Genomic DNA, 56,009 nt, shown 5'->3' with positions numbered 1-56,009 from the left:
ACCGGAATCGGATCGATGAGTACGGTGCCCGAACCCGCGCGCCGCAACTGGATCAGATAGGCGCGATTGGAATAGCGGAATCCCGACGCGCGCTCGGCATCCACCGCCAATGGTCCGGTACCGGCGGCCAAACGCGCCGCGATCTGTTCGACGGCCCGCGCCGTATCCGTGACCGGGGGCACGCCCTCGGCGGGTTCGAGCAACGGGACGGCGGCAGCGTCCTGTTCCTCACCCTGGAATTTCGCGGACTCGTCGGCAACTGACATAGCCAAGAACTCTACGTCGCGCTCAGAACTGGTCGTCGGTATTCTGCGGACGCGGCGGCAAATGGGTGATGCCCGCGGGCGGTAGACCGGCCGCATAGGCCAGAACTTCGCAGAATGCCTCGACATGCGGTCCGAGTTCGGGGGAGCCCACCGTCCACGAGGCGCGCAACTCCAATTGATAGGCGCGCGGGGGCCCGGCGATATCGCCGTATCGGATCGAACTGGTCGAGGTGACGGTGCCGCCCAGCGCGGTGAATGCCTCCCCGCGCGATTCCAGCGCGTCCACCAGCCAGCTCCAGGCCACTTCCGGTAGCAGCGGATCGCCCGCCAGGGCCGCGTCGATATCGGCCTGGATGTAGGCGACGAGCCGGAACACCCCGTGCCATGCTTCCTGGCCGTTCGGGTCGTGCAGCAGGATCAGGCGGCCGAATGCGTCGTCCTCGGAATCGACCGGAATCACATTGGTGTCCGGGTGCTTGACTTCGGCACCCAGCGCGTAGGAGTAGGGGGCCAGGCGTTGCGGCGGCCGAATCGGTGCAAGCTCGATCCGGGGGTGCACGGATGCGGTACCCATCGCATCGACCGCGGCGCGAAACTGGGCGGGTTCGCCGGTTGGGCCCGGGGTCGGTGCGGCGCCGTCGCGGAAGTCGAGCGGTGTCACGGATGTGAACCTATCCCTGAACCCGCCGGTACGACCGGAGGCGCGCCGCTGTTCCCTCCTGTCCGGGGCCGAGGCGGGGCGCGGTGGTCGCCTACGATGACGGTGATGAGTACTCCAACACGCCGCCGGTTGTCCGACGCGCCGTTCCTCGCCGCCGCCACCGGAGCGAGTCCGAAGCGGCGTCCCGTCTGGTTCATGCGACAGGCCGGGCGGTCGCTTCCGGAGTATCGCGAGGTGCGGGCCGGGGTCGGCATGCTCGAATCCTGTTTCGATCCCGAGCTGGTCTGCGAGATCACCATGCAGCCGATCCGGCGGCACGGGGTCGATGCGGCGATCCTGTTCTCCGACATCGTCGTTCCGCTCAAGGCGGCCGGAATCGATCTGGACATCGTGCCGGGCGTGGGGCCGGTCGTGGCCGCGCCGGTGCGGTCGACCGCCGATGTGCGGGCGTTGCCGCGGCTGCGGCACGAACAGGTCGGCGCGGTCGCCGAGGGCGTGCGGCTGCTGGTGGCCGAACTCGGTGACACCCCGCTGATCGGATTCGCCGGTGCCCCTTTCACTCTCGCGTCCTATCTGGTCGAGGGTGGGCCCAGCAAGAATCACGAGCGCACCAAGGCCATGATGCTGGCCGATCCCGGCACCTGGCACGAATTGCTCGGTGTACTCACCGATATCACCATCGAATTCCTGCGCGCCCAGTTGGCCGCGGGCGTCGACGCGATGCAGTTGTTCGACTCGTGGGCCGGGGCGTTGTCGCTGGCGCAGTACCGGGAATTCGTACTGCCGCATTCGGAACGGGTCTTCGCGGAGGTCGCCGCGGCCGCCGGGCCGGAACTGCCGCGCATCCACTTCGGCGTCGGCACCGGTGAGCTGCTCGGCGCGATGGGCGAGGCCGGAGCCGATGTGGTCGGCGTGGACTGGCGCGTCCCGCTGACCGAGGCGGTCCGTCGTGTCGGTCCCGGAAAGGCGTTGCAGGGCAACCTCGATCCCGCCACCCTGTTCGCCGGGCCCGAGGTGCTCGAGCGCGAGGTGCGCCGCATCGCCCACGAGGCGGACGAGGCGATCACCCTGGGCGCCGCGGGCCACATCTTCAACCTCGGCCACGGCGTGCTGCCCGACACCGACCCGGGCGCCATCACCGCCACCGTCGAGCTGATCCACAGCCTGCCGGTCTGAGCCCGCTGCCCGAGGTGGGCGGCGGCGGTACCGAGTAGGTTCGGTGCGACGGGTTCGCCGGTGCGGTGAGGAGTGTGGTCGATGCGGGTCGCGGTGGTCGGTGCGGGGATCAGCGGGCTGGTCGCGGCCTATCGGTTGCGGCTCGCACTCGGATCCGAGTTGGAGTTGGCGCTCGTGGAGCGGCGCGAACGGATCGGGGGGACGCTGCACACCGGTGTGCTCGCGGGCGGGCCGGTGGATCTGGGCGCGGAGGCGTTCGTCGGGCGACGCCCCGAAATCCCGGCGCTGCTACGTGAATTGGGCCTCGCGGACCAACTCGTCCATCCCTCCGGGCGGCGGCCGCTGATCTGGTCCGGTGGCACCGCGCATCCGATGCCGGGTGGGACGCTGATGGGCATTCCCGCACAGGCGGATTCGATGACCGGACTGGTCGACGAGGCGACCTTGCGGCGGATCGCCACGGAACCGGATCGGCCCCTGCACTGGAAACCCGGCGATGACGTCTCGGTGGCGGATCTGGTGTCCGAGCGTTTCGGTGCGCAGGTGGTGAGTCGCAGCGTCGAGCCGCTGCTGGGCGGAGTGTATGCGGGACTGGCGAATTCGATCGGCGTGCGGTCCGCGCTGCCGGGGCTGGCCGCCGCGCTCGACGCCGGTGCCGCGAGTCTGTCCGAGGCCGTGTCGCGGGCGCTGCCGCCGCCTTCGACCGCACCGGTGTTCGGCGGCATCCGCGACGGTTACCGCGTCCTGCTCGACGCGCTGCTGGCCGCGGCGTCGCCCGAGCTCGACATCGATACCACCGCAAAGGATTTGACCCGCACCTCGCGCGGCTGGCGGCTCGAACCGGTGGGGGAGTGCGACGCGGTGATCCTGGCCACCCCCGCACCCGTCACCGCCGAGTTGCTCGGCTCGCCCCTGCCCGAGGCCGCCGCCGCGCTCGCGCGGATCGAACTGTCCTCCTCCGCGGTGGTGGCTCTGGCCCTGCCGGTGGACACCCCGCTGCCGGAGAACTCGGGCATCCTGGTCGCCACCGGAGAATCCTTGCGGGCCAAGGCATTCACCCTCTCCAGCCGCAAGTGGCCGCATCTGGCCGAGCGCGACGTCGCGATCGTGCGCGTCTCGTTCGGCCGGTTCGGCGACGACAGCCTGCTGGCACTGTCGGATGCCGAACTGATCGCCGCCGCGACCGAGGACCTGGCGACGGTGACCGGCATCGCGATCCGGCCGGTCACCGCGGCCGTCCAGCGGTGGCGCGGCGGGCTGCCGCAGTACGCGCCCGGACATGCCGAACTGGTGTCCACGATCGAATCTGCGGTCGGCGCGACACCCGGCTTGGCGGTCGCCGGTGCGTACCTGCACGGCGTCGGCGTCCCGGCCTGCGCGGCCTCGGGCACCACGGCGGCCGAGCGGATCCTCGCCGGGGGCGAAGGCTGAACCTCGTCGAACGATGCGTGCGGTCATGTGGAAGACGTTGGCACACAAGAGGTTACGAGTCCACAACTATGTGACAGCCGCACTCTTTGGATGGATCCGCACCGGCTTCGCGCGGCGTGTCGCCGGGCAAGGGGTGCGGCTGTGCGGGGGAACGCTGCGCAGTGGCACCATGGACCCATGGCACGACTCGATTACCAGGCGCTCAATTCCACCATCCGGTATCTGATGTTCTCGGTGTTCCAGGTGCAGCCCGGGGCACTGGGGGAGGATCGCGAGGCGGCGATCAAGGACGCGCGGGCGTTCTTCGACGGTCTCGCGGACAAGGGCGTGGTCGTGCGCGGCCTGTACGACGTCGCCGGCATGCGCGCGGACGCCGATTTCATGGTCTGGTGGCACGCCGACCGGATCGAGGCGCTGCAGGCCGCCTACTCGGATCTGCGTCGCACCACCGAACTGGGCCGGGCCAGCGCGCCGGTGTGGAGCAATGCCGCGGTGCATCGCCCGGCCGAATTCAACAAGAGCCACATCCCGGCCTTCCTCGCCGGTGAGGAGCCAGGCAACTATCTGTGCGTCTACCCGTTCGTGCGCTCGTACGACTGGTACCTGCTGCCCGACGCCGAGCGCCGCAAGATGCTCGCCGACCACGGCAAGGAGGCCCGCGACTACCCCGACGTGCGGGCCAACACCGTCCCGGCCTTCGCGCTCGGCGACTACGAGTGGATCCTCGCCTTCGAGGCCCCCGAACTGCACCGCATCGTGGATCTGATGCGCGACCTGCGCGCCACCGAGGCCCGGCGGCACGTCCGCGAGGAGATCCCGTTCTTCACCGGCCCCCGCGTCGAACTCGAGCAGCTGATCAACTCACTGCCCTGAACCGGCCGGCTCGCAGCGCCCTACCGTTCCGGATCATGCGCCGCGAGCCCCGGTAATTCGGGTCATGCGCAGCGCCCACCCCACCCCGTACCCTTCCCCCGTCGCCTCTGGTGTGTTGCGTCGTCCGAGGGGTGCTGGCGCAGCGAGTCGAGTTGATGCAGTACCCGCCCGGTCACACCAGCCGAGCGCTCTTCGATCTGTCGAAAACCGACACGTCGAAGAGCGCTCGGTCGAATGCACATGGACAGCCCGCCGCCTATGCGGAAACCGGTATTCCGATCTATCTGCTGATCGACCGGGAGGCTGCGGCCGTATCAGGCCATCGCGAGCACGTCGTGGACCAGACGGCTCGCGTAGTCCTGGTCGGCGGCCAGGCCGAAGACGACGTGGTGGTACATCGGTGCGATGACGTGATCCAGGACCTGTTGCTCGGTCGGGACCCGTTCCCCGCGCGCTCGTGCGCGGTTCAGCATCGTCTCGGCCTGTGAGCGGCGCTGTTCCCAGCACGGGCAGGTGGCCACCTCGTCGCGGGCGGACACCATGGCGCGCAGGTAGCGGGTCCGGCGCGGTTGGGTGATGTCCTCGACGACGATTCGAGCCCACGCCGAGAGGTCGCCGCGCAGGGATCCGGTGTCGGGCAGTTCGTCGCCGTCCTTGGTGAGTGCGGCGACGGCGACCTCCTCCAGCAGCGTGTCGATATCGCCCCAGCGGCGGTAGATGCTGGTCGGATTGACCCCCGCCCGGCTGGCCAGCAGCGGGATGGTGATGCGGTCCGCCTTGCCCTCGCCCATGAGCTGGCCGACGGCGGTGTAGACCGCGTCCCGGACTTTCGCGCTGCGCCCGCCCGGCCGCCGGGCTGGTGTGGTGGCCGACATCAGGCCATTATTGCAGAGGTCTTTGTTTTAAGCTGCGCCCCCTGTACCGTCTACTAAAGCAATAGTCTCTGCTTTAACCGACGTGAGGGTTCTCCATGCTGATCGCTCCGGCCACCCGGCGCATATCGTCCGGGCTGGCCACCGTCCTGCCCGCGGCGACCATGCTGACGTTCCTCGCCGCATCCAGCGCGCCGACCCCGCTCTATCGCGTCTACCAGGCGCACTGGGCGTTCTCCGCGGGCATGCTGACGGTGATCTTCGGCGTCTACGCGGTCTGCCTGCTGCTGGCGCTGCTGACCGTCGGATCGCTGTCCGACCACGTGGGACGCCGCCCGGTGATCCTCGTGGCCATCGCGCTGGACGTCGCGGCCATGCTGGTGTTCAGCACCGCGAACGGCGTCGGGTTGCTGATCGTGGCGCGGATGGTGCAGGGCATCGCGACCGGCGCGGCGACCGGTGCGCTGGCCGCGGCGATCCTGGACGCGGAACGGCCACACGGGCCGATCGTGAACAGCATCGCTCCGGTGGCGGGCCTGGCCGTCGGCGGGCTCGGTTCCGCGGCACTGGTCCAGTTCCTGCCGTGGCCGCGGCAGACCGTGTACCTGGTGTTGATCGTGTTCTTCGCGGTCGAGGCGATCGGCACGATCCTGGTGGCCGAGACCTCGCCGATGATTCCCGGCGCACGGGCGGCGCTGCGCCCGAGAGTCGGTATCCCGGCCGCGGCGCGAAAAGCGTTCGCGGCCACCGCACTTCTGGACATCGCGGCGTGGGCGTTGAGCGGTTTCTACCTCTCGCTCGGCCCGAGCCTGGTCCGGGTGGTCACCGGCTCGAACTCGATCCTGCTCGGCGGGCTGCTGGTGTTCACGCTGGCCGGGGTGGGCGCGGCGGCGATCTGGCTGCTGCGCACGGTCGAGGCGGGCCTGGTGATGCGTTCGGCCGCCGCCGCGCTGGCGATCGGGATCGCGGTGACCATCGCGGCGGTTCGGACCGGATCGCCGACGCTGCTGTTCGTGGGCACGGTGATCGCCGGGATCGGCTTCGGCGCAAGCTTTCAGGGCATCACCCGCACCGTCTTCCCGCTCGCCCCGGCCACCGAACGCGGCAAGCTCGTCGCCGCGTTCTACGTGCTCAGCTACCTCGCGTTCTGCATCCCGGCCGTCGCGGCGGGCGTCATCGCGACCACCGTCGGCCTGCTGACCACCGCGACCGGCTACGGCATCATGCTGATCGCGCTCGCGGTCACGGCGCTGATTCCCTGGCGGTCGCGGCGATGACGGCATGAACCGACACCGGTGGCAGCGGTTCGGGGCGGCGTTGGTCGGCGATCGCCCTGGCAGTTGCCGACCAACAGTCCGCGGCCCGGGTGTCGCTCAGATGTTGAATCGCCCGGCGAAGCTGCGCAGTGGCAGATCCGCGCTGGTGATGATCCCCGGACGGGCGGCGACGACGGATTTGATCGAGTTCAGTGCGGGCAGGCCGGTGACGGTCATGCCGATGGAGGCGAAGTTCTCCGGGTTGGACAGGTCGAATCCCTTGCGGGGGAAGATCATGTGCTTGCTGTAGATGTTGGGATCGCCGGTCACCTGGGTGATGTAGCAGCCCTTGATCTCCCAGGACGGATCGGTGTGGGGGGTCATCTGCCATTCGAGGTGGGTCTCCACCCGGGACACCCCGTCGACCATGCCCTGATATTTGATGTAGTTGGCGCCGAGTGAGCCCTTGGGCATGAAGTACCAGCCCAGGTCGACGTCCTTGGTACAGGCGCCGAGTTCGTAGCTGAATTTCACCTCGTCGAGTTCGAGGTCGAACGCGTCGGCCATCAGGTGGACCGCGTCGGCGAACACCGCGGTGTACTTGTAGAGCGAGTCCGGGATGGTCGGATCGTCGATCGGGCGGCCGTAGCCGACGGCCTTCCAGGTGTCGACCGAGTGGTGGCAGGAGACGTCGACCGATTCGATGGTGGTGACGTTCTCGATCTCGGAAACGTCCGCGCTGTGCACGATTCCGAGGATCTGGTTCAGGCCCGGGTTCATGCCGGTGCCGTAGAAGGTCGAGTTCCCGCGTTCGCAGGCGGCCTGGATGACCTCGCTGACCTTGCGGCCCGAGGGGTGCGGGTGGTTCTTGTCGCGGTGGTATCCGGTGATCCAGTCGGCGGTGGTCACCACGTTGATCCCCGCTTCGAGGACCTTCTCGTAGAGGTCCTCGTCCGGGAACACGCCGTGGAAGGTCAGCACGTCGGGCCGGGCGGCGATGATCTCCTCGACCGTCCCGGTGGCGATCACCCCGACCGGATCGATACCGACGATCCCACCCGCGTCCCGGCCGATCTTCTCAGGCGAATAGCAGTGCAGCCCAACGAGTTCCAGATCACGATGAGCGCGGATGCGGCCGATCATCTCGGTGCCGAGGTTGCCGGTGGCGACCTGGAATACCCGGACCTTGCCGGAAGTGCTCATGGCGTGACGCCTTTCTGTCATGGGGGAGGGGTGTCAGCTGATGGGCGCGGCGTCGGGGTAGAACTGCCGCGCCCATGCGCGCAGGGCGGTGAATCCCTGGAATTCCTTGCGCGACAACGCCGGTGGGTCCGAGTAGCGCTGATGGGACCAGATGTGCACGTCCGCGGCGAACTGCTCGATGACGAAATCGGCCATCGTCTTGCCGTAGCGGCTGATCTCGGGGCTGTCGTCGCCGGGTTTGCGGCCGATCCACACGGTGAACCGGACATCGGAGGTGAATTCGTCCACGGGGGTCACCGCGGGCATGGTGCGGTTGTCGACCATGCCCCAGCTCTTGGTGACCGAGCATCCCAGCCCGGCGTTGATCGACTCGACGCCGCTGTTCACCTCGTCCTCGGCCACTCCCTCGTCGAACGCGATGGTGAAATCGACGTACGACACCGGACCGGAGAAGTCGTGCCGGGTGAACTCCGGGACGAACGGCGTCTTGTGCACGAACTTGAAGTGCGCGAAGTCGACGCCGTTCTCCATGACGTACTGCGGGTGCAGTTCCTGTCCCTCCCGGAACAGTGTGGCCGCGGGCACCGGCGGGTAGTAGTCGGCGGCGGTCTTGCCGTCGCCGAACGCGGCGAAGATGTCCGGAACGTCGAAATACGGTGCGCGCCCGTCGATGTCGTACCAGATCCATACCGCTTCGTTCCGTTCGAGGACCGGGTAGCTGCGGATCCGGCGGCCCTTGTTCGGGTGGCTCTCGTACGGGATGCACACGTTGCGGCCCTCGCGGTTCCATTCCCAGCCGTGGAACGGGCAGACGAGATTCTCGCCCTCGACATGGCCGCCGTAGCCCAGGTGCGCCCCGAGATGTTCGCAGTAGGCGTCGAATACCGCGACCCGGCCCGACGCCGAGCGCCAGGCGACCATCTCGCGGCCGAAATATTTCATCCGGTGTACCGCGCCGACGGTGATCTCGGCGCACCAGGCCACTTGGAACCAGCCTGTCGGCTCCATCGACAGTGGCGGTTTCGCCATCTCGGACCTCCAGAACCTTCGCGGGCACCACGGGGAGCTGCTCGGTACCGGAATCCACTGCGGGACAAGCCCTCGCCGAGCGACAATGGTTAGCGTAGAACCCTCTATGAAATAAAACAAGAGCCCTCTGTGAAAGCTGGGACTCCCTGGTCACGAGCCGTACAATCGGCAATTGTGACGGAAGTGGCGGTAGGTGGGCGACGCGCGAACAAGCGGGGGATCGCCTCGCGGGAGAGCATGCTCGAGGCGGCGATCACCTCGCTGGCCACCGGCGATCCCGCCGCGGTTTCGGGGAACCGGATCGCGCGCGATATCGGCGCGACCTGGGGTGTGGTCAAGTATCAGTTCGGTGATATCGACGGCCTGTGGGCCGCGGTGCTGCGCTACACCGCCGACAAACGCGGTGATCTGCCCGCGGGTATCAAACCCGACGGCACGTTGCACGAACGGGTGTCCGCCCTCATCCACGCGATGGCCGCGGGCCTGCGCCGGCCCGAATCCCTGGCGATCGAGACCCTGCGCGCCGCCCTCCCGCGCGACAACGCCGAACTCGAGCGCGACTTCCCCCTGACCGCCGCCGAACTGTCGTCCTGGAAACCCCACTGGGACTCCGCCTGCGAACGCGCCTTCGCCGACCTCGAGGTGGACGCGCTCAAGATCCGGCAGGTCGCCGCACTCATCCCCGCCGCGATGCGCGGCATCACCTCCGAGCGGACCCTGGGCACCTACGGCGACCTCGACGACGCACTCGACGGCCTGATCGGCTCCCTGGTCGCCTACCTCGAAAGCTGACGCCGCCCAGGCGGCCTACGAGCTCAACCCGCCAGCGCGACGGCCCGCCACGCCTTCTTGACGCGTGAGCGGGCGCGCGGAGCGGCGTATTCGATGCGTCGACGCGCCTCGGCGGCACTGATCCGCAGCAGATCACTCAACAGATCCGCGGTGTCCCGGTATCCGGTGTCGGCGGCGAGACCGCGGCGCTCGGCCTCGGCGACGGCCGCGACCATGGCCGCACCCAATCGACGCCGACGGCGTTCGGTTTCGACGAGGGTGCGCAGCAGGTCGACATCGGCCAGGTCCGACCATCTCTGTGGCGCGGCATCCGGTGCCAACGCGGTCGAATGTGTGTTCACGCGCAGCAGCCTACCTCATTAACGAACATATGTTCGATTATGAAAAAACAGCACTGAAGTGCCACAGCAACTTCGGTCAGCGGTCGACTGGGGTGTCAGCTGGTGGGCCCCTCCGACGGCGTCAGGCGCAGCGAGATCGAGTTGATGCAGTATCGCTTGTCGGTCGGGGTGGGGTAGCCCTCGCCCTCGAAGACGTGGCCGAGGTGGCTGTGGCAGTTGGCGCAGAGTACCTCGACGCGGCGCATGCCGAGGGTGTCGTCGGTGCGCAGGATCACCGCGTCCGAGTCGGCGGGGTCGAAGAACGAGGGCCAGCCACAGTGGGAGTGGAACTTCTCGGTGCTGCGGAACAGTTCGGCGCCGCAGGCGCGGCACTGGTAGACGCCGGCGGTTTCGGTGTCGGTGTATTCGCCGGTGTAGGGGCGTTCGGTGCCGGCCTCGCGGAGGACCGCGTACTCCTGCGGGGTGAGTTTGGCCCGCCATTCCTGCGGGGTGAGCACGATCTTGGGTGCGGGCGACGACGTTTCGGACTCGGAACTCATGCCCCGATTCTAATGAGTCGGCTGACCGCGCCGCCGGGCCGAGGCGCGCGCGAGTGGGCCGGGCTCAGGCCGGGCTGAAGTACCACCGGTCGCTGCCGGACGGATATTCGAATCGGCTCAGCGCAGTACCCCGGCCTCGTTCGGCGCGGTGGTGGGTTGCTCGTCGTCGGGGTCGGCCAGGTCGGTCGGCGCGGGAGCCGAGGGCGCGGGGGAGCGCGGCGGGCGGGGCGCGTCCGGCAGGGTTGCCGGGTTGTGTTCGGGGAGCAGGAATGTCGGGTCGATGCCGGAATCGAGCCTGCCCTCGCGGCGTGCGGCCAGATACCGGTCGCCGAGGACGCAGAACGTCACGAACAGCAGCAGCGCCCAGCCGAAGGTGATCCGCAGGTACTCCAGATCCCGGCCGATGCTCTGCCAGTGGTCCAGCAGCCACTTGTCGAAGGTGGTGAAGCCGAATATCGCCAGCCAGGCGGGCCAGTTCCGCAGCACCGAATTGCGCAGCACCACCGTCATCAGGAACGGGAACAGCAGCATCGAGTAGTACTGCTGGCCCAGGCCGCTGATCAGGAACTCGGCCAGCAGCAGGACACCGGAACTGGTGCAGATGAAGAACAACTCGTCGTTGCGGTAGTACCGGTACAGCAGCCACAGCGAGACCAGCACGAGCACACCCATACCGATCCGGATACCCCAGGTCAGCAGCGACGGCAGACCCAGATACGCGGAGATGCCCGGAATCGAGCTGTTGAAGTAGTCGCGGGCCTGGATCGAATACGGCATGGTCCGATTCAGATAATCCATCGGATCCTTGATCAGCGGCAGCGCGATGGCCGTCAGCACGACCGGAATACCGATCGCGGGCACGAAGACCTTCCACTGCCGCCGCATCAGCGGTATCAGCAACATCGGAGCCAACGTCGGCTTCACCGCGATCGACAGACCCATCACCACCCCGGCCCACCACTCCCGGCGGCTCAGCAGCAGCGCGATGAACAGCACCTCCGCGAGCAGGATGCACCCGTTCACATTGCCGAAAGCCAGTGTGTTGATGACGGTTTCGGAGGAGAACATGAGCAGCAGCGTCAGCGGCGCGGCATAGGACTTGATACTCAGCTTGAACAGCTTGAGCAGCAGCAGCCACGCGATCAGCATCGCGATCGCGTTGAGCGAGTCGAAGCACCATTTCGACCGTTCCGGGTCGATGATCGCCAGCGGCGCGATGAGCAGCGTCCCGCTCGGCGGATACAGGTAGTGCGGGTCGACCAGGTCGAAGTTCTCGGCGTAGATCGGCCGTCCGTTGAGGAAAGCCAGGGACGCCTTGTACACCGGCGCGAAATCGTCGGTGATGTTGAAGTTCGTCGCCTTGACGATGACCTGATGCAGCACTGTCATGACCGCGAACGGCCAGAGTGCGAAGTTCAGGACCTCGGAGGTCGTACGAGCGGTGCGTGGCTCGAGCTGACGAAGGAACACTGGGGCACGGTACACCGGAAAGTACCCAGCCCGTTGCTCGGACCCGCCTGAAACCGCGTCGTGGCGTGTCTGTGTGGCCTGCGGGCCTTTACGTCGTCAGGCGGGGCAGGCGGTGCCGTCTGCGGGCAGGGCGGCATCCTTCAGGTAACCGACCAGGTTCTGCTGCACGCAGGCCGAGTGAGTGAATACCGGGTAACCCCAGCCCTGCCAGGTGACCGTGGACGTCTTGGCCCCCGCGCTGGCGAGCGCGCCGGTGACCGAGGGACGCGCGTCGCTGCCCGCGATCGGATTCGCGTCGTTGCCCAATACCAGGGTCGGCAGCGCGAACGTGCGGGGCAGTTGCGCCGGATTCGGGGTCGGCCACGCGGTACAGGCCATGAGACCGATCGCGGTCGCCTCACCGAACACGGGATACTGCTTGGCCCAAGCGGTTTCGAGCTGTTTGACCCGGTCCGGGGTCGCCGGTTTCTGGTTGTCGCTACACGCCGAGACGAACTGCCCGTCGGCGTCGGTGGCGGCCGATTCCCGGGTGATCAGCTGATTCAGGGCGGTGGTGTCGCCGTTGCCCGCCGCGGACAACGCGTCGGCCAGGTCGGTGGTGTGATCGGCCTGATCGGCGCGCGGTTCGGCGAGGAATCCGGAGACGCCGGTCAGCAGCTCGTTCGCGGAGATGCCGCCGAGCTGGTTGGCGGCGGCGCGGTTGACCAGCGTGATGATCGCGCCGCGCGGATCGCTGCCGAGCGAGCAGTTCAACGCCGCGCAGTGCTGGGCGAACGCGGTCAGCGCCGCCTCGGACCCCTTGACGCGCTGTTCGGCGCGGGTCGCGGAATCGGCGTTGGCGGCTATCGGGGTGTCCAGGACCAGGCGGGCCAGATGCTCGCCGTACTTGGCCGAATAGGCCAGCGCGACGCGCGCGCCGTCGCCGGTGCCCAGCAACGCGATGTGGTCGACCTGCCACTGCTTGCGCAGTTGATCGATGTCGTCGGCGGCGTGGGCGGCGTCGAAGGTGGCCTGATAGGGCTGCAGGAAGTCCTGACACGCGATGGTGGCGTCCTGGCTGACCTTGGCCATCGCACCGATCCGGTTGCCCTTGGCGGACTGGTCGTTGTCCGCGAGGCTGCGCCGGGTGTCGTCGTCCAGGCAGTTGATCGGCTGGGAGCCGCCCAGGCCGCGCCGGTCCACCGCGACGATCGGATGCGCGGCCAGCACCGCCGAGGTGGGGCCGGTGACCAGTCCGGCGAGGGTCGCGGTGGAGGACCGGTCCGCGCCGGAGGTCAGCACCAGGGGCGTGGCGGTCGCGGGAGTCTGCGGCAGCCGGGCGCGGACCGCGGCGTTGCGGAAGGTGCCCAGCACCGCGCCCCCGGCATCGATCGGGGTGGAGTAGTCGCCGCACTCGAAGATCAGTCCGGCCGGTGGTGCGCCCAGGCCGAGCTTGGTGAACGTCGCGGCCGCGCAGTCGTGCCAGGCCAGATCCGTCTTGGGCACCTCGGCGGACGGCGGTGCGGCGGGGGCCGAGCTGCTGGTGGCGGCCGAGCCGCCGGAATGCGGGCGGACCTCGGCGATTCCCGGACGATCGGACGGGCCGGCGCCGCAGGCGGCGGTGAGGAGGATCGTCAGCGATGACGATGCCAGCAGTGCGGCTCGAGTCCTGCGCATGCGATACAGCCTGCCAGGTCCGGTGGGCGCTTTCAGCCTTGGGTGCGGACGCGTTCCCAGCGGGTCAGGATGGTGCCGTCGTCGTCCAGCAGTGCGTGCCGCAACGTCATCGGGGTCGGCAACGCCTTGGGGGACTTCGCAATTCGGCCCGCGGTACCGCCGATGAGCAGCGGCGATGCGGTGAGGCAGAGTTCCTCGACGACGCCCGCGGCGATCAGGTCGCCGAACAGCGAGGGGCCGCCCTCGCACAGCACGCGCAGCAAGCCGCGTTCGGCGAGGGCCGCGCGAATGTCCGGTGCGGCCACCCCGGTGTCGCCGCATTCGATCACCTCGGCGCCGGCGTCGGCGAGGGCGCGTTTGCGGTTGGCCGGTGCGCCGGCGGTGGTGAGGATCATCGGCGGGCGCGCGGTGTCGGTGAACAGCCGTCCGGCCGGATCCAGCGACGCGCTCGCGGTCACCACCGCGATCGGGGGCGGGGCGCCGTCCGGACTGCCGCCGAGGCCGTGGTGGAACAGGCGCTGGCGGCGGTGCGCGTCGGTGTGCGCGCCGCCGTAGTTCTCCTGACGCGCCGTCCCCGCGCCGACCAGCACCACATCGGCCAGATCCCGCAGAATTTCGAACACCGCGCGGTCGGCCGCACTGCCCAGCGCACCGGACCGTCCGTCGACGGTGGCCGCGCCGTCGATGCTGGTGACGAAGTTGACTCGGATCCAAGGGGATTCGAGGGCGGCGGGATAGGCGTACAGCCGCAGGAGCTCGTCCGGCCCCAGGGTTGTGAACTGGATCGCATTGGGCACACGCTGCATAAGCACCGATCACACCACGTCAGTACGCTACTTGCGTGCAGCAACGCCTCGTCGATCGCCATCCGGAAGTTCCGGCCGATCAACTCATCGCCCAGATGGTGCCCCCGCCCACATTCGACGAGGTGAGCTTCGACTCGTACATTCCGGACCCGAACGAGCCGAGTCAGGCCGAGGCCGTGCGCAAGGCGCGCGATTTCGCCGGTCGGGTCGCGTCGATCCACGCGGCCTCGAACCGCAAGAGCCTGTTCGGCAAGAAGAAGCAGGTGCAGGGCGCGGGTCTGTATCTGGACGGCGGCTTCGGCGTCGGTAAGACGCACCTGCTGGCCTCGATCTTCCACGCCTCGCCCGCGCCGAGATCGTTCGGCACCTTCGGTGAGCTCACCAATCTGGTGGGCGCGCTGGGGTTCACGAACGCGGTGGACCGGCTCGCGAGCAACAGCGTGCTGTGCATCGATGAGTTCGAACTCGACGATCCGGGTGACACCACGCTGGTCTCGCGGCTGCTGACGGAGTTGACCGCGCGCGGCGTGTCGGTCGCGGCGACCTCCAACACGTTGCCCAGTCAGCTCGGTGAGGGACGTTTCGCCGCACAGGATTTCCTGCGCGAGATCAAGAAGCTGGGTTCGCTGTTCGAGACGGTGCGGGTGGACGGCCCGGACTACCGGCATCGCGATCTGCCGCCCGCGCCCGAACCGACCGCGCCCGAGCTGCTGGCCGAGAAGGCCGCGGCCACACCGGGTGCCACGCTCGACGACTTCGACGCGCTGCTGAAGCATCTGAGCACCCTGCACCCCTCGCGGTTCGGCGCGCTGATCTCCGGAGTGAGCGCGGTGTTCATCGCGGACGTGCACGAGGTGAGCGATCAGGCGGTGGCGTTGCGGGTGGTCGTGCTGGCCGACCGGCTCTACGACGCGGGCATTCCGGTGACGGTGTCCGGGGCGAAGCTGGACGCGATCTTCTCGCAGGAGATGCTCGACGGCGGTTATCGCAAGAAGTACCTGCGTGCCATTTCCCGGTTGCTCGCCCTCTCTAGATTCGAGGTGCCCGCGAGCTGATCGGACGGTCTCCCGGGGTACCGTCACGTGCGGTACGAAAAAACCTGGACGGTCGTTCAGGATGACGGTGGCCGGCATCGTGCGGGTCGCCGACCCGAGCAGATCGGAGCTGTGATGGGCCATCGTTCGATTCGCGTCACCGCCGCGGTGGTCGCCGCCGCGACCATCGCCCTGGGACCCGCGGTGGGCACCGCCCTGGCCGCCGATCCGCCCGCGGCTACCGCATCGGTCCTGGACACCACCACGCAGCGCGCCCTGCCGCTACAGGGTGTGGCGAACGCCCGTGACCTGGGTGGATACCGCACGGCCGACGGTCGGGTGGTGCGCACCGGCCTGGTGTTCCGCACCGGCGACCTGAGCAAGGCGACGAGTGCCGATCTGGGTGCTCTCACCGCGCGCAAGGTCCGCTACATCGACGATCTGCGGACCTCGTACGAGCGGATGCTGTCCCCGGACCGGGTGCCCGCCGGTGCGACCGCCAACTGGGACGACATCATCGGGCAGGCGCCGCCGCAGGTGCTGGCCTCGAGCATGTTCGCGGGGAGCGACCTGTACCAGGCGTTCATCACCGCGCCGGGGGCGAATCAGAGTTTCGCGAACGTGCTGCGCGATATCGCCCGCACACCCGGCGAGGCGGTGCTATATCACTGCAGCGCGGGTAAGGACCGCACCGGTTGGATGTCCGCGGTGCTGCTGACCGTCCTGGGTGTGGATCGCAAGACGGTCGACTACGACTTCATGCTGTCGAACTACTACCGCAACGCGCGCCCCGGCGACATGGTCAACGGCGTCTCCCAGTCGGCCCTGGACGCTGCCTTCGCCCAGGTCGACAAGTCCTACGGCAGTTTCGACAACTACGTCCATCAAGGTCTGAAGCTGACCAACGCCGATGTCGCCGCGTTGAAGGCCAAACTGCTGCGCTGATCGCCATCACCGGATCGGCGGGCGAACATCGCGTCGTTCGGATCGCCGCGTCGTCGGTACTGCCAGGGGTGGCACCCTGACCGGATAACACACGTCTGTGCGTTTGTGCGTCTGTGTCCGTGGGGCGTGCGTTCGTGCGTGGGGCTGTGGGGTCGTGCCCGTGCGTCCGTGCGTAGGGCCGTGCGTGCGTGGGGCTGTGCGTTCGTGGGGTCGTGCGTGGGGCTGTGCGTTCGTGGGGTCGTGCGTGGGGCTGTGCGTTCGTGGGGTAGGGGGGCTGTGGGACCGTAATACGTTCGGCTGGAACGGATTTCAGGTCGAAGCGGCAGGCTCCAAAGCGTGTTGCATGAGGTAGTCGTGGCAGATGGTGTCGCCTACGGTGAAGGTGCGGGTGCCGACGGCGTGGAAGCCGCGTTTGGTGTAGAAGCGCTGGGCGCGGGCGTTGTCCTGGTTGACGCCCAGCCAGGCGCCCGCGTAGCCGTGGTCGCGGGCGTGGTCCAGGGCTGCGGTCATCAGCGCGGTGGACACCCCGCTGCCGTGGTGGCCGGACAGCACGTACATCTTGTTGATCTCCAGCACCGGCCGCAGGTCCACCGCGCCCGCGACGACCGGATCGGTGGGGCCGCCCCCGATCAGCATGGTGTAGCCGACGATCTGCCCGCCGGATACCGCCTTGAGCACGGTGCGGTCGGGGTCGCTGAGATAGTCGCCGAACCGTTCGTCCGAGAGCGCCTCGTCGATGTAGGTCTCGATATCGGCCGTGGCCAGGCCGGGCGGACAGGCGAGTGGGAAGGTCGCGGCCGCGACATCGGAGATGGCCTCGGCGTCCCAGAGTCCGGCACGGTCCACGGTGACCATGGTGTCGTCGTTCACGCGAACCATCGCATCACATCGGCCGCGCCGCCGGGCCGTGACGTACCGGTCAGGTCGATTCGTCCGGTTCGTGCGCGGTCGTGCGGGCGTGGAAGGTGCGGGCGAACACGATCAGCGCGGCGGCGAACAGCAGCGGTATGACGAATCCGATGCGCAGACTCGACAGGTCCGATACCGCGCCGACCACGCCGCCGCCGATGAGGGTGCCCGCGTAGTTGAACAGGTTCAGGCGAGCGATGACCGCGTCCAGGCCGGAGCCGCCGGTGAGCCGTCCGGCCTCGCTGAAGCACAGCGGCGCGATCACGGGCAGGCCGATTCCGGCGATCAGGAAGCCGATCAGCGCGGATACCGGGCCGGGCGCGCACACCACGATCAGCAGTCCGATCATTCCGATTCCGGCGGCGACGCGCACGACCGCGCGGGGCCCGAACCGCCGCACCCACAGATCGCCGGTGAGCCTGGTCAGCAACGATGCGCCCTGGTAGGCGGCCAGCGCCAGGGCCGCGGTCGCCGAAGAGGACAGCAGTTCGTTCTTCAGATACAGCGCCGACCAGTTGCCGACGGCCAGATCGATCGCGAACACCAGCGCCATCGCCAGACCCAGCATGAGGTAGGCCCGCAGCGGGACGACGGCCGCGTGCTCGGCCTCGGTCGGTTCGGCCTCGGCCTGCCGGGTGCCCAGCAGTCGCGGTCCGGAGACGAGCCCGGCCAGCAGCACCACCATCGCCGCGACGAATACCGCCTCGGTCCAGGTGACGTGGAGTTTCTCGGATCCGGAGACGAACAGTGCGCCGAGGATCGAGCCCGCACTCCACGCGGCGTAGAACGAGGACAGCACGAACCGCCCGTAGCCGTGCTGGATGAACACCGCCTGCATATTGGTGCTGGCGTCGACGATGCCGACCGCGACGCCGTACCCGCCCAGCGCCGCGAACAACACCGGCTGATCGGGGGCGAAGGCGATGACCACACCGGTGACCGCGATCAGCCCGAGCCCGATCCGCAACGTCACCCGGCTCGACCACCGCACCGCGAGCTGCTCGGCCACCACGCTTCCCGCCGCGGCCAACAGCGAAATGACCACCACCGCGACCAGGATCAGTGTGTCGCTCAGACCGAACCGCGACTGCGCCTGCGGCAGTTCGGTGAGGATCACGGCCAGGAAGAACCCCTGGAGTGCGAAGGCCACCGAATTGGCCACCCGCGCGTCGCGGATCCGCGACGATACATTCGTGTATTCGGTGGGCTTCATCAGCGCAGCGTAGCGGCCGGGGTTCGACGCGCCAAGGTCGAAATCGCCGCGTCGAGGTCGGCAACGGCCCCGCGTCGAGGTCGGCAACGGCCCCGCGTCGAGGTCGGCACAGCCGCGCGTCGAGCGTGGACACGGCCGTGGGTCGAGACCAGACCCCGTCACGTGCCGAGGCCGGATGCAGCCTGGTGTCGGGACCGGATGCGGCCGTGCGTTGAGGCCGGATGCCGCTGTGGGTCGGGACTGGGTGTGGCTGTGGGTCGGGACCGGGTGTGGCTGTGGGTCGGGACCGGGTGTGGCCGTGGGTCGGGACCGGGTGTGGCCGTGGGTCGGGACTGGGTGTGGCTGTGGGTCGGGACTGGGTGTGGCTGTGGGTCGGGACTGGGTGTGGCTGTGGGTCGGGACTGGGTGTGGCTGTGGGGCAGGACTGGGTGCGGCCGTGGGAAAGGACTGGGTGCGGCTGTGAGGCAGGACTGGGTGTGGCTGTGGGTCGGGACCGGGTGCGGCCGTGGGAAAGGACTGGGTGCGGCCGTGGGGCAGGACCGGATGCGGCCGTGCGTCGAGGTCGGATGAGTCGTGTGCCGAGCAGGACACAGTAGCGCTGAGATCGGCTGGTGCTGTGGGCGGGGCTCATGATCACGCGCGGCTCCCGGTTGCATAACGAAAGTAGTCAGGACGCGGTGCCGAGAGGCGATCTTTGCGGCACTCTAGAGGGGGCGGTTTCGGATGTGCCGCCGGTGCACGGTGTAGGGGCGGTGGTCGCATGGGCGAGCGTAGCGAGTGGGCAGTGGGTACGGCCGAACCACCGGCACGTGCCGGAGCCGAGCGTCGAGGTGCGAGCATGGCCGAACGTGAGAAACGCGTCGATTCCGGGACGGGGCAGGCGTTACTGCTGAGCGCGCCCGAACCGTCGGGTCTTCCTGTGGTGGAACCGAATCCGCGCGGGCATCAGCCGGGCGAGCGGTGCCGCGAACCCGGTTGCGGCGACTGCCACTGGGATGTGCAGCGCTTCAAGTACTGGTTGCGCGGCCGGTTGCTGGCCGAGGGCGCGCACGACGCCGAGGTGGACAAGCCGGTCGGCGCGCAGACCCCGGGCCTGTTGTGGCGCACCGGATCTCGGCTCTGCGCGATCGAAGTGTGCAGTGCGCCGGTGCATGTCGGCTTCGCGCTCGAGCGCACTGCCCGGCTGCGCGCGGTCGGCGTGGACGAGGTGCTGTGGCTGTGCCCGCCCGGATTCTGGGTGGCGCAGGTGCCCGGTGTGGCCGTGGACGACTTCGCGGCCGACGGTTGCGACTACCGGGTGGTGTCGGGTCTGCTCGAGGCCGGGCCGAACGGGCTCGCGCGACCGCGGGAGCAGGCGTGGACGGTGCGAGAATTCATGCAGGAGTGGGTCGCCGCGCAGGTTGCCTTCGGATATCGCGACGAGACCGCAGGAGGTTGGGCGACGGTGAGCACGTGGGAGCAGCACACGCGGACCCAGGCCGCGGTGATCGCGCAGCAGCGTCAGGAACTGGTGAACCAGCGCACGGCACTGGCCCTGGCGCGCAAGGCGACCCGCGACAAGGCCAAACAGGTGCACAAGCTGATGCACCGGCTGGAGCGGGCCGAGCAGGTCGCCGAGGAACTCGACACCGCGCGCCGGCGGCTGGCCGATCACAGCCGGGTCGATGCCACCCTGCGCCTGACGGTCGAGCGGCAGCGCACGGCGGTGACGCACTGGCAGTTGATCACGTGCTTCGCGATGCTGGTCATCGTGGCGTTCGTCGCTTCGGCGATGATCCTGCGCTGATCCGGTATTCCGGGGCGACCCGGTGCGTCCGGCCGGTCAGCCCGCTCGGCTCAACCGGAACGGGCCGCGGTCCCAGCGCCAGCCGTGGCGCAGCGTCAGCGCGCTCAGGTCGGTGAGCTGGAGGCCGGTCTCGTCGCGGTAGCGGCGGAATTCGGTCCAGTCCAGTGGGCTCTCGGTCAGGCGGTTGCGCAGGATGTTCTCGGCGTACGCGGGGATCGGGTGGGCGCGCAGGTCGGGTTCGCCGAGTCGGCTGCCGGTGAACACCAGATGTCCCCAGCCGCGATCGTGGGCCGCGGCGCGGGCGGCCGCGAGTTTGATCCGGTTGCCGTGCACCGCGATTCGGGCCAGCGGGACGACATCGATCAGTAGTGCGCGTCCGTCGGTGAGCCGGGCGGCGGCGGTGGGGTAGTGCACGCGATCGATCTCGTCGAGGCGATAGTCGATCGCGAGGGGACGTTCGAGGTAGGCGGCGACCTGTTCGCTCTCGTCGAGCATGCGCAGCAGTCGCGCCTCCAGGGCCGTGTCGAAACTCGTTTCGCGGCCGAGCTTTTCGGCGAAGATCGAGCCGCGGGCGTCGTCGGCGATGTCGATCGTGGTCAGTGGCAGTTCCGGTAGCGGCGCGGGGTCGCCGTCGGCCCAGTCGGTGCGGCGGATCAGCGGGATCAACTGTCCGGCAACGGGTTCGGTGAATCGCGGGACCGCGTGCCAGCGGCCGCGCTGCTGCCATCCGGCGATCTGCTGGAAGACGAAGCCCGCCAGGCGTTTCGCGTCCAGCAGGGCGTGTCCGGCCAGTCGCAGCCGCAGGTAGGCCCAGTCCTGTCCGGCGATATCGGTATCGGTCGCGTAGATCTCGCCGAGCAGGGTCCGCACCAGACGTTGATCGCCCCAGCCGACCGGATAGCGTTCGGCGAACAGCGCGGTGTCGGGCAGACCGGTGGCCTGCACCCGCCGCACCATCTGGCCGACGGCGCGAGTGTACAACTGGCGCACGCGATCTCGGGACAGTTCGTAGCGAGCGCCGATGAGGGTGAGCGTTTCGGGTCGTTCGCCGTCCAGGCCGAGCCGCTGGGTGATGAACTCGCCGTCGCGCGGACGTTCCTGCGCCTGATCGGCCACCATCGTGGCCACCGTCTCGTCGAGCTCCTCGAGTTCGAACGTGACGGTGTCGCGCAGATCGTCGGGCACCCCGGTCTGCTCGCCCACGGTCGTCATCCTCACCACCTGTATCTTCGGCCTCCGCCCGCACACTTTCGTTGCCGACCGGTTCGCTCGTTCGTTCGAAAGTTTATCCCGGCGGCCGGTCGGTGGATGGGAAGTGCTGCTGTGTCGGCTCGTTCAGTGGTCCGCGGGACGTCCCGCGACGCCGTATCCGGTGACGACCAGCGCCGTGGCGCAGGCGATCGCGGAGGCCACGGCCAGCAGGTGGATCGAGTGCACGAAGTGGCCGCTGGCGGGCGAGCCCGCGACCGCGCCGAAGACGGCGACGCCGGTGGCGGTGCCGATCTGACGTGCGGTGTTGGAGGTGCCCGTCGCGAGGCCGGAGCGGTCGGCGGGCGTCGCGCGGACCACGGCGGCCACGACCGAGGCGGTGATCAGGCCCGCGCCGCAGCCCAGCACGCCGAATCCGGTGAGCAGCCAACCGATTCCGCCGTCGGCCTGCAATCGGGTCAGCAGCAGCGTGCCGAGGATCGCGAGGACGCAGCCGAGGGCCACGGCGGTGCGCGGGCCGCGGCGGGCGGTGATGCGGCCGGACACCGGCGCGAGCACGACCAGTGGCACCGCGAGGGGCAGCACCGCCAGGCCGGACGACAGCGGCGAATAGCCCAGGACATCCTGGAGATAGAGGCTGGTGACGAACAGCAGGCCGTTGAAGATCAGGTTCATGGTCAGGGCCACCAGGTTGGGGCTCAGGAAGTCCTTGTGCCGCAACAGATCCAAGGGGAGTACCGGATTCGTGCTACGGGCCGAGGACAGCAGCGCGGTGGTCAGGGCCGCGATCGTCACCACGGCCGCGGCGGTGATCGTCGGCCATCCGGCGTGGTGACCGATCGAGATGACGGTGAACACCAGCCCGCCCAGTCCGAGGACGAAGCCGGTCAGCCCGACGAGATCGATCCGCTCACGTGCCACGCCCGGACGATGCGGCACCGTGCGCAAGGTCGCGAGGATGACCAGGACGGTCAGCGGCACATTGATCCAGAACACCGGACGCCAGCCGAACCAGCCGGTGAGCAGGCCGCCCAGCAGCGGACCCGCGGGCAGCGCCAGCGACGAGATCGCCGCCCAGGTCCCGAGCGCGCGCGCCTGCGCACCGCGATCCGGGAACACCTCCACGATGACCGCCATCGTCCCCGGCAGCAGCAGCGCCCCGCCCACGCCCTGCACGATGCGCGCTCCGATCAGCACGCCGATATCCGGTGCGAGCGCACAGACCAGCGAGGCGATACCGAAGACCGCGAACCCGGTCAGCAGCACCCGCCGATGCCCGATCCGATCGCCGACGGTGCCGCCCGCCAGCAGCAGCCCGGCGATGGCCACCACATATCCGTCGACGACCCACTGCAACATCGACACATCCGACCGCAACCCGTGCCCGATGCTCGGCAACGCGACATTGACGATCGTGACGTCCAGCAGCACCAGGAACATGCCCGCACACATCACCCCCAACACCCGCCCCGGCCGCACCCGGACGGATTCCCCCACAACGGGATTCGAAATGCTCATGTCTCCCAGTGTTTCCCCGGAAAACTTCGGTGTGGACCGAAGAATGGGCACGTACAGGTCGCCTCGCCGTGCGGTCGCTTCGAATACCGTCGGCGCGCTCATGGTTCGGTCGATACCGGCCCCTGTACGGATACGCCGATGTCGCGTCGATACTTCGGTGTGGACGGAAGAATGGGCGTGTACAGGTTGCCTCGCCATGCGGTTGCTTCGGATGCCGTCGGCGCGCTCATGGTTCGGTCGATACCGAAGTGTCGGCGGGGCAGACTTGGGGGATGACCGATGACCGGCCCCTGTACGGATACGCCGATGTCGCGTCGATCGGCGCGCTGCTGGCCGATGCGACGCGGGCGCGGGTGCTGCTCAGCCTGGCGGATGGGCGGGCGCTGCCGGCGTCGGTGCTGGCTGCGGAGGCGGGGGTGGCGGCGTCCACGGCGAGTGAGCATCTCGCGCGGCTGGTGGATGGCGGGTTGCTGAGTGTGGAGCGTTCGGGGCGGCATCGCTACTACCGTTTGGCCGATGCGCGGGTCGGCGCCGCGATCGAGGCGGTGGCCGCGCTCGCTCCGACGCGGCCGGTGCGTTCGCTGCGGGAGTCGACGCGGGCCGCGGCGCTGCGTCGTGCGCGCAGTTGCTACGACCATCTTGCCGGTCGGCTCGGTGTCGCGGTCACCGAGGCGCTGCTCGATCGCGGTGCCCTGATCCGCACCGATGGGTTGTCCGGTATCGAACGTGCCGACGGGGATCGGTTGTCCGCCCCTGTTCATGCCCACCCCTACGAACTGGGTCCCGACGCCGAGCCGATCTTCGCCGCGCTGGGTGTCGATCTGGCCGCGACCAGCGACCAGCGTCGCCCGCTGCTGCGTTTCTGCGTCGACTGGAGCGAACAGCGTCATCACCTCAGCGGCGCACTCGGCGCGGCACTCCTGACCCGGATGGAATCGGCGGGCTGGGTGGTCCGTCACCGCACCCGCCGCGCGCTGCAACTCACCGATTCGGGTGCCCGCACTCTGGACCGGATCCTGGGTGTCGACCTCGCGGTTCGGGCCGATGGGCGTGCCTCGGGATGACGCGCATCGTGCCACCCTCCCGAATCGGATGAGTCCGCTGATGTGGCTCTTGTCGAAGCGGTTCTCGATGAGCTCACTGTCGGAACTCGGTCCATCGGCCGATGACCGCCGGGGGGCTTGTCGGTCGCTGCTGGTGGCTACCGGGCGAGTTCGGTCAGGTCCGCGGCTGTCGGGCGGCCGGTGAGCTGTCGCAGGAGCGGCGAATAGATCAGCGGCACAACGATTTCGACGACGAGCATGGCGATGTAGAACCAGTGCGGCCAGCCGACGTAGGCCACGGTCAACAGACGGACCAGGCCACCGACGAAGAAGACCAGCATGAGCAGGTGGATCAGGCCCGCGTGACGGTCCAGATCCCTTGCGGCCCAGACGCATAGCAGGCCGTAGGTCAGGAACAGCACCATCACCATGCGCATATCGCCGTCGAGGGTGGCGTTGGGGGTGTTCGCGCCGATGATGGTGCGCGGGCCGATGAAGATGTGCGCCAGTGCGATCAGTGCGCAGGCGACGCCGAAAACGATGAGGAACCAACGCAATACGGCACGCATGGCGGCCCTTCCCTCGGTTAGTAGACGTATGTCAACTAGTGATCCGAGCGTAACTCCGCTAGTGCACACGCGTCAACTAGTCTGGGGCGATGCCGCCGCGCCGCCGACTGACACCCGAACAGCGTCGCGCCGAACTGCTCGACATCGGCGCGCGGGCGTTCGCGGAACTGCCCTACGACCGGGTGCAGATGGATCGGATCGCCGAGCGGGCCGGGGTGTCGCGAGCGCTGCTCTACCGCCATTTCCCGACCAAGAGCGCCCTGTTCGCCGCGATCTACCAGCGCGCCGCCGAGGCTCTGCAAGCGGTGGTGCACCTCGACGGCGACCTCCCGCTTACTGATCAGGTAGCCGCGGGCCTGGACGCGCATCTGGAGTACTTCGCGACGAACCGCAATACGGTCCTGGCCGCCAATCGCGCCCTGTCCGGCGATCCGGTGGTCCAGGCCATCGTCTTCGGTGAGCACACCGCCATGCGCGAGGTGATGCTCGCGGCGATGAACCTGGCGAGCCCGGCCCGTGAACTCATGTCCGCCCTGCTCACCGCCTGGCTGATGTTCGTGCACACTCTCTGCCTGGAATGGCTGGAATACGGCACGCTCACCCGGGAACAGGTCCGCACGAGCTGTCTCGGCGCACTTCAGGGCGCACTTGCCGCCGCCCAAACCTGACGCCCGAAGCCCTCCCGTCCGAAGCCCGCGCGCCCGAAGCCCGCGCGCCCGAAGCCCGCGCGCCCGAAACCCTCACGCCCGGTTGGGATTCCAGCGCTGTTCGGCAAGGAACTTGGCCTGCCACGCGCCCGAGCGGGTGAGTTCCGAGGTCTCCTGGCGCAGCACATCGCCGATCTTGGTGGCGAATTCGCGCGGCAGATCCAGGCGTGCGGAGGCCGCGACGCCCAGATGCTGGGTCAACGCGGGATCGATCAGCGGCGCGTATCGCAGCCGCTCGGACGCGATTTCCGGCCCGCACGCCGACAGCGGCAGCACCGCGTAACCCGCACCGCGCGCGAGCAGGTCGAGGGTGACGCGCAGGGAATCGGTGACGATCGGGGAGCGGATGCGCACCCTGGTCCGCAGGGCGGTGTTCTCGACCGAACTCGCGATCCCCATCGTCGATTCCGGTAGCAGCAGCGGTAATTCGATCAACCGGGTGAAGGTTACGGGGTGATCCGGGCGCAGCTCGGTGTTCGGTCCGCCGACCACGACCAGATCCTCGATCAGCAGATCGCGCACGAACAGGCGGTCGTCGGAGACCTGATTGATCACCGCGGTATCGATCGTGCCGCGCAACATCTCGGCGACGAGCTGGTCGGTCCCGGCGACCGTGACGTGAAAACTGGCGCGCGGGAACGCGATTCGCAGACTGGTCAGCAGCGGCGCGGACAGGATCGCGGCGACCGTCGGCACCATGCCGATGTGCACGCCCCGCTCGATCCGCGCCAGGGGCGAGCCCGCGTACTGCAGGGCGAGTTCGAGCTGACGCAGCGGCGCCGCGGTGGCCGCGCGCAGCCGTTCGCCATCGTCGGTGAGTTGCACACCGCGCCGGGTGCGGTGGAACAATGTGATGCCGAGATCCTCCTCGAGCAGCCGGATCTGGCGGCTCAGCGCGGGCTGCGCGATACCCAGCAGGGTCGCGGCCCGCGAGATCGAGCCCTCCTCGGCGACTCGCTGAAAGTACTCGAGCCGGTGAGTGTCCATGGTGGTGGGACGATACCTGGTATCGAATTTCTGTATGACAGAATGCCGAGATCCGTATTGGCCGTGGGGTATCCGGCGGTCCTACGCTGTCGAAGTATGAGCGAATCATCGCAGGCGACAACGCATCCCGGCGACCCGGTCCGGCCGTTGCTGGCCACGCCCGCCCAGATCGCGGCCGAACGCACACTCCTTCGCCTGCTGGATGACCCACTGCTGGCGGAGTTGCGGGCCGAGATCCGCAAGGAACTGGCCGACACCCCGCGCGGCCGATCCGAATCCGGCGCCGCGACCCTGGACCACGCCGTCGACGAGTGGACGAACTCGTTGATCATGGCGGAAATCGCGGTGCACCAAGAGATTCCGGCGATCATCCTGGTCACCGACAACACCCCGCGCACCTGGATGGGGCACACCGTGCCGGGCATCGGCACCTCCGGTGACAACCCGGACGCGGTCTACCGCTTGGCGGTCATCGACGGCACCCGCCGCTACGAGGTCACCGGGCGTTTCGACATGGCGAATCGCCCCGCGCAGGTGACGCTGGAACTGCATCGCGGCTCGAAGGTCTCGCCACCGCCGATGGACGGCAAGAAATCGGATCTCACCCCGCTGGCCAGTATCAGCGATCGTGATCTGGACGTCGCGCCGGACGGCACCTTCCGCTTCACCATCGGACCGAATCCCGAAGGCGCGGTACACATGTCGTCGCAGCCGGGACAGTTGACGCTCGGCTTCCGCGACATGCTCGACGACTGGACACAGCAGCCGTGCGCACTCGAACTGCATCCGCTGGACAGCACACCGGGGCTGCACGCCTCGGATGCGGATGTCCTGCAAGCGATTCAGCGTGATCTGCCGCCCTACATCCGCTTCTGGTCCGGCTTCCCGGAGGGCTGGTTCGGCGGCCTGCGCGGCAATGCGATCACCCCGGTGCAGGGCCGCAACGGCAGCCTGTCCGGATTCATCGCCGCGCTGAGTTTCGATCTGGCCGACGACCAGGCGATCGTGGTGACCACGCAGCCCAACGACGCCGCGTACTCGGGCTTCCAGATCCTGGATCCCTGGATGATCGGCGCGGACGTCACGCGGCATCAGGTCAGTCTGAACACCGCGCAGTCGCGGGCGAACCCGGACGGCACGGTCACCTGTGTGATCTCGAAATCCGATCCGGGCGTGGCGAATTGGCTCTCCACGGCCGGGTTGCGGCAGGGGCTGGGCATCGTGCGCTGGCAGGCCGTGCCGGGGGAGCCGGACGTCGCGGGGTTCGTGCGGGAGTTCCGGGTCGTCGACGCGGCCGAACTCGCGCAGTTGCCCGATCTGATCCGGGTCACGCCGGAGCAGCGGGCCGAGCAACTCGCGGCCCGCGCCCGGTCGTACGCCGTGCGCGCCTCCTGATCGGTGCGGTGGATTCAGCTCGGATCAGCGAGGCCGTCGAATTGCCTTGCCGGACCGCTGAATTCACCGCTCTCCCGGGCCACGACGCATTCCGCGGCGAAGGCCAGCACCGCGAGGTGGTAGGCCGTCGCGGTATGCCCGATGCTGATGTTGTGCCCGGAGTTGCGCTGGATGTTCAGCACCAGGCGCGGGACGGCGGGGAACAGCTCGGCGACCTCGCGCAGCCCGGCGGGGTCGTTGCGCCAGACCTGCTCGTGGTCGGCGACGGTGAAACGCACCGGAATCCGTACGCGCGGACCGAGCTCCGGGAAATGCGTCCGCGCCCACTCCTGGACGAGTTTGCCCTCGAAGCCCGGCCCGGCCGAGCCGATCAGCCCGCCGCCGACATGTTCCGGCGGATACAACCGCGCGGGCTCCCACAGCAATCGGCCGACCCGGACGTTGTCGGGCCGGGGCCGCACCGAGAGGATTTCCTCGGCCTCGGGCTGCCGCTCCCGGCCGGTGCCCGAGATCTCCAGGCCCAGCAGTTCGGGACCGCGCTCGGCGTCCGCGGCCATCCGGACCGTGGTCTCGCATCCGGCCGAATGGCCCAGCAGGAACACGCCGGCGCCGCGCGAGGCCGCGTCCAGATGCGCATCGATCGCGCGGTACATGAGTTCGACGCGCTGCTGCGGGTCCGACAGGCTTGCGCCGAACGGGTGCGAACTGCCGTATCCGGGCCGGTCCAACGCCAGCACGGTGAATCCGGCGGCGGCCGCGGTGCGCAGCAGTGACAGGTCCGGATGGCCGGGGCAGTCGAAGTACCGGGAGGTGGTCGCGCCGCCGTGCAGCGCGACGACCGCGGCGCGCGGAGTGCGGGCCCGCGCGAGCAGACCCGAGATCGGGATACCGTCGATCTCGGTGACGACCGGTTGTGGAGCGTCGTCGGCGAGCAGGGGGAGGTCGTTGTCGGTGACGGTCATGCGGGGATCCTTTCCGCCCGTGGCCTGCGCATCGGTTCCGGCCAGACCGGCGCGGATCGCTCGAGAATCATCCTCTCGCTAGATCGAGATTATCTTCTCTATTTTTGAGAATACAAATTTCGGCCCGGGTTGTGAGGAATGTCCCATGCCTATGGCGGGGTGCGGGCGGTGATCCGGCGCTTCGTATTCTGAGCGGTGGCCCTGGGCCGGGAACTGTTGTCGAACAGGATGTGGAGTGATGACTGTGAAGCTGATCGGTGTGATCGGTGGCGGCACGATGGGCGCGGGCATCGCCGAGGTATGCGCCAAGGCCGGAAGTGAGGTCCTGGTCCTCGAGACGAAGCAGGAACTGGTCGAGGCCGCGCAGCAGCGGGTCGCCAAGTCGATCTCGCGCGGCGTGAGCAAGGGCAAGATCAGCCAGGAGGACGCCGACGCCGCGATCGCGCGCGTGCGGGTGACCCTGGACCTCGGCGAGTTCGCCGATCGCGACCTGGTGATCGAGGCGGCCCCGGAGATCGAGGCGCTGAAGTACGACATCTTCGGCAAGCTCGACGAGATCGTGAAGCCCGAAGGCATTCTGGCGAGCAACACCTCCTCGATTCCGGTGATCAAGGTCGCGGGCGCGACGCGGCGTCCTGAACGGGTGCTGGGCATGCACTTCTTCAACCCGGTGCCGGTGATGCCGCTGGTGGAGATCATCTCTACGCTGGTCACCGCGCCCGAAATCGCCGCCGCGGTCACCGATTACGCGAAGAACACGCTGCACAAGACCACCGTGCAAGCCGGTGACCGGTCCGGGTTCATCGTCAACGCGCTGCTCATCCCGTACCTGTGTCAGGCGGTGCGGATGCTCGAATCGGGGTACGCCTCGGCCGAGGACATCGACGCGGCGATGAAGGGCGGCTGCGGCTACCCGATGGGTCCGCTGACCCTGCTGGACACCGTCGGCCTGGACATCGGCCTGGCCGCGGCGGAGTCGCTGTACGCCGAATTCGCCGAGTCGCACTACGCGCCGCCCGCACTGCTGCGCCGCATGGTCGACGCGGGCCGGCTGGGCCGCAAGACCGGTCGCGGGTTCTACGAGTACGCGTAGCCGAGCAGGAGGCGGGTCTCGGGTGGGCCCGCCTCCTCTCGCTTCGCGGCGACCGATGTGCATCCGAAATCAGCTGCGGTCCGGGCTGATTGACGTTGTAACGTTTCAATCTGCCTGCGGCAGACGCTGATCGGACTCCGATGATTCGAATTCGTGTGGCCGCGAACGCGCTAACGTGCGGTCGTCATCGCGGCGGGCGTGATATTCGGCACCGACACGGTGAGTGATTGCAGACCGTGGAAGCCCACGTAGGCGTTCCAGTGCGGTGCCGGGTCCGTGCACACCTCCAGATCCGGGATCCTGGTCAACAGGGTGCGCAGGGCGACCGTGGTCTGGGTGCGGACGAGTCCGGCGCCGATGCAGCGATGCACGCCCTCGCTGAACGACAGATGTCTGCCCCGGCGGCGGATATCGAGGATGTCGGGGTCGACGAACTGTTTCGGGTCCCGGTTGGCCGAGCCGATGTACGGCAGCACCGGCTGTCCCCGCTCGATCCGATGGCCGCGATAGTCGAACGACTCCGCGGCCAGGCGGCCGATGTACTGCACGGGCGGGTCGAATCGCATGAATTCCTCGATCGCCGCGGGCCACAGGCGCGGATCGTTCCGCAGCAGTCCTCGCTGGTCCGGGAAGCGGTGCAGCGCCATCATCGCGTTTCCGATCAGATGCCGTGACGGCTCGATACCCGCGAACAACATCAACACGCACTGGGCGCACGCTTCGGCCACGCTGAAGTCGTATCCGGGGCCGCCGGTGGTGAGCAGTTCCCCGAGCATGCCGTGATTCCCCGGCCCGGTCAGTTCGGCGGCCAGGGCCTCCAGATAGGTCATGAGTTCCTGAGCGCCGTCCCAGGCGCGCCGGACATCCTCGGCGGTGAGCGCGCTGGTGCCGAACAGGTAGGCGAGTTGGTCCGACCAATGGTCCAACTGTGCGTGATCGTGCTGTGGCGCGCCGATCAGGCTCGTCAGCATCATCGCGGGTAGTGGCCGGGCGAAATCCTTTACCAGATCGACCTTTTCGCGTCCCTCCCAGCTATCGATGAGCCGGTCGGTGACCTGCTGCGCGACCTCGGTGACCCGCGTCGGCGTGAGCGCCCGGAAGACCGAGTTCAGTCGCGCGCGCCGCATCGTGTGCTGTTCGCCTTCCCGGAATGCGGTCCAGGTGTGCAGGAAGGCGACGAACTCGTCGAACTCGCCGCGTTGGTGTTCGGGCAGCGCCTTGATCGGCAGGGTGGCGCGATTGTTCGTCAGGCGCGGGTCGCGCAGCAGGGCCACGGCATCCTCGTAGGAGAACAGCAGCCAGGAGCCGCCGTACATCGTCGAGTAGTGGATCGGTTCCCGCTCGCGGATCTGTGCGTATGCGGGATACGGATCGACGACCAGGTCCGTATTGCTGAAACTGAAGGTACGGGTATCGAAAGGCATGCTGTCTCTCCAACATTCGACTCGACGCGCGGTCGGGGCGGACAGGCCCGGAGCGGTGTCGACGGGGGAGCCCGGACGGGCGTCGGCGTATCGGAACGCCGATGGTCACAGTGGCCGGACATGTTGCTGCCCAGCGCATTTCGGTTGATCGTGCGTACTTTGCGGACAATCGGGTGCGATGCGCCCGATCTGACGTCAGGTTATGTACCGTACCAATGATTTATGGCACATACAACACGTAGTGATGGTGCGGTACGAGTGAAATCGCTTGCCGCACAGGGATGGAGCGAAGCCTGGGCACCGTGCGCCGGTCGCGCTGCTGCGGCGGTCGCGGAGGTCTGGTGGGTCGTTGAGGTGTGGCGGAACTTCAGTCGAGATGCCGTAGGCGGGGCCACATTTGCGCCCAGGTGCCGCGTGGCTCGGTGCACAGGTAGATGGCGGCGTGCTGGGCGGTTTCCTGGTCGGTCAGTCCGTTCGGCAGGGTCAGGGGTGCGATTTCGGTGACCTGGTTCCAGAAGCGGTGCAGGTAGGTCGTGTTCCACTGGCCGACGCACAGGACAGTGTTTGGGGTGCCTGGCGGTGGGCCCCAGAGCAGGTAGTTGTTGTGGGCGCTGAGTATCGGTCGGTGTAGTCCGGCTGACCGGCCCAGGATGCTCAGCGCTCCGGCCTCGCCGTAATTGCTCGTGAAGATGGGGACTTCGGCGGGGAATGGTGTTGCGGCACGGGCGATCTGGTCGATGTGTCGGGGCCAGCCGTAGGTTTCCATTGGTTGCGGGTTGATCGGGCGCAGTGCGGTTTCCATGCGTGGTGGGAGTATCGGCAGACCGATCACGATCGCGATGATCGCGGATGCGGCGATGGCGAGTGACCAGCGCCAGCGGTGGTGTGCGCGGTTCTCGATTCGCACTGCCCCGGCGGCGAACAGGCCCGCCAGTATTGGGGCGGCGTAGTAGCTCTTGCCGCTGCTCGCGGTGATGAGCAGCAGGACCACCCCGGCCGTAACCAGCAGCCAGCGATGATCGCGGCCGTCACGCGAAATCAGGTGGCGCACACCGGAATACCACAGGGCGATCAGCGGCGGCCCGGCCAACAGCAACAGCAACGACGGCAGCTGGGTCAGTGCGCCGAGCGGGCCGCCCTGCTGATCGGACAGCGTCTGCGCCATGTGCAGATTCGCCCACTGATGTCGTGCGTCCCAGATGAGGTTCGGCACCGCGATGAGGACCGCCAGCCCACCGGCCAGCCAGGGGCCTGGGCGGCGTAATACGTTGCGGCGGAGGACCATCAGACCGACGACGATGCCTATCAGTAGCACCGCGAGCGTGTTCTTGGTCTCCAGCCCGATACCGGCCACGAGGCCCGCGGTGAGCCACGCCCGAGTCGTGCGCAGCCGCAGCGCCCGCGCGGTGAGTGCGAGTACCGCAATCCAGCCCAGTTGGTCGAGCACCGTCGTACCGAACAGCATCGAAGCCGCCACGAACACCGGACAGGCCGCGACAGCTGCGGCGGCGAGCGGCTGCGCTCGTCGTCCACCACCGAGCTCGGCCGTCAGTGCGGAAACCAGTAGGACACAACCGATCTGGGCGGCAATCGCCAGTAACCGCAGCGGTAGCACTCCACCCGGCAGATCGGCGGCGAACCGCGCCAGCAGCGGGGCCAGCGGCGGCTGATCGACATAACCCCAATCCGGATGCCGACCGCACAGCACGTAGTAGAACTCGTCGCGATGCCATCCGAAACGCGTGGCCACCACCAGATGCACGATTCCCGCCACCGCCGCGACCACGAGTACCGGACGCCACGCGATCGGTGGCCGTCCGCGATTGCCGGATTGCTCAGGCGCAGCGGGGTTTTCCGCGCTCGGAGTCCGATCGTCCTCGGTCATGGCGCGCTCCTCGCGGGGTCGGCAGCGCCCGTTGGGAACGCATGCGGTTCCGTGCGGGTGACGGACCGGTCCGATCGTCACACGGAATCGCCGATACCGACAGTGCCGCGTGAAATACACAGTCGCACATCGGGACAGCCGATCCGGAGCTTTCCGCGCGTCCGGCTCGACAAGCGGAAGTCCTTCGTCTCACCGGCCGGGGTCGGCGAGACGAAGGACTTCAGGCACGTCGGCTCGGGTGCGCAGGTAGTCCTGCGCCGAGACCTACTGTGACTCGGCGTCGCGGCGGGCGCGACGAGCAGCGCCGACGGCACGCTTGGCGATGGCCCAGCGGTGAACCTCCGAGGGGCCGTCGTAGATGCGGAAGGGACGCACCTCGCGGGACAACCGGGCCAGCGGGAGATCGCCGGACACGCCGAGGCCGCCGCACATCTGCACGCTGCGGTCGACGATGCGGAAGATCGCTTCCGCGGCAAAGGTTTTCGCGATGGAGGTGGCGTTGGCGGCGGGTTCGCCGCGATCGAGTTCCCAGCATGCCTGCGTGAGCAGGGCGCGGGTGGCGGCGATATCGATCTCGTTGTCGGCGATCATCTTCTGGATCATGCCCAGATCACCGAGGCGCGATCCGAAACCCCGCCGTTCGGCCACGTGCGCCACCGCGACGTCGTGGCCGCGGCGGGCCGCGCCCAGCCAGCGCATCACGTGCGTCATCCGGGCCGGGCCCAGGCGCACCTGCGCGTATTCGAAACCGCGATCGACCGCGCCGAGCACCGCCGAATCGGGGACCAGCACGTCGTCGAAGAACACCTCGCAGTGCCCGCCGATCATCGACCGGTCCAGGGTTTCGATGTGTCGGTCGACCCGGATGCCGGGAGTGTCTGCGGGCGCCAGGAACATCGTCGCGCCGCCGCGCTGGCCCGGCTCACCGGAGGTGCGGGCCATGATGATGAAGAAACCCGCGCCGTCCGCGCCGGTGATGAACCACTTGTGGCCGTTGATCCGCCAGCCGCCCTCGGCGCGCACCGCGCGGGTGGCCAGGGCCGAGGGATCCGAGCCCGCGCCCGGCGCCGGTTCGGTCATCGCGAACGCCGAACGCACGTCACCGCGGGCGAGGGGTTCGAGGAACTGCTGCTTCTGCTCCGGATCGGCGATGTGGGCGAGCATGTGCACATTGCCCTCGTCCGGCGCCGCGATATTGAGCGCGGTCGGGCCGAACAGCGAGTATCCGGCCTCCTCGAACACCGGTGCGCGATCCGACATGCCCAGGCCGTGGCCGCCGTATTCGATCGGTGCGTGCGGTGCGAAGACGCCCGCGTCCCGCGCGGCCTGCTGCATCTCGACGCGGATCTTGTCGCCGCCGGCCGCGGCGATGTCGCCGCCGTTCGCGTCCTCGATCGGCAGGACCGTGGCGCGGACGAAGGCGCGGGTGCGTTCGGCCAGTTCGTGAACTTCGGCTGGATGGGACAGATCGATCGCCACAGTCACTCCTCACCGTGATGGCCCGAACGTACGCTCGGCTGGGGTTCGTAGAAACAGTGCCATGGAGCGATTACCTCTGTCAAAAGCCGAGACGCGGGGAATCTGTGCGTTCGGATAACCTGAACGCATGGATGTCGGGGAGCGCTCTGCGGACGATATCGGCGCTCGGGTGCGGGCCGCGCGGACCGCGGCCGGTGTGTCACTGCGGGAGACCGCGCGGCGTATCGGCGTCAGCGCGGCCACGCTCAGCGCCGTCGAGAACGGCCGCACCGGCGTCTCGGTGCCGCGGCTGCGAATTCTGGCGCGGGAGTTGGGTACGACGGTGTCGCAACTGATCGGCGAGCGCGATGCCGGGCCGGAGCCGGATCGTCCCGCGCGGTCCCGCACGCCCGCCGTCCCCGTGCCATCCGATCGCGACTGGCGTGAATTCCCGCCGCTGCCAATGGATCCCGCGCTCGAGGCGGCCGTGGACTCGTTCGTCGAGACGGGCTATCACGGCGCGACCATGCGATCGATAGCCGACCGTGCGGGCATGAGTGTGCCGGGCGTCTACCACCACTATTCGGACAAGCAGCAACTGCTGGTGCGCGCCCTCGACCTCACCATGGACGAACTGCACTGGCGTGTTCCGGCCGCGCGGGACCAGGGCGCGACGCCCGCCGAACGTCTCGCCCACACCGTCGAGGCCCTGGCCCTGTTCCACACCCACCGCCGGAAGCTGGCATTCATCGGCGCGAGCGAGATGCGCAGCCTCACCGAACCGAACCGCAGGCGAATCACGTCCTCCCGCAACGAGATCCAGTATCTCCTCGATGCCGTCATTGCCGAAGCCGTGGCCACCCGGACGCCTGCCGACGACGGTATCCACATCGCGGGCCGCGCCATCGCCACCATGTGTACCGCACTGCCCCAATGGTTTCGGCTCGACGGCACCGTCACCCCGGAACAACTCGCCACCCGCTACGCCGATTTCGCCCTCCGCCTGATCGGGCTGGAGAGGCCCCGGAACTGATCGTGGGTGGCTGTGCGCAGGCGGCTGTCCGGTCGGTGGGTTCAGGTGGGTGCGGCGCTGCGGGCGTAGCGGGCGGGGGTGGTGCCGAGGATTCGTTTGAAGTGCTTGGTCAGGTGGGGCTGATCGTGAAATCCGGTGGCGGCGGCCACATCTCGGGTCGGCATGCCGCTGAGTAGCAGAGGTCGGGCCAGATCCACTCGACGTGCGATCAGGTAGCGGTGGGGTGGCATGCCGAACTCGCGGCCGAAGGCGCGGATCAGGTGGGTGGGGTCGGCGTGTAGTTCGGCGGCGGCCTGGTCGAGGGAAATGCCTTGTGTGGCATGGGAATCGAGCAGATCGCGCAGGCGGTGGGCGAGGCGGGGATTCGGATGCCGGGCGGGTGGATCGGTGCCGCGCAGCAGGGTGTCGAGGCGGTCGTGGATCAGGGTCAGGCGCTCGGTGGCCTCGAATTCCGCACCGGGAGTGGAGAGTACGGTGTGCAGTTGCCGGATGCGCAGGTGCAGCAGCGGATCGGGGAACGTCGGCGTATCGACCGCGGAACCGATCATGGTTTCGGGCAGGTGGCCGGTGTCGAGATACAGCACCCGTTTGCGGAATCCGTGCGCGGTCGCGGCCTGGCCGTTGTGCGGGACGTGCGGCGGCAGCAGCGAGACCGCCGAACCCAGGACGCCGTATTCGTGCCGGTCCAGGTCGTAGCGGACCGCGCCCTCGTCGACGATGAGCAGCGTCCACGAATCGTGGGCGTGCATCGGGTAGACGTGCTCGACGAATCGGGCATGGAACACCTCGACGATGCCCGGAACCCGCGGCTGCCAGGCTCGGACCTGTTCGACCGCGTCCGCAACCATGCCAGAATCGTACAAGCCCGCGCGCACCCGGCCGGAGCACAGTCTTCGGTATGGAAAATGTGCGTTTCGATACCAAGATCGCGGTCCTGCTGCGGGACGACCTGCCGGTGTGGCAGCGGTTGAATGTGACGTCCTTCCTGGTCAGCGGCCTGGGAACGGTGCAGCCCGAGGTCATCGGCGAACCGTACGAGGATGCCGACGGCACCGGCTACCTGCCGATGTTCCGGCAGCCGGTGCTCGTCTTCGAGGCCGCCAAGGAGACCTTGCAGTCCGCGCATGCCAAGGCCCGCGCCCGCGGACTGCACGCGGCGGTGTTCACCTCGGACCTGTTCGCCACCGGCCACGACGCCGCCAACCGCGCCGCGGTACGCGCGGTCGGCGGCGATGCGCTCGACCTGGTCGGCCTCGCGGTCTACGGTCCCCGCAACGTCGTGGACAAGGTCGCCAAGGGTGCGAGCATGCACCCGTGACCTGCTGATTTCGCATCCGATCCGGGGTGCGGTGGACTCATCGGACCTGATGCAGGTGGCAGCCGCACAAGATGCGCTGTGGTGGGTTCCGCACGCGTCGGGCTCGCTGTCGACCGGGCGGGAGCGGGCGCGGCTATGACCTGGGTGGCGGCGATGACCGGGATGGCGGCGATGACCGGGATGGCGGCGATGACCGGGGTGTCTGGGCGCGAGGAATGCGTGCTGGTCGACGCTGTAAGATACATCTTGTGTCTATGACGTATTCATCTGCTGAGCGGGCCTATCGCGAGGTCAAGGAACGGATCCTGGGCGGTGCGCTGCCCGGGGGCGAGTTGATCAGCGAGGGCGAGGTCGCGGCGGATCTCGGGACGTCGCGGACTCCGGTGCGGGAGGCGTTCCTGCGGCTGGAGGCCGAGGGGTGGATGCGGCTGTACCCGAAGCGGGGTGCGCTGGTGGTGCCGGTGCCGCCGGGGGAGGCCGAACACGTCGCGCACGCCCGGTACGTCGTGGAGACGGCCGCGGTGCGGGCGCTGGTCGCCCAGGATCGGACCGCGCTGGTGGCGGAGTTGCGCGCGGTGATCGAATCGCAGCGCGAATTCGCCACGGCCGGAGAACTCGACCGGTTCGCCGCCCTGGACACCGAATTCCATCGCGGGGCCGTGGTCGCCGCCGGGAATCCACTCCTGACCGGCTTCTACGATTCGCTGCGCGAAAGACAGCGCCGGATGAACAGTCTTGCGGTGCAACGTCATTCGGGTAACGCGGCGAAGATCGTCGCGGAGCACGCCCGCCTGGCCGACGCGATCGAATCCGGTGACGCCGATGGTTTCGCCACGCTGCTCGTCGACCATCTGTCCCGGGTGCACCAGTCGGAACTGCGGGGCCTGTGATGACGAGCTCGGTGATCGAGGCCCGGCGCACGCCCGGTACCGTCGCGACGCCCCGGGCCTGGCGGGGCGTGGCGGCGGCGATGTTCGTGATCGCTTGGGGCGGTAACGAATTCACCCCGCTGCTGGTGATGTACAAGAACCACGGCCTGTCGGTCACCACGGTCGACGTGCTGCTGTTCGACTACGTGTTGGGCATCGTGCCCGCACTGCTGATCGGCGGCCCGCTGTCGGACAGATTCGGGCGGCGCAGGCTGATGTGTCCCGCGCCGTTCATCGCGGCCGCGGCCTCGCTGTTGCTGGCCGTGGGTGCCGATTCGGTGGCGATGCTCTCGATCGGCCGGGTGCTCTCGGGTGTGGCGCTGGGGTTGGCGATGGCCGTGGGCGGAAGCTGGGTCAAGGAGTTGTCGCAGCCGCCGTATGCCGCGGCGGCGGCGGTCGGAACGGGTGCGCGACGTTCGGCGATGAGCCTGACCGCGGGATTCGCCCTGGGCGCGGGTATCGCCGGGGTGCTGGCGCAGTGGGCGCCGTGGCCGCATTCGCTGCCGTATCTGGTGAACGTCGCGCTGTGCGCGGTCGGTGCGGCGTGGGTGCTGCGGGTTCCGGAAACCGTTGTGCGGGCATCGAATCCGGGACGTCTGCGGGACGATCTGCGGATTCCCTCGCCTGGACATCGCCGCTTCCTGGGCGTCGCGCTGCCCGTGGCGGTCTGGGTGTTCGCCTCGGTCGGCACGGCCTACGCGGTACTGCCGACGCTGCTGGCCGGAAAGATCCACAGCTTGCAGATCGGTTTCTCGGCGCTGCTCACGGTGTTGACGCTGGGCTGCGGATTCCTGATCCAGTCGGTGGCGCGGCGGATCGATCGTCCCGGCGTGGCACGCATCGCGACGCTCGCGCTGGTCCTGGTCACCGCCGGAATGGTGCTGGCGGCCGTCGCGGCGACCACCCTGACGCTGTGGATCGCGCTGATCGCGGCGGCCGTACTGGGCTCCGGGAACGGTATCGGCCTGGTCGCCGGACTACAGGAGGTCGAGCGCATCGCCGCACCCGCGGATCTGGCCGGTCTGACCGCGGTCTTCTACTCGGTCTGCTACATCGGTTTCGGCCTGCCCGCGCTGCTGGCGTTCCTGAATCAGACCACCGGGCTCGGCTACCCGGTCATGCTCGTCGCCGGTGCTGTGGTCGCGCTGGGCTGCCTGGCGGTGGTGTTGCGGAACTATCGGGCGAAGATCGAAACCAGCTGACCGCAACGATATTCGCCGGAAGACGACGCGGCCGGGCCCGTGACGTACGGAACGTCGCGAGCCCGGCCGTCGCGCGGCTCCGGGAACTACCCGGCGCTGCCGGTGGGTGCGCTGCCGGTGACGGTGACCGTCGTGGGCGCGGTCGAGGAGGTGTAGTCGTGCGACCCCAGCGGCGGGGTGTGGTACGCGCAGAACGCCTGCACGTGCACCACGCCGTTCGGCAGATTCCGGATCGAGACGGTGATCGTCCGGCCCGGACCGGCGTACGAATCCTGACCGCCGCTGCCGAAGGTGGTCTTGGTGTCGGTGTCGATCGCCCAGCACACGGTGCCCTGCTGGGTGTTCTTGTTGTGCACGGTCGCGGTGATGGTGCCCGGCGCGGGCGCGGTGAACTGCGCGTCCGGTGCGGCCAACGCGGGCGCGGCCGAGGCCGCGGGCATTACGAGCGCCGCGAACGCAGCGGGGGTCACGAGCGCCACGGCTGCCGCCGCACGGGTCCATGCTGGTCGTCGCATCTGTGTAATCCTTTGTTCGGATCGACCTTCCGGGGACATTCTTGCCCAAACCGAGCCGTCACGCTGACGGAAAGCCGGGCTCACACACCGCGCCATCGCGGGTGGCTCGACCCGCGCGGCACCAGCGGCGGGTCCGGCCAGGCGGGCGTGGTGTGCGAGAACCGGACCCGCGGGGCGAGCATGTGCACGTCGCCGAGGGGGCTCTGCGCGTCGTAGGCGGCGGGTTCGCGCAGGGTGTGCCGGTCATCCGAGCCCGCGTCGGCCGGATCCACCAGGCCGAGCGTCTGGTACCACATCGCGGTGCGCGTGAGATTGACCGTGACATGCCAGGACCCGCCCTCGGTACCACGCTTGACCAGTGCGGCCAGCGCGCCGATCGCGCCCATGTAGCCGGTGATGAAATCGTTGATCATGCCGGTGACGGGGAGTTTCGGATGGTCGCCGCCGCCCTCGATACTCATCAGACCCGAAGCGGCCGAACCGTTCATGTCGAATCCGCCGCGCGTGCGCCACGGTCCCTCGGAGCCGTAGCAGGTCACCGAGACGACGATGATGCCCGGATGGCGTTCCGCGAGCCGCGCTGGATCGAGGCCGAGCTTCTCGAGTTTGTCACCGCGATGGTTGTTGACCACGATGTGCGCGTCGGCGAGCAGCCGGTCGGCGCGTTCGCGGCCGGAGTCGGTGTTCAGGTCGACGTAGGCGCTGCGGGAGCCCACATTGGCCTCGGCGTAGATGAAATCGTGTTCGTAGTCGTTGGGGCGGGTGGCGCACAGGACGTCCGCACCCTGTTCGGCGAGGGTGCGTCCGACGGTCGGACCGGCGATGGCGTGGGTGAACGACAGCACCCGGATACCGTCCAAAGGTTTTGCGGCCGGGCCGAAGTCGTGTGCAGGGGCGTCACCGATGCGATGCAGGCCGATCACCGGCCGGGTGGCCAGTAGCGCGCCCTGCGGATGTGCGAGCCACTCCTGCGGGGTTCGCGCGACGCACAGGGGGAGTCCGGCGGCATTGGCGGATTCCTCGAGTTCGAAGGCGTCGCGGGCGGCGAACGCGGCCGCGACCTTCGCGTAATCCGGTGGGACGTCCAGGAATCGGCACCACTTCGCCGCCAGATGCGGATACACGCCCGAGGCCATCACGGTCCGGCCGTCGGCGGTGCGATACGGCGCGAGCAGGAACGGGTTGTCCGCCACCAGCGGGAACGGCGGCAGTTCCCCGGCGAGCGTCGGATGCCAGAACGCGTGCGGGGTGATGCCGTGCACGGCCTGCCGCAGATCCAGACGCAGATCCTGCGCCGGTCCGCCCCGTCTGCGATGCACCGCCACGGCCCCCACGGCCGCGCCCATGAGCGGAACTCCGATGCACGCGCCCAGCCGATGCCGCGCCGCCAGAATCGGATCCTGCCCGTCGAAGACGACCTCACCACCCGCATCAGCCGCCGACAACCCGGTGCTCGCGAGCAGATCATCCAGCGCGGCGAGATGATCGAGATCGCCCCCCTCGGCAACCCGCTGCTGTTCGACGGTCATGACATCTCCTGTCGGTTCGGCGATCTCATCGACCTGCGCCACTTGGTATTTCGTGTGTCGATGAGTACATGCGGCCGAGGTCAGTGGATGGACGCGTGCATGAGGTAGACGTTGTAGTGGCGCCATTCCGACAATGTGAAGTACAGGTCGTGGGCGGTGGACCAGGGGTGGATGAAGCCGCCGTAGCCGGAGGGGTAGTCGGCGGTGTGCAGGAGGGTGGCGGGGGTGGACCAGGTGCCCTGCGGGGTGGTGGAGCGGCGGAGTTGCAGGACGTTGTTGTCCGCGTCGAGGTAGCTCATCTCCCAGCGGTTCGCGGCGGTGTCGAAGCGGACCGAGAGTTCACCGGCGATACCGGACATGATGGGGCTGGCCGTGAGTTCGATTCCGGCGCCGGGGATCTGGAGGGTGGGGCGCCAGAAGCCGTCGATCCAGTATTGGTAGGCCGATTTGTTCAGGATGTCCGCCTGCGGGACGCGCGCGAGGGCGATGGTGCCGAAACGTCCGTTGGGTGTGCCGAACATGTAGACGTACCCGTCGTGCGGCACCATCGCCACCACCTGGAACTGGCCCTGCCCGAAGACGTTGTCCCAGCGGACCTGTTCGTCGTCCACCCAGGTCTGCCCGCCGTCGTCGGAGTAGGCCAGGCCGCCGTAGTTGGTCCACCAGCGGCCCGGTTTCTTCGCCCAGCGCGCCACGGACATGTAGCTCAGGAATTGCCGATTGCCCAGGGCGAAGCCGGATGTCGGGATGACGGTGACCTCGAAATTGTTCACCTTGTAACTGCCGAGCACCTCGGTGGCGTGGCAGGGGGCGTCCGAGACCATGCTGTCGATCTTCATGCCGTGCGCGAGATCGCGATCGGAGCTGAAACCGATGACATTGCTGCGCCAGTCACCACCGCTCGGGCCGCCGTCGTGGAAACCGGTGCCGAAGGTATCGCCGAAGGCGACCGCGATCCGTCCGGGCGCGGACTCCCACATCAGGCCCAGGTCGGTGTCGTCCACCTGCCAGCGCACATCGGTGCGGTTCTGCGATCCCGGGCCGGTCAGCTGGGTCACGGGGTAGACGTCGTCGATGTGGAAGGGGACGAGTGGACGCGTCACGGGTGCGGGCTGCACCGGCGGATGGACCACCGGCGGAATCGGGTGCGGGCGTGGGCCGGTGACGTCCGGGCCGAGCAGCGTGACCGGCAGCGGGATCGTCTCCGGCTGCGGGACGAGCTTGATCTGCGGCAGTTGCCACGGGGTCGCGGGAGCCGCGCTGGTCGGTGGTGGTGTGGTGGTGGGCCGGGGCGTGGTGGTGGGCGTGGCGGTCGTGGGTTTCGGTCGACCCTCGGGCCAGGTCGGTGTGCCCGGCGGGATCGGATACGAGGTCCGTGCCTGCCCACCCGCCAGCTGCGGGCACGGGTTGGCGCACATATCGGCAGGTAGCGTCGCCGCGATCCGGGTGTTGTGCAGCTGTTTGGGGATCTTCACCGGCGTGATCTCGGGTTGCAGTACCTGCACCTGGATGGTCGGCGGCTGCGCCGGTGCGGGCGGTGCGGGCGCGGGCGTGACGGCCGGATTCGGCGTCCGGGCCTGCGGATCGAAACCCGCTTCCCCGCAGGCGTTCACGGGCGCGGGCGCCCACGGCAGGGGGTCGGCCGCACACGGCTGCGCGGTGGTCACGGCGATCACGATCACCGCAGCGGCAACGCTGACGTCTCGCAGCACCCGGTCGGCTCCTCGGGAAGTTCGAATCCAGTTCTCCCCACAGACCTTAATCCGTGCGCGCGGGGTCTGCGGCACACCACCCAGCGGCCGCAACAGGTCTCGGCTCGCGCTGCGCGCAACTCTTGTCGTGGGCCGGGGCGGGCGGCCATAGTTTCTCGACAGGTCGCGTCGAGAGCCAGGAGGAACGATGGTTGCCTCCATCCCGGATCGTCGCGAATTCCACACGGTCGCAAAGGAGTTGGGATGAACCTGTGCGTTCCGCTGACCCGGCGCCGCACCGTCGATCTGATGCGCTTGGCCTCGGTCACCTGTTGCGGTTGACGTCGGCGCCGATGCGGCACGGCACTCAACCCATCCGTAACACGCTGTACCACAAGCGTATTCAGTGAAAGTTCCACCTCATGCTGTTCCGATTACGGCGGTCGCGCGCGATGCGTGCGATCGCGGGCACTCTGGCCGTTCCCCTCGTCGCCGCCGCGTTGAGCGCGTGCGGCACCCACGGGGCGGGCACCACCGCCGACGGTAGGACCATCCTGCGCTATCAGGGGCAGACCGGCACCGTGACGCCGGTCGAACTGGCCGCTGACCTCGGCTATTTCTCCAAGGTCCGGTTGCAGTGGCTGGGCGACACCACCAGCGGCCCGGCGAATATTCAGGCCGCAGCCACCAAGCAGGTCGAGTTCGGCAGCGCGTTCAACGGCGCGGTGGTCAAACTGGTCGCCGGTGGTGCGCCGGTCACCTCGGTACTGAGTTCGTACGGGGCCGACGAGCTGTCCTATACGGGATACTTCGTGCGCGATGACTCGGGGATCAAGACCGCGCGGGACCTGATCGGCAAGAAGGTCGGTATCAACACCCTCGGCGCGCACCACGAGTTCATCACCCGGGAATGGTTGCATCAGCAGGGATTGAGTGAATCGGAGATCGCGCAGGTCCAGTTCCTGGTATTGCCGCCCAACAGCACCGAGGAGGCGTTGCGCACCGGTCAGATCGATGTGGCCGCATTGGGGAACGTATTCCTGGAGACCGCCGTCGCGCGCGGTGGGGTGCACACGCTCTACACCGACAAGAATCTGTTCGGCCAATTCGATTACGGCACATACGTGTTCCGCAAGGATTTCATTCAGCAGCACCGGGACGCGGTCCGGGATTTCGTGCAGGGCACCGCTCGCGCCACCCGCTGGCTACAGGTGACGCCGCATGATCAGGTGGTGGCCCGGTTGGCCGACATCATCCACAAACGTGGGCGGAACGAGAACACGAATCTGCTGAAGTACTACCGGAGTTCCGGGATTCCGGTTCCCGGGGCGGTCATCGCGGATCGGGAATTGCAGATCTGGATCGACTGGCTGGTGCGCAACAATCAGCTGCCCGCGGGCAAGGTCGTCGCGAAGAACGTCTACACCAATGAATTCAATCCCTACGCCGACGGCACCTATTCGCCGAACAGCGGGCCCAACGGTGAGGAGGTGGCGAAATGAGCACATCGGCGAAACTCGTTCTGGACGGCGTGCGCAAGGAGTTCCAGGTGCGTGGTGAGCGGGAGAGTTTCACCGCGCTCGAGGATGTCAGCCTCGAGTTGACCGATGGTGAATTCCTGGTGCTGGTCGGGCCGAGTGGTTCGGGTAAATCGACGCTGCTGGATCTGCTCGGCGGGCTCAGCAAACCGAGCAGCGGGCAGTTGCTGCTGGACGGTGCGCCGATCACCGGGCCGGGGCTGGATCGCGGCATCGTTTTCCAGCAGTACGCGCTGCTGCCGTGGCGCAGTGCGCGGGCCAATATCGAATTCGGCTTGGAGGCCAAGGGAATTCGCCGTCGGGAGCGCCGCTCGATCGCCGAACACTATCTGGAACTGGTGGGTCTGCACGGATTCGGTGACCGGTACCCGCACGAGCTGTCCGGTGGGATGAAACAGCGGGTGGCGATCGCGCGCAGCCTGGCCTTCGATCCGGAGGTGCTGCTGATGGACGAGCCGTTCGCCGCGCTCGACGCCCAGACCCGGGAAACGTTGCAGGACGAGCTGTTACGGATCTGGCGCAGTACCGGGAAGACCATTCTGTTCATCACCCACGGTATCGACGAGGCGGTGTATCTGGGCCAGCGTGTCGCGGTGCTCACCGCGCGTCCCGGGCGGGTCAAGGCGATCGTGGACATCGATCTGGACCGGCCGGACGATACGGACCCCGAGGCGACCGATATCCGCTCCTCCGAGCGTTTCCGGGAGATCCGCCACCACATCTGGACGCTGCTGCACAGCGAGGTCGCCGGCACCGGACAACCCGGCGTCGGAGCATCGGCCGCACAGGTACTCGACAGGAGAGCCGCCCATGTCTAGCGCATTACCCACCGCCGATCGTGTGATCGAGACCGAATCGGATGCCGCGCGCGATTCGAGCGTGGAGACACCGGATCACCCTGTGCGGCAATCGGATACCTCGGGGGTCGGTGTCGCGGCATCCGATCTCGTGGGCGCGGACGTTGCGGCCGACGAGGCTGCCGGTGATGCTGTCGCTGGGGAAGTGGCAGTCGTTGCCGGGGTGGCTGGTGACGTCGAGTCATCCTCGGCCGCAACAGAATCCCCTGCGCCCCCCGCGACTGCCGAACGCCGCTTCACCGCTACCCGGCTGCTACGCATCGTCGGCCGCACCGCATGGCGATTCGGCAAACCGTTCATCGCGATCGCGCTGTTCCTGGCCGTGTGGGAGATCGCGCCCCGGGTCGGATTGGTCGATCAGATCTTCCTGCCGCCGTTCTCGACGGTCGCGCAGGCGTTCGTGGAACTCGTGCGCAACGGGCAGATGTGGGAGCACGTCTCGGCCAGTCTGGGGCGTTCGCTGAGCGGTTTCGCGCTGGCCGTGGTGATCGGTGTGCCGGTGGGCATCGCGATCGCCTGGTTCCGCCCGGTGGCGGACTTCCTCGGGCCGATTCTGGAGCTGTTCCGCAATACCGCCGCGCTGGCCCTGCTGCCGGTGTTCATCCTGATCCTGGGGATCGGGGAGACCTCGAAGGTCGCCCTGGTGGTCTACGCCGGATTCTTCCCGATCATGCTGAACACCATCACCGGTGTGCGCACGGCCGATCCGCTGCTGGTGAAATCCGCTGTGTCCCTGGGATTGTCACCGATCAAGCTGTACTGGAAGGTGATCCTCCCCTCCGCGGTGCCGTCGATCTTCACCGGCCTGCGCATGGGCGCCTCGGGCGCGATCCTGGTGCTGATCGCGGCCGAAATGGTCGGCGCGCGAGCCGGACTCGGCTACCTGATCACCGCCGCCCAGCAGAACTTCCAGATCCCCGACATGTACGCGGGCATCATCGCCATCGCCCTGGTGGGCCTGATCTTCAACGGCGTACTCGTCACCGTCGAACGCCGACTCTCCCGCTGGCGCAACACTTCCAGCCGCTGACACCCCGAGGATTCGCCGCTACGGCCGCCTCACCTCGAGCGGCCCAGACTGTCGAGGAATGCGTCCGCATCACGATGCGATCGGATGCGGACGAATTCGATGTGGCTGTAAGCGGGATCGTCCTGTGCCGCCAAGTTGCGTATGCGGTTGGTGGCGTGGGAATTCCAGGACCAGACGATGATCGAGCGTTGGGGATCGAGGGTGAGGATGTCGCGCCAGGTTTCCCGGTTGCCGTTCCACAGCGTCCGCCGGGTGAGCACGCGGCCTAAGGTGCGGCGCACGATCTGGAAGGTGACGAGCCACCGCAGCAGATCGAACCAGACCACGGTATCGGCCTTGCGCCACACCAGATCTCCGAGTTTGCCGCGATAGTTGCCATCGGTCACCCACGCCTCACCCCCGATCCGCTCGGTCACAGCGGCCCGAAATTCCAGCTCGGGCAGAGGAACCCAGCCGACCTGATGGTGGATGGCGTCGAGCTCGATGTGCGGTATGTCCAACTTCCGGGAAATTCGTTGGGCCAGAGTGGTTTTACCGGAACCGGATGTACCGACCACCGCAATCCGCTGCCGCACCGCTCCGCCCACGATCCGAACTGTAACGGTTCGTCGGAGTTGCGGTGTGGTTCGGGATGCCTTCCGGACGAGTGGGTCAGGCGCAGTCACTGTCGACACGGTCGGCGGGCACATGGAGTGGGGTCGGGCGGGGGCGGCCCATGCGGGCGACCAGGGCGGAGTGGAGGTACCACAGGCCCGTGGTTTCGGCGGGGTCGAAGCCGGTGAGGGTGGTTATGCGGCGGAGGCGGTAGTCGACGGTGTTGGGGTGGACGTTCAGGAGGCGGGCGGTGCGGACCCGGCTGAGGTTGGCGGCGATGTAGATGCGCAGGGTTTCCAGCAGGTCGGGGTGGTCGTCCAGCGGGGTGAGCCGGGTTTCGAGGGCGTCGCGGGCGGTGCCGGGGCGGGTGAGCTGATATTGCAGGGCCAGTTCGGTGAAGCGGTAGAGGCCGGGGCCCAGGCCCAGATGCTGGACGGTGTCGAGGAGTTCGTGCGCGAGGTGGGCGGCCGCGGGGACGTCCGGCGGGGCGGCGGTGACGACGGTGACGGTGATTGGCGTCTGGGCCGCGCGGGACAAGCCGCCGACCAGCGTGTCCAGCTCGGAATCGGTTGCGGCCGTGGAGGGTACGAGCACTGTGCCGCCGTCCACGGACAGCAGCGACAACGCCTGTCCCGCGAGCGCGGTCGCCAGTTCGGCCTGCACCCGACGGAGTTTGCGCCGGGCGACGACCTGCCGGTCCAGATGCGGCAGGGTCTCGTCGGGATGGGCGGCCAGCCCCAGAGCTAGCACGAAATACCGTGCGGCGACGGGTAATTCGCGGGCACCGGCCGTCGCCGCACTGGTCCCGGACAGCAGCGCGGAGGTCAGCGTGTGCGCCGCGGTCTGCTGTTCGGCCGCCTCCGCGCGACGTTCCCGCACGTACGCCTTGCCGACCGCGGTGGTGCACACCTGCGACAGCTTCACGATCACGGCGGTGGCGGTGAGCACGCCGCGACTGTTCGCCGGACTCGTGCGCGCGAACATCTGCCCCAGCGCCACGCCGAACACCGCCCGCACCACCGACAGCACCGTATCGATCGGAATCCCACCCCGGGCGCACCCGCCCGCGGCGTTCTCCAGCCGTTCGGCGGGACACGGTAGCGGGCCGCCGCCCATAGCCCGGATCGTCAACTCCGCGCAGGCCCGCACGACACCCTTGAGATCCGCGGCGACGAGTTCCTCGGAACCGTCGGATATTCCGGCGGATTCGGTGAGCCGGGCCAGCACGGCGCGGGTGAGTACGTCGATATCGCGGACCGATGCGGAGATCGGCTGCGGCACCGCGTGCGGTTCCAGGCGGGCGAGGCTGTCGATCGTCACGTGTGACCTCCTGTCACCGGCGTCCCCGCGCCGATTGCACGCGGGGCGGGCGTGGATCCGGTCCCGTTAGCTGTTACCGGACGTCAGCCCTATCGAAGACGGTAATCCGAGCGATAGCTCACCTTCTACTCCTCTTCGGGCAATTCTCAGCGGACGCCAATTATCCGCTCTACCAGCGAATATGGTGACGATCGGGCCCGCTTGCGGAGTGGTGACGACGTCCGGAGATGGCAGAGTGCTCACCTTTGCCGCACCTCTCACGCGGCCTGCGCGGCGACCTCGGCCTCGCACCAGGCGGTGATCATCTGCGCGGTCATCGCGATGGATTCCTGCCGCTCGGTACTGTCGACCTCGAGCGCCGAAACCCGCAGCACCGCGGCGAAACAGGTATTCATCAGCACGAAACTGATCACGTCGTAGCGATGGTCGTCGCCGGGCCCGAGCATCTGGATGACCATCACCTTGACCAGCAGCCGCAAACGCGGTTCGAACTCGGGAATCCCGCTGCTGTAGAACTGCACCCCGGCCACCAGCGCCCGCACCAGCCGGGCATTGTCCACCAGTTCGTCGGTGACGACCTCCAGAATCCGGGTCACCTGCTCGAGAATGGACCGGTCGCCCACGCCCAGCGCATGCTGGGTGAGCCGCTGTTCGACGCTCTCGAGCAGCCTGCGCAGCAACTCCTCGACGATGACCGCGCGATCGGAGAAGTACCGGTAGACGGTGCCGATACTGATCCCGGCCTCGGCCGCGATCCGGTTGGTGGAGGTCTCGGCGATTCCGCGCTCGCCGAACAATCGGGCGGCGGTGTCCAGGATGAGTTCCCTTGTCGCCCTGGCACGTTCCTGTGTCGGACGGCGACGCTGGCCAACAGCCTTCGGTGGCATCGCTACCCTCCTGCCTGCGGTCGGAGAAATGAGCGGTGCTCAGCTTAGACCGGCGGGGGTTGCCGATATCGGGAAAAGTGCGAAGAGTGTGGCGAATCCGCGCGATGTGGCGCGGGTGAGGGAGGTTCGACCAATGGGTGCTCGGGTTCCGAAGGGGCGGCTGGCGCGCGGCGGCACGCTGGGCAGGCTCGCCGCGGAACAGACCATTCGCGGGGTCGGCACCCGATTATCGATGCTGGGCCGCACCGAACAGGCCCGCCGGGTGCTCGCCGAACGCTCCACTCTGCAATCCGCGCAACAACTGGTGACCGTTTTGGGTGGATTGCGGGGCGCGGCAATGAAATTGGGTCAGATGCTGTCGGTCCTGGATGTCGATCTGCTGCCGGACGAACATCGCGAGATGTTCCGCGCCAAACTCGCCGAATTGCGTGATCACGCACCGCAGGTGCCGTTCGACCGGATGCGGACGGTCCTCGAGGACGAGTTGGGCCCGCTGTCGCGCACCTTCGCCGACTTCGACGAGACCGCGATCGCGGCGGCCTCGATCGGTCAGGTCTACCGCGCGAAACTGCGTGACGGTCGCGAGGTCGCGGTGAAGGTGAAATATCCGGGCGTGGACGAGGCCGTCGAGGCGGATATGCGCAATCTGGCGATGTTCAGCCGACTGTGGAAATCCATGCTGCCCAGTGCCGCCGACAGTGACGTTCTCGACGAGATCGCCCGCAATATCGGCAGCGAACTGGACTATCCGCGCGAGGCCCGCAATCAGCATCGGGTGGCCGAACGTTATCGCGGCCACCCGTACATCCTGGTGCCGGACAGCATCGAAGAGTATTGCCGCCCAAGCATTCTGGTGAGCGAATTCGTCGACGGGCAGTCCTTCGACCGGCTCCGGAAACTGCCCGAGACCGACCGCGATCGATGCGGCGAATTGATCTACCGCTTCTACATCGATCCGGTCTTCACCGCATACGAATTCTGCGGCGACCCGCATCCGGGCAATATCCTGCTCGCCGCCGACGGCCGCCTGGCCTTCGTGGATTTCGGGCTCTACCACAGCATGGATCCCGCCCATGTCGAACTGGAACGCGCGGCCATGCAGGCCGCGGTCGAACAGCGCGGTCCGGACCTGTACGACGGCTGGGTGCGCCGGGGGATCATCGATCCGGATTCGGGGGTGAGCGTGCGCGAATGCCTGGAGTACGTCTGGGCGGCGGCCGGTTGGCAGCTGCTCGACGAGCCGATCACCCTGGACCCCGAATTCGCCACCGGCGCACTGGTTCTCGCGATCGATCCGCGGTCGGCGGAATTTCGCGGCATGCGCAGTCAGCGGCTGCCTCCCGAACACGTGTTCTCGCGTCGGGTGGATCTGTTCACCCTGGCCGCGCTCGGTCAGCTCGGATGCACCAACAATTGGCACCGGCTGGCGCGGGAGTGGATGTATCGCGAACAGCCCGTCACCGAGATCGGCCGCACCATCGCCCGCTGGCGGGACACGCGCTGAAGTATCCCGACCGGTACGGGCGCGCCGCGCGTGCGGCCTACACTGCTGGGGTGTCCACAGCAGCGGCGTCCCCGGAGGTGGCGGGCGGACGACAGACGCGCTGGCAGCCGCACAACGACCAGCGCCGGGCGCTGATCGTGCAGGCGGCCATCGAGTTGGTGGAACAGACTCCGGTCGGCGCGGACATCTCCGCCCGGCAGATCGCCGCCCGCGCCGGATTGGCGAAATCCGTACTGTACCGGCAGTTCTCGGGCCGTGAGGAACTCGATCGCCGGGTGCGTTCGGCGATCGGCGAGCGCTTCACCGACGCCCTGGACGCGGCCCTGGACATCGGCGAGGGGTCGATCGCGCAGATCCTGACTCGCACGGTCGGAGTGGTGGTCGACTGGATCTGTGACCATCCGCGGCTGCACGAATTCCTGCGCACCGGACCCGCCGAGGGCGACGAGGACGGGACCGACGCGCTCACCGGCCTGCTGAGCAGCATCACCCGCCGCGCCGCGCAATTGGTGACCGGTCTGGGCGGGGTGGTCGGCGTCGCGGATCCACCCGTGGTCGACACCATGACCTTCGCCATCGTCTCGATGACCGAGGCGACGGTGACCCGCTGGTCCCGCGACCCGAATCCGCCGCTGTCCCGCCACCGGTTGATCGCGGAGGTGGCGGGTTACGCGTGGAGCGTGCTGGACGGCGTGTCCCGCGCGCACGGTGTGGTGCTGGACCCCGATCTGCCGCTGCTGCAACTCATCGAGGCCCTGGCCACGGTCGAACGCTGATCCCGGTCAGGAAGCGACACGGGCGGTCGGCGGGTTGAGCCGGCGCGGCGGTTCGCTGCGGTAACGCGAGGAATCGCCGTCGATGTGCAGCAGCTGCCAGACCTTGCGCGCCAGCGGCGGCCGCAGTCCCAGGTCGTCGGCGAGTTTGCGCACGTCGTCGAAGTAACCGGACAGCACCTGCCGGGACAGCGGGGCCCGCCAGAACGCGTCCTTGAAGACCTCGAGGGGGATGTCGAAACGGGTGGCGAAGGACTTCGGCGGGGTCATGATCTCCCCGGCCAGCCAGCGCATGGCCAGCGGGAATGCCAAGGCGCACACCGCTTTTCCGGACGCACCCATCTTATCGATGTGCGCGGTGAGGAATTCGTGCGCGAAGGAGATGTGCCGGGCCTCCTCGGCGATGTGGATCTGCATCGTGCGCAGCACCGCGGGCGGCAGCCGATCCCCGGCGCGGATCATCGCCTTCTGATAATGATCGATCGGCTCCTCGCCGCCCAGGATGCCGATCACCAGGATGACGTGCGCATATCCACCCGCCACGCCGATGAACGGCGACAGCGCCTTGAATATCGGGCGCATCCCCGGAACGTCCTCGCCGATGCGGTTCACCAGCTCCTGGAACATCTGGATGTGGTTGCACTCCTCGGTCATCTCGTGCATGCAGTACCGGAACTCCGGGGCCCCGTTGGGCAGTTTGAGCACGTACTGCATCAGGCCGCGGATCAGCACCGTCTCGAAGGCCAGCCCGACCTTCACCACATTGGCCACCCGCCAGCGGCCGATCTCGATCTGCCGTTCCAGCGGCAGCGCCCGGTACCAGTCGGTCGCGCCGAGCGGATCGATATCGGGATCGAGCACCCAGCGCGGGTCGTCCCGGTCGATGGCGAGTTCCGGACTGTCCCAATCGATGTCGAGATAGGGATCGAAATTCCGGCGCACCGATCCATCGGACAGCGTCGCCAGCATGTCGCGGTAGTGCGCGCCGAAGGGGTCGGCGCGCCAGGTATCGGACAACGTCATCGGTGCCTCCTGAGCCAGTGCCGGTGATCCGCCCCGGGTCCAGCGGGCGTGATGCATCGGCTCGTCCCTCCAGAGTATATGGGACTCGGGGTCTCATACAATCCCGCAATGGTCGGACGTCGGAAAATTGTCGATGGGCGGACGTGCCGGTTGGTATCGGATGGCTGTTCGCCGAAACGCTCGACCTGGGTCCCAGGGGGTGAGATCGCTCGTTCGGACGATGTGCGGCGACACCGTCGAGACGCCCTCAACTTATGGCGGTAATAGCGGACGCCGTGCGGGCCCAGAGTTCGCCGGTCGGGTCGATGACGGCGAAGTGGCTGCCCGGGCCTTCGAGCTGTGTCACCGGATCGCCGGAAGTCTTTGCCGCATAACGGTATTCGCGACTCATCTCCAGCAGGTTCGGGTCGTCGTGCAGGGCGCTGACGATCAGTTGCGGGACGTCCAGGGGGAGTCGGTCGATGGGGGAGGAGTGGCGGTAGAGCTCAGGAAGTTCGGAGTGGTGGCCACCCAGGGCTGCCGCGGTTGCGCCCTCGCTGAGTCCGCGGTCGTCGGCGGTGCGCAGATTCAGGACGCCCGCCAGGCTGACGGCGAGGCACGGGCGGATCGGTGCGCGTTCGGCGACCGCGTCGGCTGCGGCGCGTAAAGCCAGTTGTGCTCCGGCCGAGTGTCCGGCCAGGACGATCCGCGCGGGGTCGGCTGCCTCGATGCGAGCGAGTGCCTGTATCGACTCGGCGATATCGTGAGTCGTTGCCGCCCAACCGTATTCATCGGGGCGGCGGTATTCGACATTCCAGGTGAGATACCCCCGGGCGGTCAGGTCGATCGCGAGGGCGTCCATGAGATCCAGTGCCCAGCGCGACCGCCAATAGCCGCCGTGGAACAGCGCGACCGTGGGAAACGGTCCAGGCCCGTCGGGGAGACGCAGTTCGGCTCGCTGTTCGTGGTGCTCGCCGTAGCGCACGACCGTGGCCGGATGCAGGCGATGGTGATACCAGCTGTCGATCGCGAAGCGCAGGCCATCCAGGCCGCGTTCGCGGATGTGCGCGCGGACGGTGTCGGACCGGTCGGCGGCCGCACGGCCGAGGTCGACCCGGATCACGCCGCTGGCTGGTGCGGTGAACGCGGTTCCGTCGCCGGGAATCACGATGAACTCACCGCGTTGCGCCGCCGCTTTCGTCGCGGCAGCGAATTGCGTTGCATCCGTGGCGAATACGACTTCACCCCGAAGCTCTCGGGCATCGAGCGCGCGATCGATCAGATCGGCGACGGTGCGGCGATCGGCCACCGTGTGCGGCGCGAAGACGATGTCGACAAGCGGTGTGGCGGTGTGCACGAGCAACTCCCGATGACATAGATGCGGCGGTCGTCAGAATTATGTAATATGGGAGCGTAGTCGAACATTCGCGAGGTCACCATGGGCGCACAATCCGGCAGCAGGGCCATCGAACCGGGCGTGGTCCGCGATTTCCGTTCCCGTCTGAGCTACGGCGAATATCTGGACCTCGACACCCTGCTGTCCGCGCAGAAACCGGTGAGCCGTCCCGAGCATCACGACGAGCTGCTGTTCATCATCCAGCACCAGACCAGCGAGCTGTGGCTCAAGCTCGTCCTGCACGAAATCCTCGCCGCGCGTACGGCATTGGACGAGGACGATCTGGGCGCGGCCCTCAAATGCGTGGCCCGGGTCAAACACATCCAGAAGACCCTGACCGAACAGTGGTCGGTGCTGGCCACCCTCACGCCCACCGAATACGCCCAGTTCCGCGGCTTCCTGGGCAATTCCTCGGGCTTCCAGTCCTATCAGTACCGCGCGGTCGAATTCGTCCTCGGCGCGAAGAACGCCGGCATGCTGGAGATCTTCGAGGCCGACCCGGCGGCCCACGCGCTGCTGGGCGGGCTACTCGGCGAACCGAGCCTGTACGACGCGTTCTGGCACTGCCTGTCCCGACTCGGCTACGCGGTCCCCGAATCCGCGCTGACCCGCGAGGTGAGCGCGCCCTACACGATGAATCCGGAGCTGATCCCGCTGATCGGCTCGGTCTACGAACAGCATCGCGAACACTGGGCCGTGTACGAGGCGTTCGAGGAGTTCGTCGACCTCGAGGAGAACTTCCAGCTCTGGCGTTTCCGGCATATGCGCACCGTGCTGCGCACCATCGGGACCAAACCCGGCACCGGCGGGTCGAGTGGTGTGGAATTCCTGCGGAAAGCGTTGGAGCTGAGCTTCTTTCCCGAATTGTTCGCGGTCCGCACCGAGATTGGACGTTCATGACATCAGCACTGCTCGCCCGCGCCGCCGAGCTGGACGCGCGAGATCCGTTGCGCGCCTACCGGGATCGGTTCGTCGGCTCGGACGATCCGGAGGTGGTCGCCTACCTGGACGGCAATTCGCTGGGCCGCCCGTTGCGCGCGAGCGCCGAGCGGATCAACGCGTTCGTCACCGGCGCGTGGGGCGGGCGGCTGATCCGCGGCTGGGACGAGCAGTGGTTCGACCTGCCGATCACCATCGGGGATATGCTCGCCGACACCGTGCTGGGCGCGGCCCCGGGCCAGACCACCATCGGCGATTCCACCACCGTGCTGCTGTACAAACTGGCGCGCGGCGCGATCGCGCTGCGGCCCGAGCGCACCGAGATCGTCGTGGACCGGGACAACTTCCCGACCGACCGCTACATCCTGGAATCCATTGCGCAGGATCACGGATCGACGTTGCGCTGGATCGAACCGGACCCGCGCGGCGGCGTCGGAGTCGAGCAGCTGGCGGCGGTCGTCTCCGAGCGGACCGCACTGGTCGTGCTCGGACACGTCGCCTACCGGTCGGGCTATCTCCTGGACGCCGCGGCCGCGGCCCTGGTGACACACGACGCGGGCGCGCTACTGCTGCTGGACCTGTGCCACTCGGTCGGCTCGGTGCCGCTCGAACTCGATTCCTGGGCAGTGGATCTCGCCGTCGGATGCACCTACAAATACCTCAACGGCGGCCCGGGTTCTCCCGCGTTCGGCTACGTCCGGGCCGAACATCAGGACCGTTTCCGGCAGCCGATCTGGGGGTGGATGGGGCGCGACCAGCCGTTCGCGATGGCGCAGGGATATGAACCGGCACAAGGCATCCGGCAGCTGATCAGCGGCACCCCGCCGATCCTGGGCATGCTCGCGATCCAGGACACCCTGGCGCTCATCGGTGAGGTCGGCATGGCCGCCGTGCGCGCGAAATCTCTTGCGCTGACCGAATACTCCCTCGATCTCACGCGCGAGCTACTGGTTCCGCTCGGGGTGGAGATCGGTTCGCCGACCGATCCGGAGCGGCGCGGCGGCCACATCATCATCGACCATCCGCGCTTCGCCGAGATCACCGGAAAGCTGTGGCAGCGCGGCGTGATCCCCGATTTCCGGCCACCGGAAGGATTGCGAATCGGGTTGAGCCCGTTGAGTACCGGGTTCGGCGAGACCGCGGCGGGCATACTGGCAATCCGTGACGAACTCCTCGCCTGAGCACGCGATCCTGGACGACTTCGATTCGCGTCCGGGCAGTGCGACTTCGCTGATCCGCACCGTCCTGGGTGCGTATCGGGGTGAGCTGGGCGGTTGGGCGGCCATCGCCGAACTCGTGGAACTGATGCGCGAGTTGGGAATTGCCGCCGAGGCGACCCGGATCGCGGTCACCCGCCTCAAGCGCCGGGGCGTACTGGCCGCCGCGGTCCGCGACGGCCGCGCCGGATACCGCCTGACCGCCCAGGCCGAGGCGATGTACGCGC

53 protein-coding genes (2 of these 53 only partly in view) are annotated in these 56,009 nt (G+C 68.0%); 24 read left to right on the top strand and 29 right to left on the bottom strand.

What is annotated here, in order from left to right:
* Positions 1–266 carry the start of an HRDC domain-containing protein gene (locus tag NRB20_RS03055; protein WP_153407583.1) on the bottom strand. The gene continues 1,027 nt to the left of window position 1, outside the view, so only the first 266 of its 1,293 coding nucleotides appear in the window; its start codon is at positions 264–266; its stop codon lies off the left edge, out of view.
* Between the two features lie 22 nt (positions 267–288).
* Positions 289–840, bottom strand: coding sequence for a DUF3000 domain-containing protein (locus NRB20_RS03050; protein WP_153407839.1), 552 nt, complete (start codon positions 838–840; stop codon positions 289–291).
* 183 nt (positions 841–1,023) lie between these two features.
* Between NRB20_RS03050 and hemE the strand changes: the two genes are divergently transcribed.
* The 3 genes from hemE (at position 1,024) to hemQ (ending at position 4,407) form a co-directional block, all read left to right on the top strand.
* Positions 1,024–2,103 carry a uroporphyrinogen decarboxylase gene (gene hemE, locus NRB20_RS03045; RefSeq protein WP_153407582.1) on the top strand — a complete coding sequence of 360 codons (1,080 nt, stop codon included), beginning with the start codon at positions 1,024–1,026 and terminating at the stop codon, positions 2,101–2,103.
* An 81-nt stretch (positions 2,104–2,184) separates the two neighbouring features.
* On the top strand, positions 2,185–3,534 hold the full coding sequence (locus NRB20_RS03040) for a protoporphyrinogen oxidase (protein ID WP_153407581.1): 1,350 nt from the start codon (positions 2,185–2,187) through the stop codon (positions 3,532–3,534).
* 177 nt (positions 3,535–3,711) lie between these two features.
* The gene (gene hemQ, locus NRB20_RS03035) at positions 3,712–4,407 is read left to right on the top strand and encodes a hydrogen peroxide-dependent heme synthase (RefSeq protein ID WP_153407580.1); all 696 of its coding nucleotides are present in this window, start codon (positions 3,712–3,714) and stop codon (positions 4,405–4,407) included.
* A 314-nt stretch (positions 4,408–4,721) separates the two neighbouring features.
* Here the strand turns inward: hemQ and NRB20_RS03030 are convergent, their stop codons facing one another.
* A complete protein-coding gene (locus tag NRB20_RS03030; RefSeq protein ID WP_153407579.1) occupies positions 4,722–5,282 on the bottom strand; it encodes a TetR/AcrR family transcriptional regulator in 561 nt (186 codons plus the stop codon).
* 95 nt (positions 5,283–5,377) lie between these two features.
* Between NRB20_RS03030 and NRB20_RS03025 the strand changes: the two genes are divergently transcribed.
* The gene (locus tag NRB20_RS03025; protein ID WP_153407578.1) at positions 5,378–6,556 is read left to right on the top strand and encodes an MFS transporter; all 1,179 of its coding nucleotides are present in this window, start codon (positions 5,378–5,380) and stop codon (positions 6,554–6,556) included.
* Positions 6,557–6,652: 96 nt separating this feature from the next.
* Here the strand turns inward: NRB20_RS03025 and NRB20_RS03020 are convergent, their stop codons facing one another.
* Positions 6,653–7,738 carry an NAD(P)H-dependent amine dehydrogenase family protein gene (locus NRB20_RS03020; RefSeq protein ID WP_153407577.1) on the bottom strand — a complete coding sequence of 362 codons (1,086 nt, stop codon included), beginning with the start codon at positions 7,736–7,738 and terminating at the stop codon, positions 6,653–6,655.
* 33 nt (positions 7,739–7,771) lie between these two features.
* Positions 7,772–8,767, bottom strand: coding sequence for a Rieske 2Fe-2S domain-containing protein (locus NRB20_RS03015; RefSeq protein ID WP_153407576.1), 996 nt, complete (start codon positions 8,765–8,767; stop codon positions 7,772–7,774).
* Between the two features lie 183 nt (positions 8,768–8,950).
* On the opposite strand from NRB20_RS03015, the gene NRB20_RS03010 reads away from it, so the two are divergent.
* The gene (locus NRB20_RS03010; protein ID WP_406603779.1) at positions 8,951–9,559 is read left to right on the top strand and encodes a TetR/AcrR family transcriptional regulator; all 609 of its coding nucleotides are present in this window, start codon (positions 8,951–8,953) and stop codon (positions 9,557–9,559) included.
* Between the two features lie 23 nt (positions 9,560–9,582).
* Here NRB20_RS03010 and NRB20_RS03005 read toward each other — a convergent pair whose 3' ends face one another.
* The 5 genes from NRB20_RS03005 to NRB20_RS02985 all read right to left on the bottom strand — a co-directional run bounded on the left by NRB20_RS03005 (position 9,583) and on the right by NRB20_RS02985 (position 14,371).
* On the bottom strand, positions 9,583–9,900 hold the full coding sequence (locus NRB20_RS03005; RefSeq protein WP_319944376.1) for a DUF222 domain-containing protein: 318 nt from the start codon (positions 9,898–9,900) through the stop codon (positions 9,583–9,585).
* A gap of 95 nt (positions 9,901–9,995) precedes the next feature.
* Positions 9,996–10,439, bottom strand: coding sequence for a peptide-methionine (R)-S-oxide reductase MsrB (gene msrB / locus NRB20_RS03000; protein WP_153407574.1), 444 nt, complete (start codon positions 10,437–10,439; stop codon positions 9,996–9,998).
* A gap of 117 nt (positions 10,440–10,556) precedes the next feature.
* Complete coding sequence (locus NRB20_RS02995; protein ID WP_319944375.1) at positions 10,557–11,909, bottom strand: glycosyltransferase family 87 protein; 1,353 nt, start codon at positions 11,907–11,909, stop codon at positions 10,557–10,559.
* A 96-nt stretch (positions 11,910–12,005) separates the two neighbouring features.
* Positions 12,006–13,565, bottom strand: coding sequence for an alpha/beta fold hydrolase (locus tag NRB20_RS02990; protein WP_153407573.1), 1,560 nt, complete (start codon positions 13,563–13,565; stop codon positions 12,006–12,008).
* A gap of 32 nt (positions 13,566–13,597) precedes the next feature.
* Positions 13,598–14,371 (bottom strand): pyrimidine reductase family protein, encoded by a 774-nt coding sequence (locus tag NRB20_RS02985; RefSeq protein ID WP_153407835.1) that lies wholly within the window; start codon positions 14,369–14,371, stop codon positions 13,598–13,600.
* Positions 14,372–14,406: 35 nt separating this feature from the next.
* On the opposite strand from NRB20_RS02985, the gene zapE reads away from it, so the two are divergent.
* Both zapE and NRB20_RS02975 read left to right on the top strand, forming a co-directional pair.
* Complete coding sequence (gene zapE, locus NRB20_RS02980) at positions 14,407–15,426, top strand: cell division protein ZapE (RefSeq protein ID WP_319944374.1); 1,020 nt, start codon at positions 14,407–14,409, stop codon at positions 15,424–15,426.
* Between the two features lie 114 nt (positions 15,427–15,540).
* Complete coding sequence (locus tag NRB20_RS02975) at positions 15,541–16,350, top strand: tyrosine-protein phosphatase (RefSeq protein WP_153407572.1); 810 nt, start codon at positions 15,541–15,543, stop codon at positions 16,348–16,350.
* 309 nt (positions 16,351–16,659) lie between these two features.
* Here NRB20_RS02975 and NRB20_RS02970 read toward each other — a convergent pair whose 3' ends face one another.
* Together NRB20_RS02970 and NRB20_RS02965 are read right to left on the bottom strand one after the other, a co-directional pair.
* Positions 16,660–17,229: a GNAT family N-acetyltransferase gene (locus NRB20_RS02970; RefSeq protein WP_227833117.1), complete on the bottom strand. Its 570-nt coding sequence runs from the start codon at positions 17,227–17,229 to the stop codon at positions 16,660–16,662.
* Between the two features lie 40 nt (positions 17,230–17,269).
* Positions 17,270–18,472, bottom strand: coding sequence for an MFS transporter (locus NRB20_RS02965; protein ID WP_153407571.1), 1,203 nt, complete (start codon positions 18,470–18,472; stop codon positions 17,270–17,272).
* A gap of 838 nt (positions 18,473–19,310) precedes the next feature.
* Between NRB20_RS02965 and NRB20_RS02960 the strand changes: the two genes are divergently transcribed.
* Complete coding sequence (locus NRB20_RS02960; RefSeq protein ID WP_227833116.1) at positions 19,311–20,258, top strand: hypothetical protein; 948 nt, start codon at positions 19,311–19,313, stop codon at positions 20,256–20,258.
* A 36-nt stretch (positions 20,259–20,294) separates the two neighbouring features.
* Here the strand turns inward: NRB20_RS02960 and NRB20_RS02955 are convergent, their stop codons facing one another.
* Complete coding sequence (locus tag NRB20_RS02955; protein ID WP_153407570.1) at positions 20,295–21,470, bottom strand: sigma-70 family RNA polymerase sigma factor; 1,176 nt, start codon at positions 21,468–21,470, stop codon at positions 20,295–20,297.
* A 123-nt stretch (positions 21,471–21,593) separates the two neighbouring features.
* The gene (locus NRB20_RS02950; protein WP_153407569.1) at positions 21,594–22,985 is read right to left on the bottom strand and encodes an MFS transporter; all 1,392 of its coding nucleotides are present in this window, start codon (positions 22,983–22,985) and stop codon (positions 21,594–21,596) included.
* 272 nt (positions 22,986–23,257) lie between these two features.
* Between NRB20_RS02950 and NRB20_RS02945 the strand changes: the two genes are divergently transcribed.
* A complete protein-coding gene (locus tag NRB20_RS02945) occupies positions 23,258–24,049 on the top strand; it encodes an ArsR/SmtB family transcription factor (RefSeq protein WP_153407568.1) in 792 nt (263 codons plus the stop codon).
* Positions 24,050–24,186: 137 nt separating this feature from the next.
* Here NRB20_RS02945 and NRB20_RS02940 read toward each other — a convergent pair whose 3' ends face one another.
* On the bottom strand, positions 24,187–24,597 hold the full coding sequence (locus NRB20_RS02940) for a DUF4345 domain-containing protein (protein ID WP_153407567.1): 411 nt from the start codon (positions 24,595–24,597) through the stop codon (positions 24,187–24,189).
* An 89-nt stretch (positions 24,598–24,686) separates the two neighbouring features.
* Between NRB20_RS02940 and NRB20_RS02935 the strand changes: the two genes are divergently transcribed.
* Positions 24,687–25,265: a TetR/AcrR family transcriptional regulator gene (locus NRB20_RS02935; RefSeq protein ID WP_153407566.1), complete on the top strand. Its 579-nt coding sequence runs from the start codon at positions 24,687–24,689 to the stop codon at positions 25,263–25,265.
* 72 nt (positions 25,266–25,337) lie between these two features.
* Here NRB20_RS02935 and NRB20_RS02930 read toward each other — a convergent pair whose 3' ends face one another.
* Positions 25,338–26,291: a LysR family transcriptional regulator gene (locus NRB20_RS02930; RefSeq protein WP_153407565.1), complete on the bottom strand. Its 954-nt coding sequence runs from the start codon at positions 26,289–26,291 to the stop codon at positions 25,338–25,340.
* A gap of 96 nt (positions 26,292–26,387) precedes the next feature.
* Here NRB20_RS02930 and NRB20_RS02925 point away from each other — a divergent pair, with 96 nt between their 5' ends.
* The gene (locus tag NRB20_RS02925) at positions 26,388–27,686 is read left to right on the top strand and encodes a hypothetical protein (RefSeq protein ID WP_153407564.1); all 1,299 of its coding nucleotides are present in this window, start codon (positions 26,388–26,390) and stop codon (positions 27,684–27,686) included.
* A 14-nt stretch (positions 27,687–27,700) separates the two neighbouring features.
* On the opposite strand, the gene NRB20_RS02920 is transcribed toward NRB20_RS02925, so the two are convergent.
* Positions 27,701–28,648: an alpha/beta hydrolase gene (locus NRB20_RS02920; RefSeq protein WP_153407563.1), complete on the bottom strand. Its 948-nt coding sequence runs from the start codon at positions 28,646–28,648 to the stop codon at positions 27,701–27,703.
* Between the two features lie 244 nt (positions 28,649–28,892).
* Here NRB20_RS02920 and NRB20_RS02915 point away from each other — a divergent pair, with 244 nt between their 5' ends.
* Positions 28,893–29,741 carry a 3-hydroxybutyryl-CoA dehydrogenase gene (locus NRB20_RS02915; RefSeq protein ID WP_319944434.1) on the top strand — a complete coding sequence of 283 codons (849 nt, stop codon included), beginning with the start codon at positions 28,893–28,895 and terminating at the stop codon, positions 29,739–29,741.
* Positions 29,742–29,911: 170 nt separating this feature from the next.
* On the opposite strand, the gene NRB20_RS02910 is transcribed toward NRB20_RS02915, so the two are convergent.
* The 3 genes from NRB20_RS02910 to NRB20_RS02900 all read right to left on the bottom strand — a co-directional run bounded on the left by NRB20_RS02910 (position 29,912) and on the right by NRB20_RS02900 (position 34,529).
* Positions 29,912–31,165: a cytochrome P450 gene (locus tag NRB20_RS02910; protein WP_153407561.1), complete on the bottom strand. Its 1,254-nt coding sequence runs from the start codon at positions 31,163–31,165 to the stop codon at positions 29,912–29,914.
* Between the two features lie 367 nt (positions 31,166–31,532).
* Positions 31,533–33,050: a glycosyltransferase family 39 protein gene (locus NRB20_RS02905; RefSeq protein ID WP_153407560.1), complete on the bottom strand. Its 1,518-nt coding sequence runs from the start codon at positions 33,048–33,050 to the stop codon at positions 31,533–31,535.
* 264 nt (positions 33,051–33,314) lie between these two features.
* Positions 33,315–34,529 carry an acyl-CoA dehydrogenase family protein gene (locus NRB20_RS02900; RefSeq protein ID WP_319944373.1) on the bottom strand — a complete coding sequence of 405 codons (1,215 nt, stop codon included), beginning with the start codon at positions 34,527–34,529 and terminating at the stop codon, positions 33,315–33,317.
* 127 nt (positions 34,530–34,656) lie between these two features.
* Between NRB20_RS02900 and NRB20_RS02895 the strand changes: the two genes are divergently transcribed.
* Positions 34,657–35,541, top strand: coding sequence for a TetR family transcriptional regulator (locus tag NRB20_RS02895; RefSeq protein ID WP_153407559.1), 885 nt, complete (start codon positions 34,657–34,659; stop codon positions 35,539–35,541).
* A gap of 41 nt (positions 35,542–35,582) precedes the next feature.
* On the opposite strand, the gene NRB20_RS02890 is transcribed toward NRB20_RS02895, so the two are convergent.
* A complete protein-coding gene (locus NRB20_RS02890; protein ID WP_153407558.1) occupies positions 35,583–36,389 on the bottom strand; it encodes an AraC family transcriptional regulator in 807 nt (268 codons plus the stop codon).
* A gap of 50 nt (positions 36,390–36,439) precedes the next feature.
* On the opposite strand from NRB20_RS02890, the gene NRB20_RS02885 reads away from it, so the two are divergent.
* From NRB20_RS02885 to NRB20_RS02875, 3 genes are all read left to right on the top strand, one after another.
* Complete coding sequence (locus NRB20_RS02885; RefSeq protein WP_153407557.1) at positions 36,440–36,859, top strand: DUF2000 domain-containing protein; 420 nt, start codon at positions 36,440–36,442, stop codon at positions 36,857–36,859.
* Positions 36,860–37,113: 254 nt separating this feature from the next.
* Positions 37,114–37,749, top strand: coding sequence for a GntR family transcriptional regulator (locus tag NRB20_RS02880; RefSeq protein ID WP_153407556.1), 636 nt, complete (start codon positions 37,114–37,116; stop codon positions 37,747–37,749).
* Positions 37,749–38,990 carry an MFS transporter gene (locus NRB20_RS02875; RefSeq protein ID WP_153407555.1) on the top strand — a complete coding sequence of 414 codons (1,242 nt, stop codon included), beginning with the start codon at positions 37,749–37,751 and terminating at the stop codon, positions 38,988–38,990. Before NRB20_RS02880 ends, NRB20_RS02875 begins: the two co-directional genes overlap by 1 nt.
* Positions 38,991–39,076: 86 nt before the next feature.
* On the opposite strand, the gene NRB20_RS02870 is transcribed toward NRB20_RS02875, so the two are convergent.
* The 3 genes from NRB20_RS02870 to NRB20_RS02860 all read right to left on the bottom strand — a co-directional run bounded on the left by NRB20_RS02870 (position 39,077) and on the right by NRB20_RS02860 (position 42,746).
* Positions 39,077–39,505: a hypothetical protein gene (locus NRB20_RS02870; protein ID WP_153407554.1), complete on the bottom strand. Its 429-nt coding sequence runs from the start codon at positions 39,503–39,505 to the stop codon at positions 39,077–39,079.
* Between the two features lie 80 nt (positions 39,506–39,585).
* Positions 39,586–41,034, bottom strand: a complete 1,449-nt coding sequence (locus NRB20_RS02865) for a CoA transferase (protein ID WP_194289694.1) — start codon at positions 41,032–41,034, stop codon at positions 39,586–39,588.
* Positions 41,035–41,114: 80 nt separating this feature from the next.
* A complete protein-coding gene (locus NRB20_RS02860; RefSeq protein WP_319944372.1) occupies positions 41,115–42,746 on the bottom strand; it encodes a DUF4185 domain-containing protein in 1,632 nt (543 codons plus the stop codon).
* 401 nt (positions 42,747–43,147) lie between these two features.
* On the opposite strand from NRB20_RS02860, the gene NRB20_RS02855 reads away from it, so the two are divergent.
* The 3 genes from NRB20_RS02855 (at position 43,148) to NRB20_RS02845 (ending at position 46,150) form a co-directional block, all read left to right on the top strand.
* Positions 43,148–44,227: an ABC transporter substrate-binding protein gene (locus NRB20_RS02855; protein WP_153407551.1), complete on the top strand. Its 1,080-nt coding sequence runs from the start codon at positions 43,148–43,150 to the stop codon at positions 44,225–44,227.
* Positions 44,224–45,081 (top strand): ABC transporter ATP-binding protein, encoded by an 858-nt coding sequence (locus NRB20_RS02850; protein ID WP_153407550.1) that lies wholly within the window; start codon positions 44,224–44,226, stop codon positions 45,079–45,081. The genes NRB20_RS02855 and NRB20_RS02850 overlap by 4 nt, the downstream gene beginning before the upstream one ends.
* Positions 45,082–45,370: 289 nt before the next feature.
* Positions 45,371–46,150 carry an ABC transporter permease gene (locus NRB20_RS02845; protein WP_153407831.1) on the top strand — a complete coding sequence of 260 codons (780 nt, stop codon included), beginning with the start codon at positions 45,371–45,373 and terminating at the stop codon, positions 46,148–46,150.
* Between the two features lie 29 nt (positions 46,151–46,179).
* Here the strand turns inward: NRB20_RS02845 and NRB20_RS02840 are convergent, their stop codons facing one another.
* The 3 genes from NRB20_RS02840 to NRB20_RS02830 form a co-directional block, all read right to left on the bottom strand.
* Positions 46,180–46,737, bottom strand: a complete 558-nt coding sequence (locus NRB20_RS02840; protein ID WP_319944371.1) for a P-loop NTPase family protein — start codon at positions 46,735–46,737, stop codon at positions 46,180–46,182.
* 64 nt (positions 46,738–46,801) lie between these two features.
* Positions 46,802–48,064, bottom strand: a complete 1,263-nt coding sequence (locus tag NRB20_RS02835; protein ID WP_319944370.1) for a PucR family transcriptional regulator — start codon at positions 48,062–48,064, stop codon at positions 46,802–46,804.
* A gap of 257 nt (positions 48,065–48,321) precedes the next feature.
* Positions 48,322–48,951, bottom strand: coding sequence for a TetR/AcrR family transcriptional regulator (locus NRB20_RS02830; RefSeq protein WP_153407548.1), 630 nt, complete (start codon positions 48,949–48,951; stop codon positions 48,322–48,324).
* Positions 48,952–49,084: 133 nt separating this feature from the next.
* Here NRB20_RS02830 and NRB20_RS02825 point away from each other — a divergent pair, with 133 nt between their 5' ends.
* Positions 49,085–50,455, top strand: a complete 1,371-nt coding sequence (locus NRB20_RS02825; RefSeq protein WP_153407547.1) for an ABC1 kinase family protein — start codon at positions 49,085–49,087, stop codon at positions 50,453–50,455.
* Positions 50,456–50,505: 50 nt separating this feature from the next.
* Complete coding sequence (locus NRB20_RS02820; protein ID WP_319944369.1) at positions 50,506–51,231, top strand: TetR/AcrR family transcriptional regulator; 726 nt, start codon at positions 50,506–50,508, stop codon at positions 51,229–51,231.
* Between the two features lie 6 nt (positions 51,232–51,237).
* Here the strand turns inward: NRB20_RS02820 and NRB20_RS02815 are convergent, their stop codons facing one another.
* Both NRB20_RS02815 and NRB20_RS02810 read right to left on the bottom strand, forming a co-directional pair.
* Positions 51,238–52,251: an AurF N-oxygenase family protein gene (locus tag NRB20_RS02815; RefSeq protein ID WP_153407545.1), complete on the bottom strand. Its 1,014-nt coding sequence runs from the start codon at positions 52,249–52,251 to the stop codon at positions 51,238–51,240.
* A 247-nt stretch (positions 52,252–52,498) separates the two neighbouring features.
* Positions 52,499–53,587, bottom strand: a complete 1,089-nt coding sequence (locus NRB20_RS02810; RefSeq protein ID WP_319944368.1) for an alpha/beta hydrolase family protein — start codon at positions 53,585–53,587, stop codon at positions 52,499–52,501.
* Positions 53,588–53,668: 81 nt separating this feature from the next.
* On the opposite strand from NRB20_RS02810, the gene NRB20_RS02805 reads away from it, so the two are divergent.
* The 3 genes in view from NRB20_RS02805 to NRB20_RS02795 are tightly spaced (each overlapping or abutting the next) and all read left to right on the top strand, a layout consistent with a single transcriptional unit that may run on beyond the window.
* Positions 53,669–54,526 carry a tryptophan 2,3-dioxygenase gene (locus NRB20_RS02805; protein WP_153407543.1) on the top strand — a complete coding sequence of 286 codons (858 nt, stop codon included), beginning with the start codon at positions 53,669–53,671 and terminating at the stop codon, positions 54,524–54,526.
* Entirely contained in the window at positions 54,523–55,746 is a 1,224-nt protein-coding gene (locus tag NRB20_RS02800) for a kynureninase (RefSeq protein WP_153407542.1), read from the top strand. The genes NRB20_RS02805 and NRB20_RS02800 overlap by 4 nt, the downstream gene beginning before the upstream one ends.
* Positions 55,727–56,009, top strand: the 5' portion of a protein-coding gene (locus tag NRB20_RS02795; RefSeq protein ID WP_319944367.1) for a PaaX family transcriptional regulator. It continues 563 nt past the right edge of the window; only the first 283 of its 846 coding nucleotides appear in the window; it begins with the start codon at positions 55,727–55,729; its stop codon lies off the right edge, out of view. Before NRB20_RS02800 ends, NRB20_RS02795 begins: the two co-directional genes overlap by 20 nt.

This window comes from Nocardia macrotermitis (genome assembly GCF_009604405.1).
In the GTDB taxonomy this organism is placed as follows: Bacteria; Actinomycetota; Actinomycetes; order Mycobacteriales; family Mycobacteriaceae; genus Nocardia; species Nocardia macrotermitis.
Note: the sequence above shows the minus strand (reverse complement) of the source record. Positions and strands in the feature narration are given on the sequence as shown.

Coding starts and splice junctions, on each gene's coding strand:
- NRB20_RS02940 (WP_153407567.1), bottom strand. CDS start 24,597: ATGCGTGCCGTATTGCGTTGGTTCCTCATCGTTTTCGGCGTCGCCTGC.
- hemE (WP_153407582.1), top strand. CDS start 1,024: ATGACGGTGATGAGTACTCCAACACGCCGCCGGTTGTCCGACGCGCCG.
- NRB20_RS03015 (WP_153407576.1), bottom strand. CDS start 8,767: ATGGCGAAACCGCCACTGTCGATGGAGCCGACAGGCTGGTTCCAAGTG.
- NRB20_RS02800 (WP_153407542.1), top strand. CDS start 54,523: ATGACATCAGCACTGCTCGCCCGCGCCGCCGAGCTGGACGCGCGAGAT.
- NRB20_RS02870 (WP_153407554.1), bottom strand. CDS start 39,505: ATGCGACGACCAGCATGGACCCGTGCGGCGGCAGCCGTGGCGCTCGTG.
- NRB20_RS02990 (WP_153407573.1), bottom strand. CDS start 13,565: ATGCGCAGGACTCGAGCCGCACTGCTGGCATCGTCATCGCTGACGATC.
- NRB20_RS02930 (WP_153407565.1), bottom strand. CDS start 26,291: ATGGACACTCACCGGCTCGAGTACTTTCAGCGAGTCGCCGAGGAGGGC.
- NRB20_RS02965 (WP_153407571.1), bottom strand. CDS start 18,472: ATGAAGCCCACCGAATACACGAATGTATCGTCGCGGATCCGCGACGCG.
- NRB20_RS02850 (WP_153407550.1), top strand. CDS start 44,224: ATGAGCACATCGGCGAAACTCGTTCTGGACGGCGTGCGCAAGGAGTTC.
- hemQ (WP_153407580.1), top strand. CDS start 3,712: ATGGCACGACTCGATTACCAGGCGCTCAATTCCACCATCCGGTATCTG.
- NRB20_RS02805 (WP_153407543.1), top strand. CDS start 53,669: ATGGGCGCACAATCCGGCAGCAGGGCCATCGAACCGGGCGTGGTCCGC.
- NRB20_RS02905 (WP_153407560.1), bottom strand. CDS start 33,050: ATGACCGAGGACGATCGGACTCCGAGCGCGGAAAACCCCGCTGCGCCT.
- NRB20_RS02960 (WP_227833116.1), top strand. CDS start 19,311: ATGGCCGAACGTGAGAAACGCGTCGATTCCGGGACGGGGCAGGCGTTA.
- NRB20_RS02970 (WP_227833117.1), bottom strand. CDS start 17,229: ATGGTTCGCGTGAACGACGACACCATGGTCACCGTGGACCGTGCCGGA.
- NRB20_RS03025 (WP_153407578.1), top strand. CDS start 5,378: ATGCTGATCGCTCCGGCCACCCGGCGCATATCGTCCGGGCTGGCCACC.
- NRB20_RS02955 (WP_153407570.1), bottom strand. CDS start 21,470: ATGACGACCGTGGGCGAGCAGACCGGGGTGCCCGACGATCTGCGCGAC.
- NRB20_RS02880 (WP_153407556.1), top strand. CDS start 37,114: ATGACGTATTCATCTGCTGAGCGGGCCTATCGCGAGGTCAAGGAACGG.
- NRB20_RS02885 (WP_153407557.1), top strand. CDS start 36,440: ATGGAAAATGTGCGTTTCGATACCAAGATCGCGGTCCTGCTGCGGGAC.
- NRB20_RS02950 (WP_153407569.1), bottom strand. CDS start 22,985: ATGAGCATTTCGAATCCCGTTGTGGGGGAATCCGTCCGGGTGCGGCCG.
- NRB20_RS02935 (WP_153407566.1), top strand. CDS start 24,687: ATGCCGCCGCGCCGCCGACTGACACCCGAACAGCGTCGCGCCGAACTG.
- NRB20_RS02855 (WP_153407551.1), top strand. CDS start 43,148: ATGCTGTTCCGATTACGGCGGTCGCGCGCGATGCGTGCGATCGCGGGC.
- NRB20_RS02830 (WP_153407548.1), bottom strand. CDS start 48,951: ATGCCACCGAAGGCTGTTGGCCAGCGTCGCCGTCCGACACAGGAACGT.
- NRB20_RS02920 (WP_153407563.1), bottom strand. CDS start 28,648: ATGACCGTCACCGACAACGACCTCCCCCTGCTCGCCGACGACGCTCCA.
- msrB (WP_153407574.1), bottom strand. CDS start 10,439: ATGAGTTCCGAGTCCGAAACGTCGTCGCCCGCACCCAAGATCGTGCTC.
- NRB20_RS03030 (WP_153407579.1), bottom strand. CDS start 5,282: ATGTCGGCCACCACACCAGCCCGGCGGCCGGGCGGGCGCAGCGCGAAA.
- NRB20_RS02890 (WP_153407558.1), bottom strand. CDS start 36,389: ATGGTTGCGGACGCGGTCGAACAGGTCCGAGCCTGGCAGCCGCGGGTT.
- NRB20_RS02910 (WP_153407561.1), bottom strand. CDS start 31,165: ATGCCTTTCGATACCCGTACCTTCAGTTTCAGCAATACGGACCTGGTC.
- NRB20_RS02925 (WP_153407564.1), top strand. CDS start 26,388: ATGAGCGAATCATCGCAGGCGACAACGCATCCCGGCGACCCGGTCCGG.
- NRB20_RS03020 (WP_153407577.1), bottom strand. CDS start 7,738: ATGAGCACTTCCGGCAAGGTCCGGGTATTCCAGGTCGCCACCGGCAAC.
- NRB20_RS02985 (WP_153407835.1), bottom strand. CDS start 14,371: ATGCAGCGTGTGCCCAATGCGATCCAGTTCACAACCCTGGGGCCGGAC.
- NRB20_RS02945 (WP_153407568.1), top strand. CDS start 23,258: ATGACCGATGACCGGCCCCTGTACGGATACGCCGATGTCGCGTCGATC.
- NRB20_RS03050 (WP_153407839.1), bottom strand. CDS start 840: ATGGGTACCGCATCCGTGCACCCCCGGATCGAGCTTGCACCGATTCGG.
- NRB20_RS02825 (WP_153407547.1), top strand. CDS start 49,085: ATGGGTGCTCGGGTTCCGAAGGGGCGGCTGGCGCGCGGCGGCACGCTG.
- NRB20_RS02875 (WP_153407555.1), top strand. CDS start 37,749: ATGACGAGCTCGGTGATCGAGGCCCGGCGCACGCCCGGTACCGTCGCG.
- NRB20_RS02895 (WP_153407559.1), top strand. CDS start 34,657: ATGGATGTCGGGGAGCGCTCTGCGGACGATATCGGCGCTCGGGTGCGG.
- NRB20_RS02975 (WP_153407572.1), top strand. CDS start 15,541: ATGGGCCATCGTTCGATTCGCGTCACCGCCGCGGTGGTCGCCGCCGCG.
- NRB20_RS03040 (WP_153407581.1), top strand. CDS start 2,185: ATGCGGGTCGCGGTGGTCGGTGCGGGGATCAGCGGGCTGGTCGCGGCC.
- NRB20_RS02815 (WP_153407545.1), bottom strand. CDS start 52,251: ATGACGTTGTCCGATACCTGGCGCGCCGACCCCTTCGGCGCGCACTAC.
- NRB20_RS02865 (WP_194289694.1), bottom strand. CDS start 41,034: ATGACCGTCGAACAGCAGCGGGTTGCCGAGGGGGGCGATCTCGATCAT.